This window comes from Haloplanus natans DSM 17983 (assembly GCF_000427685.1).
GTDB classification, from domain to species: domain Archaea; phylum Halobacteriota; class Halobacteria; order Halobacteriales; family Haloferacaceae; genus Haloplanus; species Haloplanus natans.
The window spans coordinates 288157-345827 of the sequence record NZ_ATYM01000003.1; the positions used below are offsets into that span (position 1 = coordinate 288157).

Here is a 57671-nt window from a genome sequence, read left to right on the forward strand (position 1 = left end):
ACCCTCTCGTCGTGGCTCGCGTCGCGATTCGCTGTGAGCGACCGAAGGCAGTATCTGTTGATAAGATGAATACATATATCGTGTCGATTCGTGGTAACCATTAGGTCTACTGGTCGGGGTAAAACATACGCCTCGACTATCAGGGTTGCGCACCGGGAAGACGATGTGGTTGTCCCCCGTGTTTCACCGCACTGTACCGCATCGTCCCGCATCGAATGGGCCCACAATGAGAGACCGGACATGATGAGCCGACACCTCGATCACACGGTAGTCGCCTGACACCATGCTTAGATTCGAATTTCAGATTCGTCTGGCCGGAATCCTTTCGCACATCCTCGATGTCTCCGAACAGGTCGAGAGTATCGAGATCGACAATGCGCTTCCGGTCACCGACGGCGGTGTCTTCCTTTTTCTGACGGTCAAGTTCGACGAGACCGTCTCGGAGACGGACATCGCGGGCCAGTTGCCCGACATGGACATCGTCAACATGAGTCAGGCGACGGTCAACTCGCAGATGTACTATCTCTGTGTCGTGACCGAGCTCGCGAACGTCTCCGTGCTGTCGCTACTGACTGAACAGCAGGCGATTCCGCACCGTATCGTCGGCGAGAACTCCCAGCTGTCGGTCGTGGCGTCGGTTCGCGACTGGAATCATCTGAAGAAAGTTGCCAACACCATCGAAGACGAGCACGGGTCGCTCGAACTCATCGGGACAACCCAGACCGAGAGCGTCGGCTTCCCACTCGGGGGCGACAAAATAAAGCAGAGTATGTCGGGGAAGCTCTCCGACGCCCAGCTTGAGGTACTGGAGATGGCCTACCAGATGGGGTATTTCAAAGTTCCACAGGAGGTGACGGCCGAAGAGATCGCCAACGAGCTGGACATCAGCAGGTCGACGCTGAGCGAACGGCTCCGTCGCGTTGAACACAACTTCTGTGCACTCCTTTTCGGCCCCCGCCAATGACCACCATCATCATCATCAAGTCGGTCGACCAGGAACCGGCCGTCAGGGAGGTCCTCGAATCTGTCGTAGATGGGGACGACACCGTCTGTTTCCTTCGACTGCCAACCGTGCGGTGTCTCGGAGCCCTCATACAGGCCGTCAACCCCATGATCAACTACGGCATCGACTACAGTATCAACTGCCTTCCAGAGGGCTATGACACTGCTGATCTCGTTGAGTTCGCAATCGATGTCGACGCAAATCGGATCTGTATCGGTATTTCCGAAAAGACGCTGACCGGCAAGGCACGAATTGACGACCTGACACAGTCGATACTCCTCCACGATGACATCTCGGGCGATGTCATCGTCGGGGATAACGCCATCATTTTGGAGGAACTCGACTATGACGGGTAGTCCCGCTCGGCTCCCAAACGGGGACGCCGAAACCACCGCGATCTCACCCCACAGCCACTACTCATGAGTTCGACTGATCAGACCAAGACGGAAGAACGACGTGCGGACGCACGACGCGAACTGACCAAAGTTCGAGAGAAACGCCAACGAGGCGAGGGAATCGGCTGGAACGGCAAGACGCTCCGCGAGCAACTCGCCAAACTTGAGGATAAGACCGAGGCGACGGATCACTACAATGGGCTGTCGACGCTCACGCTGAAGCAGGACGACCCGATTCGGTACGAGCAGCTGTACGCCCGACTCCGGGGTGATCTGGTGACCGCGCGCGAGATATCGAAAGAAGTCTCGGCGACGCCCATCGTCGAGCAGGAAGGCGAGCTGTGCTATGGCCTATTCACGCCGGAGGGTGACTCGATCGCCGTCTCGACGGGGATCATCGTGCACATCCACACGATGAGCGAGGCGATCAAATTCATTATCAACCACGATTACGAGGAAAATCCGAAGATCGAGCCAGGTGATATCTTCGTCAACAACGACCCCCACGTCGGAGACGTCCATCCTTGTGATCTAATGACACTCATCCCCATCTTCCACGAGGGAGAACTCGTCGCGTGGGCAGGCGGCGTCAACCACGTCATCGACACCGGAGCCATCGGCCCCGGAAGCATGAACGTCTCGCAGGCGTCCCGTTTCGGCGACGGCGCCTACTACACGGCCCGTAAAGTCGGTGAGGAGTTCGAACTGTACAATTCGTGGAAGAAAGAGTATCCCGCCAAAACACGGACACCGGACTTCCTGAAACTCGACGAGCGGACTCGCATGACCGGCTGTCTGATGATTCGGGATGCGGTCAAAGAGCTGATCGGCTCCATCGGGGTCGATACCTTCAAACAACTGTCTCGTGAGGCAGTTGAGGACGGTCGCAGAGGCTTCCGAAAGCGGATCAAGAAGACGATGTTACCCGGCACCTACCGGGGCGCGTCCTTCGTCGACGCCCTCTACGAGGGACAGGCGAATGTGACTCGCGAATACGCGAACGAGAATCACCTGATGCATGCGCCCTCGGAACTGCACATCCGAGAGGATGGTTCGTTCCAAGTGTCGTTTGAGGGGGCGAACAAGTGGGGGTGGCATCCGTACAACTGCACGCCAGCAGCTATTCAAGGCGGCGTCTGGGTGATGCTCACCCAGACCGTCATCCCCAACGAGCGGGTCAATGACGGCGCGTACTACGCCTGTGATTTTCATTTGCCGGTGGGTTCGTGGGCGAACACGCAGAACACGGAGACGGCCCACGCCTACGCGTGGCACTTCCTCGTCTCGGCGTGGGCACCCTTGTGGCAACACCTCTCGCGAGGATACTACGCTCGGGGCTTCTGGGAGGAGATCAACGCGGGCAACGCCAACACGTCGAACTGGTTGCAGGGCGGCGGCATCGACCAGTTCGACAAACTCCACGCCGTCAACTCCTTCGAGGCTGCATGTGAAGGTGTCGGCGCGCGCTACGTCGAGGACGGTGAACCCCACGCGTCGGCCGTCTGGAACCCCGAGGGCGACATGGGCGACGCGGAAGCGTGGGAACGGGTCGAGCCACTACCGTTCCTTGGGCGGGCAGTGAAGCCAAATACGGGCGGCGCGGGTCGTCGGGCCGGTGGCTCGGGCTTCGAGTCGATGCGGACGGTCAAAGACGTGAGCCGCTGGCTGCTCTACGAGATGGGCAACGGGTACATGACCAGCGACGGCGGCCTGTTCGGCGGCTACCCGGCCGCCTCGGGCTACATCCTCAACGCCACAGATACCGACCTGCAAGAGCGCTTCGAGAATCAGGACGACTACCCCCAGCACGACCTCGACCCGGAGAGCGGCGAGTTCGAATCCAAGGTTGACGGGGAGATCACCCGTCGACCGGAGGGCATCAGCACGCCCAAGGAGTTCGACGACTACGACCTGTACCTGAACTACCTGCGTGGTGGCTCGGGACTGGGTGATCCGCTCGAACGCGACCCCGAAAACGTAGTCGACGACATCCACGACGGGTACGTCCTCCCACGACACGCGAAGGACGCGTACGCGGTGGTCGTGGAGAAAGTTGACGACGAAGCCCGACACAACTCCGCGGTTCACGGCGAGTATGAACTCGACCGCGAGGCGACCGAAAAGCTGCGGGCAGAACGGCTCGCAGAGCGGGCGGAGAAGGCCAAGCCCGTCTCGGAGTGGTACGAAGAGGAGCGCGAACGGATCCGTGAACAGAATCTCATCGATGACGTGAAAAAGACCTACGAGAGCAGTATGCGAATGAGTACCCCATTCGCGGACTTCTACCGCGAGTTCTGGGAGTTGTCCGAGGACTTCGAGTGGGATCTGAGCGAGAAGGCCCAGCGCTCTCTCGACAACCGGTTCGACACTGGCCTCCGCCCCATGTGGGACAATTACACACGACGACACAAAATTTGGCTCAACGTCGACGATGAACCGTACGTTCCATACACATGGCACGCGGACCGGTCGATCCAAGACCTCTCGGACATCGAATCGACATTCGGCGACGACGGTCGGTGACCAATTCGCCGCTCTGGGACTCAACGACCGCTCCTGCGACTTTGGACACCTCTCCCGTCATACCGATTGTTGTAAGCTAGTACTGGCTGTCGCTACCTCCGTAGTTGGTGACTTTCGGTAAACAGTAACGACAGTTCATATCAGCCACTCCCGAGCGACAACGAGATTACATCTCCACCCACAACGCCTCGAATACGTTTCCGCTGGCTGTCGGCAGTCATGTAGTAACCACAGTTGGCGCACTCGCATGTGTATGGCAGGGTGATGTCCATTATCACAGGGGCCTCGACGATTGTATACCTGTATCTTAACAGTCATGTTGGTGGTCGTCTATTGGTTATCCCCAGTAGCCAACGGTATCTTCCGGATTTAGCTCGTGACGACAAATTCGCCAAAATAAATTACAGAAAATCTTCATATCCCTCTCCTTGCTTGATACTATTAGTCATACGAATGACTGGCTACGAACTGCCGCCGCTATCGCAGCATCCGATATCCAGCGAGAGAGATCATGCCCGATTAGTGCTCACTGCGATTGCGGGGACCACAAGTTCGCGGCGAACGCCCGAACGAGCCACGGAACAACGGAGATCCACTAAGCAGTAATAGAGAATCCCGAGGGGACAGTTAATGCCAACCTGTAAAAACTGTGGCAACCACGTCTCGAAATGCTTCGCGCGGGTATTCGGTGATGAAGCCGGTCGTGTGTATGCCTGTCCCAATTGCTCCGCAACTGCTGGGATTGGGGAGGTCACACGAGAACGACGGCCGCGCTAGGGAAACCAGTCGGAAGCCGGACAAGCTGTCGACGGCGTAGATCAATATTGGAGATGCAGAGAGGATGTCTTTTGGCTGCAAACTTATGATAGCACAATTACCATAATGGGCTACAGAAAATGCTCATATTCCTCTCGTTCGTAGAGAACACCGGCGATACGAATGACTGACTACGAACTTGACCCCCTGCCGTATGACTACGACGCGCTCGAACCGCACATCAGCGAGCAGGTACTGACCTGGCATCACGACACCCACCATCAGGGGTACGTGAACGGCTGGAACAGCGCCGAGGAGACGCTCGAAGCGAACCGTGACGACGGCGACTTCGGCTCCTCGGCGGGTGCGATTCGGAACGTCACGCACAACGGCTCCGGGCACATCCTCCACGACCTCTTCTGGAACTGCATGTCTCCGGAGGGTGGCGACGAGCCAAGCGGTGACCTCGCCGATCGCATCGAGGAGGACTTCGGCTCCTACGAGGCCTGGAAGGGTGAATTCGAGGCCGCTGCCGGCGCCGCCGGTGGCTGGGCACTCCTGGTGTACGACAGCTTCTCGAACCAGCTTCGCAACGTCGTGGTCGACAAGCACGACCAGGGCGCGCTCTGGGGCTCGCACCCCATCCTCGCGCTGGACGTCTGGGAGCACTCGTACTACCACGACTACGGTCCCGCCCGTGGCGACTTCATCGACAACTTCTTCGAGGTCGTCGACTGGGACGAACCGAGCGCCCGCTACGACGAAGCGGTTCAGCTGTTCGAATAGTCGGGGTACCGACGAATCGCTCTCCCAAGCTCCATTCGCGCGAATTTCTTGTCCATGGAGTCCAACACGTGCAGAGATAACAACCACCGAAGTGTTAAGTAAAGAACTCCAACGCAATGATAGAAAATATCCTCGTCGCGACTGATGGAAGTGATGCAGCGAAGCAGGCAACGAAGCACGCAGTGCGCATCGCAGCTGTCTCCGAAGCGACGATCCACGCTTTGCACGTCGTGTCGCCGCGGCTGCTCAGATTCCTCGAAGACAGCGCCGACCAAACGATCGAAACCGAGTCGTTCGGGGGAGAAGCCGTTCGGACAGCAGAGCAGATTGCCGACGAGGCGGGCGTGGGGATCCGGGCCTCTGTCGAACGCGGTAATCCGGCTGAGACGATTCTGTCATATGCGGAGTCGAACGACATTGATCTCATCACGATGGGGACACACGGACGGGCGGGCTTACCGCGATACGTCTTCGGAAGCGTCGCCGAGACCGTGCTTCGAACCGCGACCTGTCCTGTGTTGGCGGCACATGCTAGCGAGCAGTTGATGTCCTACGACGATATCCTCGTTCCGATCGCCGGTGAAAGGGAGGGCCGGAATGTTCCACAAATGGCAATCGACTTTGCAGAGCAGTTCGACGCTACGCTACATTTGGTACACGTCGTCGACCGTCGGCTGCTTGCGTCGTCATACGACCTATGTCCCGCGCGGCCCGATGTCGAGTCAGAGCTGAGTGAACGCGGTGAAGCGCTCCTCAGATCGGCGAAGGCACCGCTGGAGGCTGCGGGTATCGATTTCGGGACGCACTTGAAGAGTGGACTCCCCATCTCGCAGCTCCGCGAGTTCGTGACGACCGCTAATATCGACCTGGTGGTTATGTGGTCACACCGCCGACGCGGTCCTGATCGAGTCCTACAGGGCAGCGTTGCCGAGAGTCTACTGCGATCGGTGACGACGCCGATGCTGATGGTCAGCGACGAGACCCAGACCGATTGAATTCGGCCGTCAGAAGTAGGGCGGGGAGTCATACGCTTTCGCGGAAGGCAGTCAACGGTCGCCATCCGGTTACTGTGGTCCGCTCGTGTTCGTAGAGTGAATCCGCTCGTTTTCGTTGCCTTCGAAGTATTCGTGGCCGAACTCACGTAAACATCGCTCTTGCCACCGAACACACCTGCCTCGGCAATACTCCTGATAAGGAGATCGAAGCCGTCTGGATACGATCCAGTAATTGCCGCTTCAATGGTGAGTGACCCCGATCAGAAGCCGATATGGGAGGCAGAACTCGGACCATCATCCTCCTCGACACGGCGGCAGAGCGACTTCCCTCGCTTCGACGGCGGTCACGTGACGATGACGCGTCGGCGGGGTAGTCGTATTTGGATTGCTGAGTCGGTGAGGCGGCATGAAACCATAGCAGTTTCACCGGTCCCCGAAAAAACGGGATACTCTCAATGTTAACCAACACCAGGTGTTGGCTAACTCCGATTGTTGGTTAATATCGATCGCTACTTCTCGTCCTCACGCAACTCTTCAGCCTTCCACTGGAGCCGACGCAGAATCTGCGTCCGATTCTGGTGTGCGTTCTCGTAGGCAACACACTCCTGGAGTGTCTCCATATCGGGGATCGTTGCGATCCCGGCCTTGATCAGTCGATGATTGGGCGCTTCGAGGCGTTTCTCAGGCGGGAACTCGTCGTTGGTATCCGTAGACTGAGCCATCTCTGTTGGCCTCCACCCCACGAGGGCGAGAGAAACAGACCGCCGACTACAGCATCGTCGCGACGTCAGCTCATCGCGTCCTGGAACCGCTCACGAAGCGCATCCTCCCGCTCCTCGAACTGATCGACCTTCTCCTGTAGATCGTCGCTGACACGCTCGATACTCGCGAGTGCCCGCTCACCGGCGAGCGATGCCTGCGACCCGTCGTCGCCGTCCGCCTCCAGCTGCTCCTCGTAGGCTCGCTCGACGCGTTCGATGGTACCTTCTGGGTTGAACAGGATGTCGTTGGCCGTGCGGACGTAGCCGTCCAACGACGCACCCTCCTTGCCCTGGAAGAAGTGAGTGAGCGCGTACGTCGCCCCGGAATGCAGCGTCCACATATCGATCTCGAACGGCGACACAGCGTTCGCCTCGGCATCCTCGGCAGCACGCTCTGCGAGATAGTCCGGGAAGCCCAGCAGGCCGTAAAACTCGGTGATGGTGAACGGGAGCTCGGAGAACTCGAGATCGATGTCCTGGGCGTCACGGATGAACTCGAAGAGGTCGTCGGCGACGAGTTCGACCTGGGCGAGGATCTCCTCCCACCAGGTCCGGAAGTCTCGAACGTCCCCGACGTGCTTGATGACCTCCTTGTCGGTGAGCGAGCGCATCGAATTCGAGCAGTACCCGTCCTGAGCGAAACCCTCCACGTAGACGGCGTGCTCACCGAAGAAGTCGTAGCCGGAGGTCACGCCTATCGTGATCGGGTCCGACCGCCTAGGAAGGCGCACCTCGAGGCCGTCGAACATGATGTCCATGTGAACCTCGCCGCCGCCCCGGTAGCGCCGAACCTCGCCGAACATCACGTTCCCGAGCGGCGACCCGTCGATGGTCTCCTCGCGAAGGACCTCCTCCAGTGGCCTGTACACGTCGACCGGATTGATGATCGCGTAACTGTCCGTAGGGACGTGAAATAGTGGGTCTGCGTCGGGCTCGCCGTCTGTCGCGTGGTCGCGCGCTCTTGTCGGCTCGACTAAGGCGTTGAAGCGATCCGTTTCGACCCACTCGTCGGAGTAGGGATTCCGGTATGCGACTGTCGTCTCGACGGCCTGCGGGAGGTCACGAATCGTCTCGGCGAAGGACTTCGGTTCGTCGACCGTTTTCTTCCGGCGGTACCAGTCGGGTAGTTCTGTATCGGTTCGTCCGTCGACGCCAGCGAACACGGTTCTGGATTCTGGGTCTTTCATTTTGTCTCCTCGAAATTGAATTCGTCACCCGCGACGGCGCTCTCATCACGCGCCCTGCGCCCCTCTCACGGGCGCAAAAACAACCACTCTTAACCAACATCCCGCCCAAGAATCCAGTACTGTTGGTTAATCATCTGGACGGTCCCGACACCTGGCTTCGGCTCTTCAATTCACTCGTCGGCGTGGCGTCGACGGCGCACCTGTTCAGGATTCGGCACCCACGGATGTGCGTCCCAGCAGTGCAGGGCGTGCCCTCGTGGCGTATCGAACAGCGCCTCACACGACCCACACTCGTAGGCGGTGTCGGACCACGGTTCCGTGACGAACATCGCCGTCACCGTCGACCTGACTGGATCTGGTGCGGCCGACCGCTGAACGTAATCATAGCCGATCTCTGTTCGTCGACGAAGCGCCGACTGTGCCAGCCGTTCGGGCCGGTCTGCTGGGAGATACACCCAGCGGACGAACGCTGCTTCTGAGTCCTTCGCCGAGGGTTGAAGGATGAACCACCGGTCGTGATCGTCGCGGAACAGATACCGCTCAGTGCCCCGGTTCTGGAGATAGAGCGGATCCTCGCGACCGGGAATCACCCGCAGACCGATGGACGGGGAGATCGGGGTGAGGAGTCGCTCTTCCAGTGTGAGCGAGCTGGACTCTCCTGATGATGTCTCGCCCTTGAAGTCGTCAAGCGTCGCTTCGCCAGTCATGATTCGCCGGGATTCGTCTCGTCGGTGTCTTCCCCGCCTGTTCGCTCATGCCGGTCGTTGTATCGCTCGAGTTCTCGGCCGATGCACTCCAGCGCCGTGACGGCGCGTTCGATGAGCTGGTACGTGGCCCGCGAGAGTCGGATGTTCTCAATCAGATGTCCTCCTCTGGCTCGACGAGGTCGTTACTCTCAGCGACGAGTGCCTGAACGGCTGAAGCAGGATCGTTCTCGACCGGAAGTGTTCGATGGTCAAGCGGGGCGGGATACGCCCGGTCCCCCTGCGCACAAAGTATGATCAACCACTCTTCGCTCCCTTCGGCGAGGACGACGTAGTGGTCGATATCCCGACGTTGGAAGACTGTCCGATCTGTCCGGCTCACCGCACTCCAGTTCGCCGGCAGTGACGATGACGGCGTCCCACCATCTGGCGTGAGTGCTCGGTACTCTTCGAATTCAGCGAGTGCCGCCTCGATATCCTCCCCGGTGAGGTGCCAGCAGTCGGCCGGCCCATCACACACCAACTGACTGACCACATCGTCGCGGAACTGGATATAGTGTTTCTCGGCGACGGTTTCGTCGTCGGTGTAATCGAGGAGGAGTGCACAGGCGAGTTGTGCCGGTCCGCTTCCCGTATAGCCCCAGTCGAATCCCGCCGGGCTATGCCGCACGAGACCGAAACTTCGATCAGGGGAGAGGCGTTCGTGTGTGATAAGGTTCAGTACTACCGGCGTTCCGTCGACACGCATCCCGACGTACTCAACGCGGTCTGTACTCGCCTGCCATCGCTCACTCGCATCCTGTACGACTGTTCGTGGGTCGGTAGTCGAATTAGTCTCCATCTGTTGCATGCGGGCGTTCGGATTCCCCGCACCCCTGCTGGGGGTCGAAAAACTACTACCGGCTATTAGCCCCTCAGCGTCGCTTCAAAGTTAGAATTCAGACTATTATAATTCAGACTATAACAATTCATCAGACAACCAACTGATAGAGGCAAGCCTATTCTTCGAAGAGACAGCGAGCGGCTGCATCGTCGCCAGCGAGGGTCTGCTGATCCCCGTCCGTATCAGCGAAGAGTGTTGACTGATCTCCCTCGGATGTTTGCTCAACTTCGGGTCGATCGTCGACGCCGAACTCACTCGCCTCGGGCTGATCAAGACGCGAATCCCGGTCGCGATGATCCACGTCAGCGCCGAAGTCTTCGAGTGAGGTCTCGACGCTTGTTTCGGTTACTTCGAGTTGGCCATCGTCACCGAACGCGGTCTGTCGTTGAATATCGATCTCTGGTCGATCGCTCATCTCATTCAAGCCTCCACCCACCGAGGCTCCGACAGACAGCCCCGAGTGCTGCGTCAATCGTCTTCTGCGCGAATTTCGCTGGCCCGCTGTTCAAGCCGGCGGAGGATCTGGACCCGTTGCTGATTCGCGTTCTCGTAGGCGACGCAGGCTCGCAGCGTCTCCATATCGTTGATCGTCACGATACCGGCGTTGATCAGTCGCGTATTCGGGGGTTCGAGCCGTTGTTCTGGTGAAAGCTCGCTCACGTCCGTCGATTGACCGTCAGGATTGCTCACTGATGATCGCCTCCGTCACTGCTGAGGCGACAAAAAACAGCCCTCGCTGTTACCCGTCTTCTTCCCCAGGTTGGATCTGGCGGGCGTCCTCAGCGAGATCATGGATGTACTCCCGAAGAATCTCCATGTCCTCGCGAGCGTCTTCGAGGGTCTTGCCTTTCGCTTTGGCCACGATTTTGTCCTGATCGCGGGTGCCAGTCCCGCGAGTAAGCTTCACGGTGAGGGAGACGCCGACGTCACTACGTTCGACGTATTCCGTTCGTGTCGCCTGTTCACTGGTTTCGGCCGATTCGCCATCCGCACGAGATGGTTGGGTCTGTTCTGACATGGATTTCTTTCGGTGATTGGTATTTAGATGGACGGTGCGGCCGGCTCGCCGGGTGTTTCGTGAAGGACTGCGTCGATCTCGGGCCCGGTGAGTCGTCAGCTTCCAGCAGACCCAGCACAGTCCAGCTGGCTCACGACCTCGGTTTTGAACGCCTGGTAGTGGTCGAGGGCGAACGCTTCGTCACCTGTGTAGTCGAGGAGGAGTGCGAGCGCGAGTTGTGCCGGACCACTACCACCATATCCCCATTCGAATCCCGAGGGACTGTGGTTCACCAGCGCGAGACTCCGCTCTGGCGTGAGCCGTTCTTGGCCGGGACGTTTCTCAACGATAGCCTGCCCGCTCTGCCGATACCCGACGTAGGCGATGTCGCAGTCGTTTGGTGGGCGTGACTGTTCGATCGAATCTGTGTCGCTAGGTCTACTCATCGGTCTGTTCGGGAGCGACTCGTTCGAGCACCCCCGCACCCCTCAGGGGGTGAAAAACAGTCACAGGGACTGCTTGCCCTACGCGAGATGGGAGATATCGGCTGGTTCGTCGACCTCATCGAATTCACCACGCTCGACCGGCTGCCAGTCATCGCCGGGTGCCGGACTCCACCAGTCGACCTCGTAGGCACCCGGTGCGCCGAGGATCTTCACCCGCGCCGACCCATCGGGTAGGTCGCGACGGAGCTTCTCGTCGACGTGGAGGTTCCACGTCGAGTGGGTGTCAAAGCAGGCGAGGACGGCCTCCTCGTATCCGCGCGTCTCTCGGGATTCCTGGAGTTCGACCTGCGTGTTGCAGTTCTTGCAGAACACTCCTTCGAAGGGAATGTGACTGAATACCTCGTGCCCGCAGACCGGACACCAGAGAAACTCGAACAGTGCTTCGCTGTGGCGGTCGATGACTTCCAGACTCATCTGTGGATCTGGCCCGATTGAGACGGGCCACCCATCCCGGCCCAAAATAAACGTCACCGCAGATACGTTCCCTTCAATCAGCGCTCGGCGCCGTACACGATCCTCGAGGATGCTTCGTACCCACATCTCCGACACTCGAACCAACGCTGAGCCTTCGCGCCGTCAGCCGTTTTTCCGCCGATTGCCACATCGCTGTTCGAACACTCGGGACAACTCAGTTCGGGCGCTGATCGTTTCCGGAGCTCGTCACGGAACGATTTCGCGTCTTTTGTCTCGTACCCCCGCGACCACACCGGGTAGCCGTCGACGAGGATTGCGCCACGCCACTTGTAGCGGTACGAGCCCGGTGCTCGGTGTAAGACAGCCCGAGCTCCGGTCTCGGTATTCCGGTATGCGAGTGTGGGCGTGCGGCTCTCGCGTTTCCAATTTGTGATCCGGGACATCTGGTAAACAGCCTCGGGCGCGGTAGCCCGAGGCGTTTGTAATTCCCTCAGCTGTGCGCTAGCACTCCCTGCTCGGCAAGCGAGCGGGATGAGGTTGGGCGGCTTACACGCCCCGACCCGGACAGACGCACCAACCGAACCTGTGGCTGGGTTTTGTGAGTCCGGTAATTCGTATCCTTACCGTCGAGTTTCGCCGTCTCGCGCCACGCGATGTTCACAGAGGCATTCCTGTCGGCGTGGTCTTGCACCACGTTACACTCGGTGTTCGTACAGTGGAACCGCCGTCCCTGCCGACTGCCCCGCTCACCACAGCACGAACACGTCTTCGAGTTGTAGTAGGCATCCACCGTATCTGTCGGAATCTCTCGCCACGTCGCCTTGTACGACACGAACGTCTCGAACTTGTGGAACGGCAGTTTGTGCAACCGGCGGTTCATATATGTTCCGTACTGCATTTCTTCGCGGATGCCCTCCATGTCTTCGAACACGATGAGCGGATTCAAGAACTGCTCTGCGAACTCCACGACAGCACTGGAAAGACGATGCAACACCCACTCGGTGAACTGTTCTTCCTTGTCACCGAGTTTTCGGTGGATACTCGTCTTGCCGTGTTCTTGACAGCGAGTGGTGATAGTGTGGTAGCGTTGGCGTTCCTGCTTGACCCGACCGTAGTCGAGGACGAGTGTGCCCTTCGTCCGCATCGTCTCGCGGTCGAGGGCGGTGAGAGCGACGTTGCGCTCGTTGATGTCCACACCAACCAGCGTGTCGCTGGTGTCGGGGTCGGGCACGTCGAACTCGCGTGTGACCGTGACGTGTAGGTAGTACACGCCATCGCGGTACAGGAGTTCGGCCTGCCCCACATCCACCTCATCCGACGTGAGAGCGTCTCGAAGTTCGTCCATCGCGGCCGGCTCACCGCGCAGGTGTCCGTTTACCTTCTTGTAGGGTTGCGGGCTGATACGGAACTGGACGCGGTTCGTGTCATCGTCAACGGTGAGGCGGTAGCCTTCCGTATGCGCCATCACGAGCGGATACGCACCAGATTTGTCTGTACTCGGCGGCGTCGGCTTGTCACCATCAGGGTCATTTTGTTCGCGCCACCAGTCGAGAAGTGACTGGTAGGAGCCCCACGTGTGGAGGGCTTTGCCGACGACCGCGCACTTGTTGTTCCGCAAGAAGTCGTCGCGGTCAACCTCCCGTTGTATCTCGGTGCGCGTGTACCCTTGTCGTTTGAGGCGGATGGTGTCGTTGAATATTTCGCGTGAGGCGAGGCGGGCGTCGTGAAGCCACGACCGTTCACCAGACGCTATGTGAAGGCGCGTCTGAATCGTCTTCGTGGCTTCTTCACCCATACTTTGATAATCATTCCAGACTGTCATAAATGTGGGTATTCAGGATGGATGAGTACCGCAGTCATTCACATTCGGTTAGTTCCTAAAAGTATCACTTCGTCTGGTGTCTCAAGTACCGCCACCCGGTTCTCAACGTAGTTGAAGAAGATGTGCGGGAGTTGTTCAGTGAGACTGCTAACCACTTTGGGCACGAGATTCTGGCGTTGGAGATTGCGGACGACCACGTCCACATATTCGTCCAGTGTAACCCGAAGCACAGTCCGGCGGACATTGCTCAGCAATTCAAATCGTACTCGGGTAAGCACTTGCTGGAGCAGTATCCCGAGATTCGGGAGTCGTATTTCTGGGGAGGTGGGTTCTGGAAGGTTGGGTACTATATGGGAACGACAGGAGCGGTATCGGAAGAAGTCGTTGAACGGTATATCGAAGAGACGGAACACGCGCCGGAGTGATGCGCTTCACCCCGCCCACGGTGGGGTGGGGAACTCGCGCTGTTTTTTGTTTAGAACTCAGCTTTGTACGTTTATAAGTGGCTTCTGAACGTGTAGTAGACTACGTGAGAGTGCCGGTTTCGCTCCGTGACGGATCGTAGATCGGTTATCATCCAGTCGGTGATCATTAGATCTGGCCCGATCTGACCCAAGCTCTCCCCCACAACAGACCCACCAAGTCACAGACTAGCGAAGAAATCCTGATGTGTAGAGGCTGAAGAGGCAGAATCCGGGACAATTTATAAACGTGCAAGGTCGTGTTTAGAAGTGGACGTCGGCAGGCACGATCCAGAGTTCCTCGCTCTCCTCCAGCACTCGATCCAGCTGCTCACGGTGACGAATACCGTTCGCGTATTCGTTGTACAGGAAGATCGTTGGCCCGTCGTAGGCGCCGACCTGATGGAAGGCGTGCCGAGCGAGATCTTCGTCGCGCATAATCTCCTCGTCAGAGAGTTCCTCGATGGCCTCTTTCACACGTTCGAGATTCCGCTCGAACTCCTCTTTCGTCGCCTCCCAGCCACGCTCAAGCAGGTCTTGGCCGTCATCGGAGTCGACGGAGGCTGCAGTCGGTAACTCACCCCATCGCGCCTTCCCCGCAACGGACGTGTCCTCCTCATCAAAACAGACGTAGTAGTCGAAGACGGCGCTGGCATGTGGGTCCGCGCCGACCAGGCGGTCGAACACCGTCTTTCCGGTGGCCAGTGCGTCGTCGTGGGTCGATTCTTCTATCAGAGCGTAAATCACCATGTGCATCTCGAACACCTCGAAGCGCCGACGCACCGGGAGTCGTTGCTTGCTCGCTCCTGCTGCGCCGGCACCCATCGCCGGCGCTCGAAAAACCTGATCTAGCGGTCGATTCTTAGGACTCATTCGCTCGGTCGACTGTGATGGTCAGATTCCCGGACTCGTAGTCAGCTTCGAAGTCGACGGTGAACGCGTCCGCCTCGTAAGCGGCATGGTAAGCACGGTGGCGTTCGAGCGAGCCAGTCGTCTTGAAGTGGAAGAATGCGGCCGCCGTGTAGGGCTTGCTCTGTGTTTCGATCTGCGACTCGACGGATGCGGGGAGAGCGATCTGGGGCGTTTTCGTGTCGATACTCGCAGCGAACTCTTTCGCTTCCTCGACGGTTGCTTGCGAATGTGCTGGTGTCTCGCCGGTGAGTACGTTCACCGGAGTTTCCGTCTCGTCGGTGAACAGGACGGCTTTGAAGATGTGTGTCCCGAGGATCGCCTCGGGATCCAACTCACAGTCGTGAAACGGGTCATCGTCTGAGGTCATCGAATCACGAGCCTACGGCGGGGCTCACCCATTCTGGACCCTGAAAAACAGCAACGGCTTGTTGAAATCCTGAGTAGGTGATACGTTTCAACAGGCCTGCTGAATACACAGCGCGAATCTACCACAGGGTAACTATTTTACCGAATAAAATGGAGTGTACTGGTATGTCAAGACCTCTCCCAAATGATTGGCCTAAGCGACGCAGGGAGGTTCTTCGCAGAGATGACTTTATGTGTCGCCATTGTGAGAGGCACGAGGATATGAGAGGAGTCTCGCTTGAAGTACATCATATAGTTCCGCGACACCGAGGGGGAGATCACGAAAAATACAACCTTATCACAATGTGCAGGCACTGCCACGACCGTGCACATAACGGTAATGTGGAAGCACCTGACGATCCTTTGGGCTACATAGGTCGGTTGAAACAAGAAGTGAAGAGTTTCCGATGGCGTCAAGCAAATATCACAGATATCGATCCGCAATCTATTGCCAGAACTGTCGCTGGGTCATTCCCAGACCCTACCGCTATTAAGAATCATACATCACTTAGAAATACGATTGATCATCCTCCCCAGCGTACACTTCCCAACTTCATCATTGATGTCGGGCGACACGTATCTGAAAGAGAAGTTGCGTGTGCTGAGTAAGCTACCACGCCCTGAAGGGCGTGGCATTCAGCGTGGACTCCCGTTCTAACCGCTGAGAGCGGTAGGCGAATACTCGCCGTTCACATTCAACATCCCGCTGTTCAAGCGCACGCCTACGGGTGCGCCTCCACGTCCAGACTTTTGCTGGTCGCGGAGATACTTCAGCCCGATATTCTTCGCCGCGTTGTAATCCGCGTGGACGTCGTACCCGCACTTCAGGCACTCGAATTCGTCCTGCCCGTTGGTGTGTGGGCGGTTATCCTCGTGAGTGAACCCGCACTTCGAGCAACGCTGACTCGTGTACGCCGGATTAATCTGCTTCACCACAAGCCCCTCAGATTCGGCTTTGTACGTGATGTATTCGAACAAGCGATGAAACGCCCACTTGTGAACCGCCTTCGCGTGCGGCAGGCGTTCTCGGATGCCTTTGAGTTGCTCGAACACGATATGCGTACAGTCGTTCTCAAGAGCTTCCTCGACGAGTTCGTTCGAGATGGTGTGAAGCATCTGCTCGAAACGCCCTGTTTGCTTGCGACCGACTCGCTGGACGTTCTCGTGTGCCCATCGAGTCCCGGCCTGTTGAAGCGAGCCACGACGCTTCTCGTATTCTCGATGCCAGTGGTTGAGTTCACCACCGCTCCAGAATCGTCCGGTCGAGGTGACTGCAATGTTTGTGATACCGAGGTCAACACCAAGGACGGAAACGTGCTTGGCATCGCCTTGTTCGGCAGCATCGTTCTCCACGGCGGGCTGTGTCCGCATGTGAAGGTAGAAACAGTCCTCAACTGTGTCGTAGTGGAGCGTGGCTCCATTCACGTCGTAGTCGTCGTTGAACAGGTACGCCGAGTGGGGCGTGTCTCGCTGTTCGTCTGGGAGCACGAACTCGGCGGTCACTCGCCCGTCGATTGTAGCGAGTGTCGCGTGGTCGTCGTTGACGGTGACAGTTCGGGCGTCGTAGCTGGCGAACCGTGACGTGAAGTGTGGTTTCGAGGCGTTCTTGCCTTCTTTCCAGCGTTCGATAACGCCTTTGACGGCTTCTGCTGCTCGGTTTCGTGCGGCCTGCACGAGATTGGCTGGAAGCGGTGAGTCGTCTCGAACGTCGTAGTAGGTGAGGTCGTTAAGTTTTTGTTTGCTGGTGATTTTCCAGTCTGGTTCCCACGCCACGTTGACGACGTAGTTGGCGGCGTCGAGGAAATGGTCGGTTGTCTGGTGGAGAAGACCAGCGGCACTCTCGTCCACATCGAGTTTGACAGGGACTGTTCGAGTGCGTGAGTCGTCCACCATCTGTATTTTATATATAGTTGTGCGTATTTATAAGTATTCGGATTGGCGTGGGGGAGTCGGCCTGCTATCGAGGAGGGTTTGTGTATCGGGTTGTCGGCTTCCTCCCGCGCCTGAAGGCGCGGGTTTCCGCCTTGCGGTCATTATGATAGAAAACGGTCCGGTGCTCCAAGGGCGAATTGAATCGTCGTCTAAATGATGTGTACAGAACGAACTGAGATTTACATTAGGGAATGGACAATACGCGAACCGATAGTCTCCGACATCGAAGAAACAGGTCACTCGGCCAACGGATACGTACTCCTCACAGCGCACATCACGGAGCTGGATCGAGACCTCCTGACTGCCGTCGAGACGGTCGATGTATACGGGGGTCGCGTGCTCGTCGCCGGGAACGATGGTGAGATGCTTGAGCGAGAGTGGGCTTCCTCCACTTTGACGGCGGAGATTCAGTGCCACTGGACTGCCACCCGGGTCGCACCGCCGTCGGTCTCCTCAACGCGGACAGTCGGCAGCGACGCGACGAGCCGGGCCGGGACGAGCGCTGCGAGACGGCGACGCAGTGCCGGCAGCCGCTTCCGAGCGAGCACGTAGGCTCCAGCCACGACGGCCAGCCACAGGAGCGCGGCGTCGGCCATCGGACCGGTCGCGGGCGCCAGCAGCGCGACTGCGGTGAAGCCGATCGCGATCAGGCCGTCCTCCGGCGCACCGGAGTAGCGGACCAGCCGTCGGGGTCGGTGCCACCCGCCGAGCGCGTGGTTGTAGACCGCCCGCTCGGTGGTCGGATCCCACGGTTCCGGCTCGACGCTGCCGGCTATAGTAGTCGTTAGATATATTTGCAAAAAGCCTCTTTCAGTAGCTAGTGGAGCACCTCGACGAGATCTCCGTCGGAGAGCTGCAAGATGCCCTCGACAACGTGGAGGGAAAGAAGCCAACAGAGCGGTTGTTAGCAGCGATCGCGTACAAGAACGGTGTCACGCAAGACGAGCTAGCCGAGTGGTACGACGTTCACCGGAAAACGATCTACAACTGGCTCAAGCGACTCGACACCGACGAGTCGCTTGAGCACGCCGTCGCTAATATTCATCGTTCTGGAAGAAACCGAAAGCTCTCAGATACACAGCAACAAGAGTTCGAAGAAACTGTCCACGATCCACCCGAAGAAGTCGGGATCGACGCGCCGGCGTGGACGCCGGCGCTCGTCCAGCAGTTTCTCGACGAAACGTACGGCGTTGAGTACTCACTCCCGAGTTGCCGGCGGTTGCTGAAAGAAGCGGGGTTAAGCTATCAGAAACCACGCCGTTCAGCCGCTGAAGCTGATGAAGATGAACAAGAGAAGTTTCACGAGGAACTCAAAAAAAGCGGCGGGAGATGGACGCCACCGTAGTCTGCATCGACCAAACCAAGAAATCCGTGCAAGTTGAGCCGCGTGCCGCGTGGTTTCCGCGCGGCACGCGGCCCTCTGTCGAACTCTCGGGCCAGCGCGACTGGACGTGTTTACTCGGCGCGATCACCGAAGACGGTGATCGCTTTTTCTCCCGATTCGAGGAGTACGTGACCGCCGAGCACGCAAAACATTTTATTTTAGCGTTATGCAAAGAGTTCGAAGATGACTTGCTCGTTGTGCTTGACGGCGCACCGTATTTTCAGGCGTCGGCCGTCACGGACCTAGCGGCCCGTGACGACCTCGCCTTCGTGACGTTACCGGCGTATTCGCCGGAGCTCAATCCGGTCGAAGAGTGCTGGAGACAGCTGCAAGCGGCTCTGAGCAACCGGTTCTTCGACTCACTTAACGAACTAACAACAGCGATCGACACCGCTCTCAACCAACTCTCTGTCCCAAAAATAAGCAATTACTTCTGAAGTCTACTATAGCACGTCCGACCAGGCGTGCAGGGCTGCGGCGCCGACGGCCGTGATGGCCAGCAGGACCCCCTCGCTCGGGGCGAGGGCGAACCAGGCGCCGATGGCGCCAGCTAGGAGGGTGTAGCCGACCGGGAAGTGCAGCGACTTCCGATGTTCGGCGACCACGTCGAGGTCCGGCACCACCCCGCCGAGGAACGCCGCTACGAGCAGCGGCGGGCTGGCGTACCCCGAAAGGGCGGGGCTAGCGAGGGCCGCGAGCGCGAGGCTCGCGAGGCCGTGGGTCAGGGCCATCATACCACTATTGAGTGCTATGTCCGTCTCCGCAGTCATAAGCGGGATGGTCGGGTAACGGTCTCCCGCGGGTGTTGGAGGGTGCGCTGCTCGATCGGGTCGCCTTTGCCGCCACTCAGCTACTGCGGTTCAGGCGGCCGACGATATGGTGGCGGGCGGCGTAGACGGCAACCGAGGCGACGGTCAGCGCCGCAACCACGGTCGCGAAGTCGACGAGATTGCCGTCGGCCAGTCGGGTGCCCGCGTAGGCCGCCGCGACGAACGTCGGCGTGCGGCCGACGAGGACGAGCGCAAGGAAGGTTCGGAGTCGGACGTCGGTGAGGCCGGCGACGAAACAGAGCACGTCGTCCGGGAACGTCGGGAACAAGAAGAGCACGAACAGGCCCAGCACCCCGGTACGGTCGACGGAGTCGTCCCAGCGGGCCAGTGCGGCGGGGTCGACGACCCGCTCGACGTAGGGGCGGCCGAACCGCTGGCTTCCGACGAAGACTGCGGCGCTGCCCACGACGACGCCGACCATACTGTAGGCGGTCCCCCACAGCGTCCCGAAGAGGTACCCGCCGACGCCGGCCAGCGTCTGGCCCGGGATCGGGGCGAGAATCACCTGGAGGGTCTGGAGGACCACGAACGCCAGCGGAGCGAGCGAACCGAACTGCGCGATCCAAGTCCGGACCACGGCAGGATCGGTCACGCTGGGCGCGAGCAGTCGGAGAGCGGCGGTGGCCGCCAGCAGAAGGCCGACGACGGCCACGGTCCGGACGGCGGCGTCCCGGCGGGCAGCGGCCGAGGCGAAAACGCGGCCGCCGTCGGTGTGGTCGGGCTCACCGGCCGCGATCCCCGTTTCCGCCTCCTCCGTCAGGACCGTCTCGCTGCCGGCATCAGTCCCACTGTCGTCGCTGGCCTCCATCGTTACAGCAGCGACGGCGCGTTGTACCGCGCGGTGGCGACGAGTTTCGTCACGTACTGCCACATCGAGGTGCGGCGGCCGACCGCTGCGGTCCGGCCGTCGCGCATCGCCGCGAGGATGGTCGCCGGGCTCGGCGGCTGTCCGGGCGCAAGCGTCACCGCCGTCGCCGCGAGCCCGAGACCGCCGGCGCGGTGAGCGTCGCTGCCGCCGAACGCGGGGTAGCCCCGCTCGCGGGCGAAGCGCTCGGCCTGGTCGTTGCGCAGGCCGACCATCGTGTGGGCGTTGTACACCTCGACGCCGTCGACGCCCTCGATGGCGGCGGCGCTCGCGCCGTGTCGCGAGCGCTGGAACGGGTGAGGAACGACCGCCAGCCCGCCCGCATCGCGGATCCGCTGGACCGTCGCCGACAGCGGTTCGTCCGGTTTCGGTGCCTCGTCGACGCCGATGGCGAGCAAGTGACCGTCGGCCGTCGACACCTCACAGCCGACGAGGACCGTCACGTTGTAGTCGACCGCGAGGTCGGCCGCGACGTGCGCTCCGTGGACCGTGTCGTGGTCGGTGACGACGACGGCGTCCAGCCCGACCGCGTCGGCGCGGGCGAGCAGCCGCTCGGGGAGCAGCTGGCTGTCGTAGGAGGCGACGGTGTGACAGTGGACGTCGACGCGGACCGTCCGACCCTCGGCCTCGCTCACAAGTACCCCCACTCGAGGGCCAGCGCCAGCGCGGCGGCGGCAACCGCCCCGAGGCCCGCCAGCGCGTGGCTCACGTCCGTCTTGTAGGCCTTGTAGTCCGAGATCATCAGCGGGCAGGCGGCGGCGACCAGCAGGCTGGCGAGCCAGCCGTTCCACGGCCCGACCAGAACGACGAGGAAGTAGTTGGCGACGACGACGAGGTTCGTGTGGACGACGGTCGTCCCGTGGTAGTAGCTCGTCTCACCGTCGGCACCGAATCCCTCGTCGCTGTGGCGGATGAGCCGGAGTCCGCCGAACGAGAGGACGAGAAAGCCGACGACGAGACTGGCGAGGTCGTTGGGCGCGACTGCGACGTGGTACAGCAACGCGCCCGGGACGAGGTACGCGAAGATGTCGATGAAGGAGTCGACCCGGCGGCCGAACGGCGAAGAGACCCCCGCTCGACGGGCGTACCAGCCGTCGAGCTTGTCCAGCAGGAATGCGCCGAACATCACCAGCAGCGCCCAGTTCGGCTCGCCGCGCAGGAACAGCAGCGCGCTCCCCCAGCCGACGAACAGCGCCGCCAGGCTGATGTAGTCCGCGCCGGTAAGCTGTGCCACGACGTTGGTCCGCTCGCCGCGCTCGGCCACGACCCGGTCCGTGGCCTCGACTCGTTTTTGCACGCCTTTGATCGCCTCGCGCAGTTCCCCGGTCATACAGTGCGTGTAGAGGACGCTCCCACCGCAGTATGAATCTACTCCGAGAATTATTTACTTACGAGATATATATGTATCTACTGTTGGCTCGGTTCCCGCTCCCTAACGCTATAGTGTGTGAGCGGCCCGACCCGTGCGTAAAAATGGCGCCGACGGACGCCGAACCCCCGGGACTCGAACAGCGCACGCGAGGGGATGTTGTCCCGTGCGACCAGCGCCGTGGCGCGTTCCGCGCCATCGCCGCTGGCGTCAGCCAGCGCCCAGTCCAGCAGCGCGCCGGCAACCCCTCGTTCCCGGTGGTCGAGCGCGACGAACACCCGGCGGACGTACGCACCGTCGAACGACAGCGTCCGCTCCAGCGGGTGGATTGGCAGCGTCGCATCCACCGAGCAGAACAGGTACCCCAGCGGCGTCCCGTCGGCGAACGCACCCACGACGGTCTCGCCGTCGACGAGTTCGTCCGTCGGCGCGGCAAGCGCACGCACCGCAGCCGGTTCACAACGCTTAACGCGGAACGCGTCCGGGTCGGGTGCGTCGTTGACGGGAAGCGACCGCCCATACTCCGACATCATCGTCGCGGTGACGCCGGCCGCCTGGAGTCGGTCGTAGAAGGCGCGCCCGTAGGGGTTGCGAACGAGCCGGTGCAGCTGCATCTACCCCGCCGTTCTCGGGTCCCGAACATAAGCGCTACGTCGTCAAACAGCAACTCAGAGCGTGGCCTCCTCGTGCACTCACACCGTTTACCTCAACTACTGTTCGCGGTGGGTGGCTTGAGAACATCACGGAATGAGACGTACGCACTCATAGCGTATGTGCAGCCTAAGGACTGAACCCACTGGACTCGGCCTTGTTGAATCCCTCAAGCGGTGATGGGTTTCAACCGCCGTGCTGCATACAAGACGCGAATGGGCCAGCACCGACTGGTCACGGAGCAGGGTCGTATTCGTGTGTCGCCGTCCAGTAGGCACCGAGACGGTCGACCAGCCGGTCAGGGGCTTCCGCAAAGAGCCGCTCGCCAAGGGGCCGGCCTCGGCGGTGGAATTCGGACCGCTTCGCAGTGAGTATCTCGTTCAGTATCGCTCTGGTCGCTGGGGCGAACAGTTCCTCGTCGTGCATCACCATTTCGAACTCCGCGAGGTCGTTCTCGTAGCCGATGATATCGGACAGCTCTTTGAGTTCTGCACGCCGGCGCTTCATCGGGCCGACCCACACACGCCGGAGGAGCCGGGTGTGGTAGCGGTGGTACTTGATCCGTTTGCGCCACTCGTGAAAGCGCTCGAACTCCGGCTCCTCGTACGCCTCGGCCATGCGATTCCGGGCCCGCTTGTAGGACTTGCGCAAGCCGCCAGCCACCGCGTCGTACCCCTCCGTCGCGATCGGGAGATCCGGGACGCGGTCTCGTCCTTCGACCAGATCCGCCCGGACCTGCGCCAGTCGTCGCTCGAGGTCCTGTTCAGCAGCCATCGTCTCGCGTCGATCGATCAGTGTTGCCCGAATATCGGCGAGCGTCGAGTCGTCCAATGCGCCGCGCGCCTCGACCGCAGGCCGGAGATGGTCGTCGAACGTCTCGACAGCCGCGTGAGCGTCGCGAACGTCCGAGATTCGCCGGGCTGCATCCCGGTAGTGGACGTTCTCGCGTTTGTACGTGGGCAAGACCGGACGGACGAGTCGAACGGCTGCTCGGATTTCTTTACACCGCTTGCGAACCTCGTGGATCGTCTCGTGTACGTCGTCGCCCTCGTCGATGTGGTCGATCCCTCGTTCGATCTTGCCGTCGACGATTCGCTTGATGCCGTCCGAGACGTGTTCGTCGGGTTGGAGGGTGTATTCCATGGGTGACTTTGGCTACGAACCGTTATCCTCGGCAATCTCTCTGAGGGCTGTCGCGACAGCTTCGAATTCGAGTGTCGACTCGAAGGCTTCGAACCGGTCAAGCGCCTCGTCGGACCAGTTCGACGTTCGTTGCTGCCTTTCAATGAACCCCTCGAAATAGACTGCCATCTGGTAGGCCTCCTCTGGCGTCGGGTCGGACGAGGTGCTGCTAGGGATGAGAGGCTCCAGATCGTCTTCGTACTCCGCTATGTCGAACGTCCAGGACCCAGAGCTGTCGCGGTACTGGTCGTACCGTCTCGGGAAGTCGGAAGCGTCTGGGCACATTATGTGTATAATAGTCTATAGAGCCTATTTAGGTTTATGCAGTCAAATATTCAGGTATGTCAGTTTTAACCGCATCGTTATGAGAATAGGTGAATTACCGGCCATCAATGCATGACCTCGTGACGTGATACACTGCTGGGGGTACGACGGCAAATCGTCAAAGGCGGCAATACGACAACTCGCTTCGGCTAGGAGGGTGTCTCGTACTCTGCACGAAGCCGGGTCCGGGCACCGTCACGCGTCTTGAAATACCGACGGTCACCGTCTCGTGTACGGACCGCCCAATCGTACGTCTCGCTGTCGGGATGATACCACTGCTCAGCGTACCTGTCGAAAACTGATGTAGTCCCGCTGCCCGAGTGCCCTTCTTGATCCCCATCGGAATCGTCAGTGGTGGCTGACAAGTCACGGTCGCCTTCGACACCCCCGTCGGCGGTTGGCTCGATGAGAAGCCCCTCTTCGATCAGGTCCATGTCAACCTCCATACCAGGTCCGTACCCACGCTCGAGGGCGGCGTCCGTGGCCGCCATCAGGATTTCCTGGGTGTCCCGTACTGGCTCGTCGTCCGGTGTGACCTGCTCGTAGCTCCCGTCGCTTTGCATCACCCACCGGCGGCGGTTGTCAGTGAGTGAGACCTCCAGAACCAATCGGAGTTGGTTGCGCAGTCTCGTTGCTTCGACGGGCGTGACGGCCTCGACACGGTGGTCGAGGTTGCGGGTCATCCAGTCCGCAGAGCCGATGAACCAGTCGGGGTCGCCGGCGTTCTCGAAGTAGAAGATCCGAGCGTGCTCGAGGAAGCGCCCGACGATCGAGTGCACGGTGATGTTCTCGCTGACCTCCTCGAGGCCGGGCCGGAGTCGGCAGATGTCGCGGACGATGAGGTCTATGTCGACGCCGGCCATCGAGGCGCGATACAGTTCTTCGACCATCTTCGGGTCCTCGAGGCCGTTCACCTTCACGACGATTCGCGCACGCCGGTCAGCACGGGCGTGATCGGCTTCGCGACGGACCATCTCTGTGAAGCGCTCACGCATCGTCACCGGTGCGATGAGGAGTTCCCGGAAGCGCTCGTCGAGCGTCGGCCCGGTGAAGAAGTTGAAGACCTTCGTGAGGTCTTGCCCGACGTCGCGATCAGCGGTCAGCAGTCCGAGATCGCAATACCCCTTGGCGGTCTCGGAGTGATAGTTGCCCGTGCCGACGTGTGAGTAGAGTTGGACACCGTCCTCCTCTCGACGGACGACAAGCGCCGTCTTCGTATGTGTCTTCAGACCGACGGTCCCGTAGGCGACGTGAATGCCCTCCTCCTCGAGGCGGCGCACCCATTCGAGGTTGTTCTTCTCGTCGAAGCGCGCCTTGAGTTCGACCATCACCGCCACTTGTTTCCCGTTGTCCGCAGCGTCGATGAGGCTCTGAATCACCTTCGAGTCGCTCGCCGTTCGATAGATCGCGGCCTTCACCGCAAGGACGTCCGGGTCATTCGCGGCTGCGTCGAGGAACCGCTGCACCGTGCCCTCGAAAGCGTGATAGGGGTGATGGACCAGGATGTCGTCCTCGCGGATTTCGTCGAATATCGCCGTCGTCTCGTTTCGACTGTCGCCCGCTTTCGGCAGTAGTCGCGGATGTGGCTGTGGTGTCCACGATGGGAGTTTGAGGTTCGGCCGCTCCAACTCGAGGAGCGTAAAGAAATCCTCGTAGTCGATTGGGCCCTCTCGGTGGAAGACCTCGCGGTCGTCGACATCGAGATGCTCCGTCAGAATCGAGACTGACTCATCGGCGATATCTGCGTCGACTTCCAGGCGGACGATGGTCGCGAACCGCCGTTGCTCGAGGACGTCCTCGATGATATCGACGAGGTCCTCGGCGACCTCTTCGTTGCGTCGCACCTCGGCGTTCCGCGTCACCCTGAACTTCGAGACGTCGAGGATGTCGAGACCGGGGAGGAGCATATCGAGGTTGGCCTCGATGAGATCCTCGATCAGGACGTACTGTTCGGAGGTGTCCGGAACGTCGACGAGACGGGGCTGATTTGCCGGGATCTTGATTCGCGTAAACGTCGTGTCCTCACCCGTCTCCGTCGAGAGGACGGCGAGCGAGAGGGAGAGGTTCGAGATGAACGGGAACGGGTGGGCGGGATCGAAGGCGAGCGGCGTGAGGGTGGGGAGAACGGACTCTTCGAAGTACGTCCGGAGTTGGTCGCGCTGCTCTCCGTTCAGGTCATCGTACGCACGGATCCCGATACCTACCTCCGCGAGTTCGGGTTTGAGTTCGGTCTGCCAGTAGGTGTCTTGGCGGCGGAACAGTGGTCGTGCGGCCTCGATGACCTCATCCAACTGCTCACTGGGTGTGCGGCCGTCAGGTGTCGTCACAGTAACGCCGGCTGTGACCTGTTGTTTGAGTCCGCCGACGCGTTTCATGAAGAACTCATCGGTGTTCTTGGTGAAGAACGCAAGAAACCGGAGGCGTTCGAGTGGTGGGTTGCCTTCGTTCGTGCCCTCGCTGAGAACACGCTCCTGATAAGCAAGCTCCGAGAGTTCTCGATTGAGATAATACTGTGGATCCGTCAAATCCGGTTCAGTCATTCGTTCCTCCGGTTCGCTCATTTGTTCCGTAAAACCATATCCGCACTGGTAGTACTTGCTGCTTCCTACTGGGAAGCAGTCACCTTCGTGGTGGAAGACAAACCCCGGAACGAGAATTCGCAGGGAGCGATAGTCTGCGCACGCAGGAGCGGACTGCTGCATCGTTTCTCCAGACATTGCGTATTCGTGTGACTGATGGCGAAGTCGAAAACCACATACATTCAAAACATCCCTCCGCTCGGCTGCTGAATACAGCCTCTGTATCGGTCACGGACATCAAGTGGAACGAGAACAAGTCACGCACGGCCGTCCAAGATATCGGTTTGTGCCGTGATCAAACGGCCGGTGAAGCGATACACTCGGTGTTATAATGTATATAAGAATCTATACCGCTCTTAGATAGGATTTTTCAGAACCGGCACTACGAAACGGTATGATCGACGACGAAGTGACCGTCGCGTTCGTGTGCGTCCAGAACGCGGGGCGGAGCCAGATGGCAACCGCGTTCGCGAAACGAGAGATGGAGAACCGCAACCTTGGAAACCGGGTTGAGATACTCACCGGCGGGACGAACCCAGCCGACAGCGTTCATCAAAACACTGTCGAAGTCATGCGGGAGGATGGCATCGATCTTTCGGATCGTACACCTCATGAAATCACGTTCGAGGAACTACAGGATGCCGATATCGTAATTACCATGGGCTGCTCCGCAGACGACGTATGCCCAGCTACGTGGAGCGGCGATAATCGCGACTGGGATCTAGACGACCCACACGGACGGTCCCTTGACATCGTTCGCGGGATCCGAGATGAGATTCGCGACCGCGTCGCCGACCTCTTGACAGAACTCGAAGCCGGTCGGTCCGCCGCAACATTGTGATCCCGCTCCGTTCCAAGGAAACAGCCGCCCTCGGACTGGAGACTGCCTGGTGCACGATACTCGCTTTACCTCGCACGGCGACCCTGTCTGAAACTCGGTGGTTTCTGAGACGAGTGCTGCATAGAAAGTGCGTCCCGGTCATCGGGTCAGTATAGCACCCCTATAGTAATCTCCAGAAGGTATCTACTCACACGCTTCTCTGCATCTTCGAGAGCCGATATGAAACACCGTTGTTCGACTGGTTGCCCTGCGGAAACTTCCAAATTCTACTATAGCTACCGGAGTAGTGTCGTACCTCGGAAGGGATATCCCCCGTCGGCTCCCCCACTATCGACGGGTCGCCGTGTACGGCGGACCGGCGTGTTCGCCGATCGCCTCCCCGGACACCGCACAGTCGGGGAAGTGGCCTGCGTTTCGTGGGGGCAGAGAGTTATGTACTATTACCATTGATACTCCCGCATGTACGCATCAATGGTCAGTGATGGAGATAAGGAGCAGCAGCTCCGATGACCGAGCACCCGGTGTTACCGGCCGAGGAGTCCGTGCTGACCACCGTCGACGAGGAGAACCTCTACAAAAAAAGTGGCAAGATTAAGAAGAAACACTACAAGCGGGAACTCGAGCGGCTCCAGGAAGAACTCGTCAGGCTCCAGATGTGGGTCAAAGAGCAGGGACTCCGGGTTGTCGTGCTCTTCGATGGTCGAGACGCGGCCGGCAAAGGCGGAACGATCCACCGAATCACTCGCCGCACGAGTTCCCGGGTGGTGAAAGTCGTCGCGCTCGGCAAGCCCACCGAACGCGAGCAGAGTCAGTGGTACTTCCAGCGGTACGTCGAACAGCTTCCGGCGGCCGGTGAGATGGTGCTGTTCGACCGGAGCTGGTACAACCGTGCGACCGTCGAGCGTGTGATGGACTTCTGTACCGACGAGGAGTATCAGGAATTCCTCCGGTCGGCCCCCGAGTTCGAGCGGATGCTCATGCGCTCGGGGATCATCCTCATCAAGTACTGGTTCTCGATCAGCGACGAAGAACAGGAACGACGTTTCCAGAAGCGCAGCAACGACCCGAAACGTCGCTGGAAGCTCAGCCCGATCGACCTCGAAGCCCGAGAGCGGTGGGTCGAGTACTCGCGGGCGAAAGACGCGATGTTCACCTACACGGATACGAGTAACTCGCCGTGGCACGTAATCAACGCCGATATCAAGAAACATGCCCGGCTCAACTGTATCAGTCACCTCCTCTCACAGATCGAGTACGAGGACACCATGCCTGGGCCGACCGAGTTGCCGGACCGACAGCAGGATCCCAACTACGAACGCCCGGCGATCGACGGCCAGAACTGGGTGCCTGCACTGTATGGGTCAAATCCATCGGCAGCCGACGTCGAACGATCCTGACCGCGCTGGTCTCGTGTCGTGCGGTTGCCGGTGTGCACCCTCGCCCGATGCAGGCGAGGTGTGCTCAGGCCACCTTTTGATTTCGATGCTCTGTGCCACGTGTTCGACATCGTATCGATTTCGGCTTGTAAGAGATTCCTCACCCGATATTGAGATCCCCAGTACCGGTTCCATCTTCGTCCCACTCCAACTCGAACTCGAGTTCTATCTCCGCTGGTCCCCCAGACTTCGACGTTTCGCGTTCGACCTCAACCTCGAACTCGACTCGTCTCGGGGGAGTGAGTGTCACCGACTCGGTACCGGATTCGAGAGTGAATTCATTACCGGACTCCAAGTGGTCAGCGACCGTTCGAAAGTACTGTACAACTTCACCTGTGTCCATGTTCCGTTCGAATTCGAACAGTGTTTGTTCGGGCATTCCTCGACATACGATGGACAGGCTATTGACTGTGAGTATCTGTGCAACCCGTGACACAGTTGATGCATCTACCTAATACTAGTACTATCGCCAGCATACTGGGACGACGACGATAGGTTGCTAACTACACCCTCTGTATCGGTCACGGCGTTGCTGACGGCGATCGGGTAGTTGTGTGGCCGTTGCCGTATACACAGCGCCTATCCCGTACTCACCTCACCCCCCTTTTCCCTCGATAGCTATGTTCGGTCTGGTTTGTCCTAGCCCAGAATTCATATGGAAACGAGATGAGTACACGACTGTGCCCTCCACCCAGTCACGCCGGATGCTACTACTGTCCGCCGGAACCGCACTCTCGATACCGCTTGCCGGGTGTTCGTCCGTCTCGGAGTTCACCCGAGAGTCGAGGTCTGTCTCCATTGCGGAGGTGTGGGTCAAAAACCTCGGCGATAGCCCCGTTGTATTCGATGCCGTTATCGAAGACGTAACCGATAACGAGGTCGTGTTCTGGTAAACACATCCAACGCGACTGATGGCCGATCGAGACAATGACGGGAACGAGGAAATCGATATGCACTCGTGGAAAAATCCCGTTCAGTCACCCGGGAACTATGCGCTCCACGCTCGCGCTGAGGCGGATGACTCGGATGGTAGAAAACAAGTAACATCTACTCAGCTACAGACTGACGGTGACTGTCTGAGTATTCTGGCGGAAATCAACCTTATGGGCGAACTCTCGATCGATATTGATACTGGCGACGCTTGCTGACAGACAGGAATCGACTCCCGAACTGCAACTGATCTCATACGTCGGGTCTCCGGATGTGAGTTAGGATCGGACGTTCGCAATAGAAATTTCGGATCGCTACGCTGCACCCCTCCTCTGTATCTCACACGCCATTATTGACAGCGACCGGGTGGCTGGTGGAGACGCTTGCTGAACACAGGGCGCGAGTCGGTCAGACGGCTCATGGAACGTGACCGCCGGCACTCGACGATTCACGGGTGTTAGCTGACGGTTCGATCACCACTGAAGCGACAGCGACGCTGGTACGTCCACCCGGCCAGCGCTGCAATGGGGACCAGGGAAACACCGACGAGCGGACTCCACGCAGTAGCGACGGCTCGAGCGACGCCGACAGCAGCCCACAGCGGTGCTGGGTAGAGCTGTAGTGCGTAACGTAACTCCTACCCGGTGGTGACACTAAGAAGGATTGGAAACAGAAACACGTACACTGCCGCCAGTATCGGTACAAGTACCACGATACAGATGGCCAGCGCGCCGCCCGCGATCGCCCCCTGTTCCGGGGTAGACACCCGGGACATAACGCGTCTCGATAAAAGAGTACCAACCATGAGCCCGGCAACAAATGTAAATTGTGGCGAGTACCCGGCCCAGTACTGCGTGTCTGCGGAAACCTGTACTGGGATAATTTCCAGCACGAGGAAATAAAAGAGGGAGCCGATGAGTGCCGCAGACGCCACGGTGATCCCCGTACCCATATCCTGTCGCCACCCGCTCACCACGTTCCGATGCCACGCAACCATATCACCTCATTAAGATCGTGAGGACATAACTGAGTGCCACCGCTCAGTGACAGCTATGCTCTCTATATTCAGCACGCCGCTTGTTCCAATCTGTAGTGATTTCCAACGGAGCCACGCAGACTGTTCTCTCGCCAGTTCAAAGCGGACGAGTCACAGTCCGGTCAGAAGACTCGCGAACTGGTCGAGACGATCGTCGATGGCGTCGACGTCGTAGACCGCCGCCTGTCGTTCATAGTACGGCGCCAGCGCCGATGCATCAGGGGCTAACGTCCCAGGGTCACAGTCGGTCGCGATGGTCAACGAGCACACCGGAGCGTACGATGCCTGGAGCTCGCGCGTGACCGCCTCGATGTCGCTGGGGCGGTCGTCGGTGACGGTGATGATCAGTGGTTCGTCACGCTGTGTCTCGACAACCGTCCGGGCGAGCCCGATTGCCTCGGCTAACGGTGTCCCACCACCGCAGTTAGTATCGAGCAGCGTTGTCTGGACGTGACGCGACTCGACGGCGAACGGCTTCGCAAGGCGAGCCTGACCGTCGATGAAGTCGATGATGGCAACACGAATCCCCAGTCCCTCGGCAGCGACGGCGAGTCGGGCGACCGCCTGTGTTGCAACCTCGATTTTCGGGGGGCTACCGTTGCGCATCGACCCCGACCGATCTAGCACGAGCACGAGGGCGTAACGCTTCTCGCGGCCAGGCGTCGGAGTTTCACAGACCCGTGGATCGCCGATGGCGAGCCGATGACCGGCGCGGGTATCGTACTGACCAGCGGTCAGCCCGCTCCGGGTTCCCCGCTGCCGTTCGAGCGCGAGTTCCTTTTCGAGGACCTGCGCGACGCGGGCGGCGCCGTCCTCGACCGCACTCCATTGCCCCGGTGGGACGAGGTCGTCGGTGACTGGGACGAACACGACATCGTCGAGACGCTCCGGTCCGGCACCGTTGCCACCTACACACGTCTCGGTCGATGACTCGGTCCCGTCCTCCCGGTGGTCCTCGTCGCCTTGGTGGCGCCGATCGAAGACATCACCGAGGTCGCGAAGCTCTCGCTTGACAGCCTCCCGGTCGACCTGCTCTCGGGCCGCCTCTTGTTTGGCGACCTCACGGTCGTGTTTGAGCGCCTGTCCGTACTCTGTCGGCGACGGTGCGGCCCGCTCGACGCGCTCGTGAGCTGGCCCCGGCACCGGTTCGTCCGCTGCTGCGGCCTCGACATCTCCATCGCGATGCTTCACCTGGTCATCCTCGCCAGATGGCCTCGGATCGTTCGAGGGGCCGCTCAGGTCGTCAGTCTCCACAGACCCGGTGGCTGTCGCTCCGATGTCGAACGCATCGAGTGGTGTCTGGACCGACCGGTCGTCGGGAGTGGCTCGACCATCTATAGGACCCGATGGGGACGATGGATCAGTCCTGTCTCCCGGATCGCCCCGATTTTCGCGAGCGCGCTCGACAGCCGCCGCGAGTGCGTGGGATCTCGACGGGTGCTCCGCTGACTCCTCACTGCTTTCGATGGATGAGTCTGCCCGCGACGCTGAATCGCCGTCCGCTATCGACGGCTCTTGATCACGCTTCTGCTCGTCCCCCTTCTGGTCGACTGGAGTCGATGCGGTGTCACCAGTGATGTCCTCGGTATCCGGCTCGGGCGAGCTGACCGTGCCGTCCGCATCCTCTCTGGCGGGATCCGGCGTCATCGCGGGATGGTCGAACACGTCCTGATACGGGTCCGCCGTTGCCTCGCGATCGACCGAGACCCCAGTTGCCTCGGGAGTACTAGCAGGTCCGCCCTCCTGCGGCGAGTGGTCGTGCCCGTCAGTTCCCGAATCAGCGCCACCGTAGCTCTCCGATTCGCCCGTCTGTTCGACAGCGCTCGCGACGATCGGCTTGAGCGTCGACGTCCAGGTGTCGATGACGCGGCGGGCCCGCTCGACCGAGGCGGTCTTGTCGTGCTTGTGGGTCGCGTCGTCGAGGTCGACACCTCGAATAGCGAGGGCATCGACGGCGAGCTGAGTCAGCGCATCTTGTAAAGACCGAAAGGCGATCTCGTCGGCCTCGGAAACGAACCCGACGCGGTCGTCATCCCGGTCAAGCAGGACCTCGGTGGTGCCGGTCGGGTACACCGCGGCGTCGTACAGAGCGGTGGTCACCGCGTCCCAGAACGAGAGGCGTGCCTGCTGCCCATCTCCGAGGTCGTCGGGAGTCTGCGAGTGGATTCGGCGGGTGAGTTCGAGCCGGATCTCGGCAGTGTCGCTGAAGTTCGTGCCGTGGATCGCCTCGTGCTCGATTGCGCCGTCCTCGACGATGTTGATCAGCTCGTGGACGTGCTGATGGTATTCCGGGTCGACCTCGGCGTTGAGCAACGCGGCGATTGGGGCAATCGCAGTCTTGAGGATGTGGAGGAGCTCGTGGAAGGCGAGGCCGAACTGGTGGGCGTGGTCGGCGGTGAGCTGGTCGTTCAGCGGCACCCGCTCCAGCGGGGCTGGCGCGGTCGTGACGAGTACGAGAAACGCTGCGTCGATACCGTCGAGCAACTGAGCGGCCTGTTGTCGTTCGAGGTCGGTTGCCTCACTGCTGATCAGCGCGTCGACGTCGGCAGGCAGGACCGCCGCCGTCTGTACCGCAGGGGTGAGGACGACTTCGACGTCGACGCCGGCCGGGAGATGGCCTTGCAGGAACGCCTGGAGCCGGTCGCACCGACCGGCTGACGCCCGCACCCGGGCGTGGACATCGGGGCTGAAGGTCTCGACGGAGGCGTTCGAAGTGATCGAGGAATTAGTATCGGACATGATGGGGAACGAGAGGTATCGGACCTCTTCGCTCCCTTGTGGCCGATAAATCGTCGGCGCGAAATTACCTCATTATTCTCCGAGTGTAAGCCGGGAGTCTGAGCTTACTGCCTTCTGTCCGAAGGGGTTTTTAGTATGAATAAGATATGAATATGCATGAGTAAGGGCGAACGCCGGAAGATCGGGGAGCGAGGCCAAGTGACGATTCCCAAAGAGCTCCGAGAACGGTTCGGAATTAAGGGAGGAGATGACGTCGTGATCCACGAAGAGGCGGGGAAACTCGTTATCGAACGACCGGTCACTCGTGAGGAGTTGGCTGAGGGGTACCGTCAGCGTGCCCAACAAACCAGCGAGCTCGCTGACGAACTGGAGGGCGTCTCGACGGAGGCTAATGACCACCTAGGCGATGCCCCAGAGTGGTAGCATATGGCTCTGTCTGTCCGCCGAGGGGATGTCGTTATCGTCGAACTCGATCCGACACAGGGTTCCGAACAACGGGGAACGCGACCGTGTCTCGTCGTGCAGAACGATGTCGGGAATGCAAACGCACCGACAACGATCGTTGTTCCGTTCACCACCTCGTTCGGCGAGCAGCTCTACCCGTTCGAAGTGCTCGTCCCAGCCGAGGAGTGTGCGCTTCGGGAAGACTCCGTCGCGCTCTGTAGCCAGATTCGAACCATCTCTATCGAGCACCGCATCACCGAGAACCTCGGCTCGATTCCGCAAGAGCGGATAGACGAGGTCGATACCGCACTCGAATACAGTCTCGGTCTCACCGAAATTTGAGTGGGGTTGGTGAACGAGTTCGGGCGTTCCAACGTCACGGATTGCCTATGTACGGAATTCCCCGCGGCTGAGCGGTCGCTAGGTGTCACAGGAAATCGTCGAGGGTCTCGTAGGCGTCCTCGGGATACTGGTTCGGCTCGGCGACCGCCCACACCTCGTTCTTGAGCGCAGCCTTCGGCGCGGCGCCGTCCTCGATGTGCTCACAGACGATCACGAGGTTCCGTGTCGACAGCGTCGGCCAGTTTTCGTTCTGGCGAGTCTGGTGGGCGAACTGGACGACCTTCCGGAGCGTCCCACGGTCAACGACGCGGGAGCCACCGTTGACCTGCACGTCTAGCGTGTCGAGTTCGATTTCGACATCCTTGATGTAGGGCTGTTCGAGCGCGCGGAACCGCCCACGGGTAGCGGAGTTCATCGGTTCGGAGTCGCGGTACTCCCGGGTGGGCGGATTCATCGTGATCACGATCCGCGCCGACGGATGGGGCTCGACCAGCTCGCCATGTGCCTTCACCAGCAACTTTCCCTCGTTGAGCAGGCGATGGAGCGCCATCGCAGCACCGGCTCGCATCACCGGGAACTCGTTCAGCACCAAAACCGACCCGTTCAGGAGTGCCTGCTTGGCGGGGCCGGTCCGGGGCACGATCAGCCCCTCCTCGGTGGGTGTCAGCGGTCCGAACAGGTCCTCGGTGTGGGTCGCCTCGTCACAATCGATGGAGATGTATCCCCTGTTTGTCTCGTGGCAGAGGTACTTGATCAGGTAGTTCTTCCCCGAGCCGCGCGGCCCGACGAGGCGGACGGGAACCAGCCCTCGGGCGAGTTTCTTCGCGAGCAGTTCATCAAGGGGAAGCTGGAGGCGCGGTTCGACCGGGACTGCCGGCGGGACGACGTGCCCGGTGTCGTCGACGGGGAGCGCGTCGTCGCCGGCGTCGGGATGGCTCGCCGCCTTCGGCACGTCCGGGTGGTCCGGGTCATCGAGAACGTGGAGGCCGGTCGCCACGGGGTCGTCGGCGTTGCGACCGACGGCACTGACGTACTGCGCCTCGAGGGATTCGGGATCGAGTCCCGCAGTTCGGTAGACAGGTTCGCCCACTGGGATGTCGGTGGTCGCGAGGTCGACCACCCGGGCCACACCACGGTCTGTCTCGGCGTCGAGCCGACGCGCGTATCGTCGGGCGGCGGCAGTCGCAAGGCGAGTCCCGACGGGGACGTGCTGGGGTGCCTCCTGGAGGATGGCTGCTGCGCGGCTCTCGGTGAGCGTCCCGGTCAGACCGGTGAGGTCGTCAGCGCCGGCATCAGCAAGGGAACTGAACGTCTCGTAGCCCGCGTCACGAAACGCCTGGTCGATGCTCTCGGTGACGACGCTGATGACGGTGAAGTCAGGCGTGTCCGCCCCAGCCCCGAAGGCCGCGACGATGATGTCGGGTTCGGGTCCCTGCGGGCTAACCCCGGTGATCGTTCTCGTTCCACCGGCACCTCGCTTCAGCGTGTAGATACCGGCGTCTGCACCCTCGTCGAGGAGGTCAGCGGCGGCCTGCTCGCCGATGTCGACGTAGTCGCTCACCCGGAGGGTGACTCGTTCCAGAGGGATCTGGCCGCCTTCGCGCTGAAGGAGTCGCCGTACAAGATGGCTCAAGATGGCCTGTTCGTCGGGCTGGCTGTCCGCGTCGTCGGTAGTAGTGGATGACATGATACGTTCTGGAGAGGCCGAGTCGAGGCGCACTGACCGCTATCCTCGGTGCCTCCGCCGCTCGATTGGACACGAGAAATCGGTGCGCGTCACGCCCTGGGACATCTACAGATCTCAGGCTGAATCACTCACTCTCCGACAAGACGGGTCTGCTGGATACAGAGGGCGGATTTGGCACCGAGACAGAATTAGTCGGATCCACACTTCTAAATTGACCCGACCTGTATGAATTACCAACTTTGGAGCTGTATATCGCTTCAGGAACGCATGTCGACAGCGATTTAAAAGAACGAATCCACCGAATCGAGAACGCAATAGGGGAGCCTGATGTTGTTTTCATGGAAGGCGACTCATCTGCTTTCAGCATTGGAGCCTTTCTCACCCTAATCAAGACGTTTCCATATGCGCCCCTTGTTATCGCGGCCGCTACGTTCCAGATATACCTATTCATCGAATTCTTTGGTCGAATCGTTTCTTACTTCGGTGGAGATTCGTCAGGACGGGATCAAGAACTGGCCCAGAGTCTCAAGAACAAGTATGAAATAAAATCTCGGGAGGTTGATCTTGATCTCAGTCAGTTTATAAATGACAATAGGCTTCTTAGCTCAGTTGTGAACTGGGCAGTAGTCGTAGTTGTATTCGTTTCGATCTGGCCACTACCCATCACTTTGTCAAATATCGCATCTCTCATAATATATGAATTGCTGGCTGGATATATACTATTTCTAGGTTTTCTCGCGCTTGTACATGAGGAAAGAAATTGCCATTTTGCCGGCGTTATAGCCGATTCGCAAGAAGAGTTCGAGAATGCCTGCTTGATTACAGGTGAGACACATCACGCTGGTACTGCCCGGTTTCTGAAGGATGAACAAGAAATCTCACTACTTAATCCCGAACCGGAGAGTCTATCGGTGGTCTCAAAAATTTTCTTAACCATATATGAGCTTGTAACCAGACTGAGGTCGATATAACGGTGACTTTACTGATAGAATTATAGATCTGAGGGGTAGATTGATCAATAGACAGGTGGCATTTTTTATTCCTCGTCTCACTGTTCCTCTACATGTATTGGAACGAAGAAGAAGTTGAGGACTACATTCGATACCCGAGTGAGGGAAGTGCCGAGGAACTTGGTTCTCCGATCTATTTCATTGGCCAGAATGAAATTGAGCGAGATGAGCTGATGGAGGATTTAATCGACGATCTTGAGGAGAAGGGCTACGATTACGCACCGGTTAGACCCTACAATTCACGCGAGTACTATGAGGTGGACACGGGAGAATTCCACTCTACCGATGAGGATCAGTACGTTAGGTACAACGAGATAATGCTTTACTGTATTAATATTTTGACCGAGTATCCCTTTGCGTTAGCTACGCATCCTGATCGAGATTCTTGGCGCATTGTGACGCCTGCCGATTTGAATACAAGGACTGCAAAGGAGTTCTTGTTCACCTATTATGCGGAGATGGCGAAGGCAGTATCCGATCTCATCAAGGAGGAGTATAGTGTTGATGAGCTTCAAGAAGTCTACGAGGATGCCCGCTCAGGAGGAGGAGCGATAGGTAGATGGAGTGACGCTGTCGACGAGAATGTGAATCTTCACCCAGTTGAGTTCATGTCCATCGCAGATCTGAAAGAAGTAGTTCGTGATAATAATACTCTTCTAGATGAACTGGATTTCTCCTCGAAAACTCAATGTAAGCAGGCGTTCGACACGGTTGAGAAGTTCCGGAACAAGGTGATGCATGGGAACCGAAGCGTGATCTCCAGTGAAGAGGATGTCGAGGCTCTCGTTGAGTCGCTTGAGATAGCCTGCGACATCGCGGTCAACGCTGGCGGTGATGGTCCGGGATTAGATATCCCACCGTGATTACTTCGGAGGCGAATAGTTGGTCGTGTCGCAAAGCGGTCTAGAGTTTGCCTCTGGTGCTCTCAATTGAGAGGTCACAGCTCATTGCTGTTTTGGTGGATCGCTGGAGCAGTTCATCGAGGAACGATTGGTAGTACTCTGGATCAGCGTATTTCACCAGCCGAAGTTGGAGTATCGCCTCTAATCCCTCCGTTGTCCAGCGCATCCACTGGTTCTTGCACCGCTTGCTGACTTCGCCCATCAGTCGTTCGACGGGGTTCGAGGTCCACGGCACCTCGAACCCCTCGATGGCTGCCTCGGCGAAGGTCACAATCGACGGCAGCCACCGCCGAAGATACCTCGCAGCCTTCTCTGATCCGTACTGCTCTAGCTGCCATGCTGTCTTCTCGATACGCTCGGTCGTTCGCGCGATCCGTTCGCGGATCGCCGCGAACTCCCCCTCTGGCCGGTGCTTGGCGACAGAGTTCTTCAGATGGAACACTTCGTCAATCACTTCCGAGACAATCTTGTTGCGACGATCTAAGGAGAAGACACCGTCATCCCACAGATTGTAGTCCAGCGTCCGGCCGACATGGACGAGGTCAAGTTGGTGCTCACGGTTTTCGTCAGTAAAGGCCGTGACAATGCCGCTATCGCCGTCACTGACGACCGTCGCGTCGTCAGTGACTGCGTCGATGTCATCAAGTTCGCTTGCTGTCTCGTCCCAATCAGCGTTGACCGAGAGATCCAGCAGGGAGCGTGACTCATCGTCGGTGTCTTCGCCGAGCGTGGCTTGGACAGAGTGGTACGAGCGGTCTTCGTCCTGGCTGTGACACTTCGTGCCGTCAGGAATAACCGCGTTAGCGTCTGTTTCAGCAACACAGTCAGGAAGAAACTGCTTGAGCTTACTGCCGTACTTTCTCGCGCGGCGGTTGATAGTGGTCGGCGACGGCATCTCTGAGAGGATGCCGTCGCCGTGATCAGCAGCATCACGATAGCTGAGCGAGGTGGCGAGATCGACACTCTTGGCCGCTATGTCCTGCTGATAGCGGTTTTGCCCGTCGAAGCTGAGAACATCTTCGACGGGCCGGAAGTAGCTGGGTTCGTCGTGGTCAGCGTCGGTATCCTCGACGTAGTGGAGAGAGAACTCGTGCTCACCGGCGGTTGTGACGGCTGTACGGGTATCGGTTCCAGCTCGTTGGAACCGCTGTTGACCGTTGCCGTTTGCATGTTTTTCGCCACAGAGCGCCTCGACGCGGCTCGCGTCGAGGCTCTCGACCAGTCCTTCGAGAAGAACTGACTCGACGTTCTGGTCAGTGATGAACTCAGCCAGCGTGGCCAGCGGTATCGTTTTGTCGTCGTCGATGCTAACGGTCAACCGCACGTCGATTGTGGCGTGCATGGGTCACCTCTCAGGTTGGACACCAGAGGCGACCCGTTCCTCACGGGAGCCAGTTGCTACTGAACTCTAGAGGACTTTGCGACACGACCAATTAATTCATCAATTATCCACCAGTGATCAATGTATGGGCAAAAAGGTCGACTGTATGAGTAATCGTAAGCGAATATTTGAGTGAAGGCGATTAGAAATCACTCACTTCGACTCGATATAGTCGTTATAGACGCCATTCTCTGAGGGATCTAATCGAGTTAAGACATAATTCGATTAACTTTATACTCACCGACAGAGATATTGATACATACCGGGTGGATCAATCTCTACTAATGCTGAGCGGATTCCGCTCCGGAGGTCATCAAGCTCATTGAAGTACCTGTTTCCGAGTGCCGATCAGAGTTGCCGCCAGCACTCTTCTGTCGGATTCAGCTTTGCCATTCCAGTTGGAAAATCGTCCGCGAATATGGACTACGTCAAAACCCCCGACCCCCACACAGCCCCCAGATGTCGGACAGGCAGCTCAGTAGTTCTTTGTGATTCAAGAACTGCTACAAACCCCAGATTCTTTGAAGAGAACGCCCGTATCCATGTGATCACTCACACCGCAGACGAGAATCTAGCGAAAGCGTGTGCGCGTATCCCGTCTGAATTCGGATACTACGAAATCGAATCCCGATACGACAGTCCACCACAATCAGTCAAATCTGAATTTCCAACTGCCGACCGCCTCACCTGAAACGAAAGACAGGTGCGGTTGTCACCGGGTCGACTGCTCTTCTTCCTTATTTTTGCGTCGCCGCCAGATCACGAGGAGCACCACAATCACCAGGCCGATGATGACCACAATCCACCATGGGAACCCGCTGTCACCCTCGACGGTCAGCGGCACTTCCTGCTCACCAACACCCAGCCTGTACTCGCCAGTCGTATCCGGCCTGAAGGTCAGTTCTACCGTTGTGGTATTCCCGCCAGCAATGCTGACTTCCTCGGTTGCGACCACCTCATCGTTGGCTGTCAGCTCAAATGTCTCATTCGCGCGGGTTTGCCCACGATTCTCGACTGTCGCACTGACTGTGACAGCTTCGCCAACCGTGACCGTATTATCGGCTGCGCCAGTACCGGTTAGCGATAGGTTACCATCGATGCGCATCACGTCAGCCCCGGTTCCCAGCGCGAATACTGAAAACCCAGGCATCGTGCTTTCGTATTCGTGGAAGCCACCGCTTTCACCCAGGTAGGCTGTCTCCTGACCGCTCCACTCGCCAGCCTGTTGGCGGTAGAGCGTCACCGCAGTCGGGTCAGCACCGAGTTCGTCGAGGTATCCGGCTTGGACTTTGAACTTGAATGTGGCACCCCTGATCTCTGTCTCGTTCAGGCTTGTCTCAATCACTGCGTATCCCGCAGCGACTGTTTTCGTTGACTGCTCGAAGGACGCCGCAGCTGTCTCTATCTCCGCTGAAGAGGTCCCACTGGCAGACCCTTCACCGCTGGCACTGTCCGATCCAGTTACGCGGAGTTGATCGCTCGGCGTTAGATCAGCCTCATAGGTTGAAACAGACACCGTTGGCTGCGTCGATGTCTCAACATCTACAGTGAGGCTGTCTGCTTGGATTGTCGGGCTCGTATCTGTCGAATCGGATCCATCGGTTGGGTCTTCATCGGTATCGGTTGTATCTCCCGTTGTATCATCGGCCGTGAGCGTAACTTGCTTGATCTGTGTCTCTTCTTGGGTGTCTTCAGCTGTGCCGTCACCGCCGCCGGAGCCACTTGATGAATCACTACTATCGTCGTCACTACTATCGTCGTCACTACTATCGTCGTCACTACTATCGTCGTCACTACTATCGTCGTCACTACTATCGTCGTCACTACTATCGTCGTCACTACTATCGTCGGTCCGGTTGTCCCCTGCTTCGACAGTTTCGACACCAGTGTCGATTCTGACAACAGCTGACTCATCACTTGCGCCGTCGTTGCCGTTCGGACCGACTGCACTGTCGACGGTTGCAGTGTAGTTGCCATCGCTCGATCCTTCGTAGGTCGCGGTATACGTGTATGGACCGCTGCCGCTCTCAGAGAAGTCACTCTCGGTGAGCGTGGCGGATTCGGCGCCGCTAATCGAGACCGAAATCGTCGAGAGTTGTTTGTCAGAGTCGAAACGGAGTTGAACATCTTGCCCAGTTGGATTGGTCGCGTTGACGTTCGAGATCGATGGAGCGACAGCGTCAGACGACGACTGCGTCGCCACACCACCGAAGAAATTGAATGTTCCTGCCTGATTTTCGGTGACGTTGATCGTGACATCGGTTAGTGTCTTCTTCGAATCCACTGCTGACGCAAATCCGAAGATGGCAGGAGCGTCTGCATCCTCGTAATTGTCACTGCCGCCCACGTCTGTGATACGATCCATATCGTCTTTGAGAGCGTAGCCGGGAGCACTCGGTGGCGTGCCGTACCAGTCGGAAACTGTGAATTCGGACGACGTTTCGCTCGACCCGTCCTGGTACTTGTAGGTGACTGTGAACTTCGCCGGGCTTCCGGTTCCGGCACCACCAGCCGATGCGATCAGATGAACCGTGCTGTACTTGCCGTCGGAAATACTGATCGTCGTACTCCCAGTTCCCGGCACCTGCCATGCATTGTTGCCGCTGCTCGTGTGGAAATCTGGCAGATCGATTTTCGGATGCGTGCTCGTGTTTTCGAACACGCCATCATCGGGAACACCATCGCCCGAGTTTCCGTTGTTGCTAGCAACTGTGTTCGAGACGAGGGCACGATTACTGCCATCGAAATCTCCGGCCTGGTCGCTTCCATACACGACATCAGCGTTGTAGATTCCGGAGAAGTCGAACTGTACCGTGTCGTCAATCCCGGTGATTGACACAGTAATCGTTCCCTGATCGATATCGTTGTCGTCATCTTCGACCGTGTATGTGAAGCTATCCGTCGCACTCTCGCCGCTGGTGAGTGAATCGTACTGTCCGTTCGGATCGTAGCTCCAACTTCCGTTGTTGTAGACCGTCACCTGTGCGCCGGAGGAGAGTGTAACTGTCGCGCCAGACGAGAAACTGCTGTCGTTGATTTTCGTGAGCGTGACGCTCTCGCCACCGGAACCACTGGCAAGTTCGAGTAGATCAGCACTGTCGCCGTCGGCGACACTTACCGTGCTGTCCTCGTCAGTACTCTGGGAACTGTTATCTGGGGCTGTCGGTGGCCCATCGATACTGAGGCTGTCCGACTCGCCGGTCGCCCCATCGTTGCTGTTTGAACCGACTGCACTCTCGACCGTTGCAGTGTAGGTTCCGTTACTCGATCCTTCGTAGGTCGCGGTATAGGTGTACGGACCGCTGCCAGTCTCGCTGAAGTTCGACAGCGAGAGTGTCGCCGATTCGGCACCGCTAACGTTCACCGACAGCGATTGGAGTTGGCCACTGGCCTCCAGTGAAACCGAGACGTTCTGCGCCGAGGGATTCGCCGTGGTGACGTTGCTGATCGACACTGCAGGACGACTCGCCGCGGGTGCAGGCGTTTGGCTGTTCGTCTGGAGGAACGGATACGAGAGGAACGTGGAGTTGTCGACCACGTTCCACGTACTCGTGAAGTCGAGGCTCGTGTTGGTCTTGGCTGAGTCACCTGCGAGTTCCCGAGTCGTCAGTCCGGTGCCACCGGCGGAACTGGACTGGCCGGTCGTCTGGGTGTCCCAGTAGGTGTCTGAAACAGTGCCGTTGTTCACGCCGGCAAACCCACCGACGCTGCTGTCGCCGGTGACTCCGCCCGTCGCGTAGGCCTGGGCCACTGATCCGCTGGCTGTGTTGTTTCCAGCGAAGCCACCAACACGACTGTCGCCTGTGACTGTACCTGTCGTGTAGGAGGTCTTGACAGAACCGTCGTTCTGTCCGACAAATCCGCCGGTGTCCGTCTCACCGTCAACCGAACCGATTGCAACTGAGTTAGTAACAGTGCTATCGCTGAGCCACCCAACGACTCCGCCGACGTTGCTGCTATTCGATCCGCTTCCAGTTACGTTGCCGGATGCCGTCGATGTCGTAATGTACCCAGCATCGCTCGTAGCGAGTCCGTCGAGATTGGTCACACCGACGAGACCACCAACGTTGCTGCTCCCGTTTACCGCTCCACCTGCGGTGGAGTCAGTGACGTTGCCGCTGTTTTGCGCTCCGAGCAGGCCACCGACATGCCTGGCCCCACTGACAGCGCCGGTTGCAGACGTGTTCGTGATGTCACCGTCACCGTGCAGTCCAACCACTCCACCAACGAAATTGCTGCGTCCGGTCACGTTCCCCATCGCGGAGGAGTCGGTGATGGTTCTAACAGTTCCATAATTAGAGATGGTATATCCAACGAGACCACCAGCGTAACTCCCGGTCAGACCCGCAACCGCGTTACTGCCGGTTGCAGTCACGGTCCCCGATGAGAACGCCCCAGTTATATTACCGCTTCCGTGCGCACCGATGAGACCGCCGACTGCAGCCTTCCCGGTCACGTTCCCCGTTGCGCTGGAGGTAGCGACCGGTCCGTAGCTCTGACCGGCGAGTCCACCCACCGCCATCGCATTCTGTCCGGTCACGTTCCCTGTTGCATTGGAGTCTGTCAGGTTACCGTTGCCCTGGTAAAAGCCGACGAGTCCGCCAGCATTCTTCGTTTCGACGGTGACTGATCCCGTCGCAGAGGAGTTTTTCACTGTACCGCTCATGTAGCCGATCAGGCCACCGACTTTTTCTTGCCCGTCGACCTCACCTGTCGCGTTGGAATCGACGACGCTGACACCAGCGCTATCGTACTGACCGATTTTGCCGGCCAGGCCGCCGATAGAGGCCCCACTGCCCGAGACGTTCCCTGTCGCGTACGAGTCGATGATACTGCCAGACGTGTATTGAGCGTGGTTCGGCACGTCTTCGCCGACGAGACCGCCAACCCAGTCCACTCCTGACACGGTTGCCGTCGAGTACGAGTGGGAGATGTTTCCGCCAAAGTTCTTTCCAACGAGACCGCCGACCAGCTTGTCGTCCTGGGTCGTGACTGTGCCAGCCGCCGACGAGTGTCTCACATCTCCGAAATTCCGTCCAGCCAGACCGCCGAGTTCTGCCTCTACCGTGTTGTCGTTTTGTGACGTGACGAATATATTCGCCGACGAATTGGTTATCACTCCAGCAGATTGCTGCTCGCCAACGAGACCACCAACCACCAAGGAGCCTGTAACGTTTCCACTCACAGTGATACCGCTCACAGTTCCGTTGTTCCGACCGACGAGTCCGCCTGCTCGCTGGTAGTCAGCAGTCACACGTCCGGTGATACTCGAATTCAGTATCGTCCCATCTGAACTGCCGACGAGACCACCGACATATCCATCACCACTTACATTCGCATCTGTGAGAGTGACGTTCGAAACTGTTCCACCAGTGCTGATCGACCCGAACAGACCGGCGTGGGAGCGGTCAGAACGGTTGACGGTCAGGTTCGAGATGGTGTGCCCGTTCCCGTCGAAGGTTCCGGTAAACGTCGTGCCATCGAACGTGACCGTGGTAGTGTCTGTGTCCCGAGCGATCGGAACGAAGCCATTGTCGCCGTTGGCTGTTGGACTCGCTACGTCGCTGTATCCGGCACTGTTCTCATCGAGGTCTGAACCGAGCACATAATCCGCGTCAAGGTCGTTGCGCGTGTTGTTGAGGTCGTACCAGTCACTGATCGTGTACAAGTCAACTGTGACAGTATCGAACTCACCACTCGCGCCGTCCTTGCCGTTCAAGCCGGCGGCACTCTCGACCGTCGCGGTGTAGTCACCGCCACTCGATCCCACGTAGGTCGCGGTGTACGTGTACGGACCGCTGCCACTCTCGGTGAACTTCGCCAGCGAGAGTGTCCCCGATTCGGCACCGCTAACGTTCACCGACAGCGATTGGAGTTGGCCACTGGCCTCCAGTGAAACCGAGACGTTCTGCGCCGAGGGATTCGCCGTGGTGACGTTGCTGATCGACACTGCAGGACGACTCGCCGCGGGTGCAGGCGTTTGGCTGTTGGCCTGCAGGTACGGGTACGAAATGTACGTGGAGTTGTCGATCACAGCCCACGTGTTCGTGAAGTCGAGACTCGTGTTCGTCTTGGCTGAGTCGCCAGCGAGTTCCCGAGTCGTGAGCCCCGTACCATTGGCGGAACTAGACTGGGTCGTCGTGTTCACGTCCCAGTACGAATCTGTGACTATGCTACTGCTCAACCCGACGAGGCCGCCAATATCACTGCCCCCACCAGTTACATTGCCAGCTGCATAGGAGGTAGTCACTGCTGCGCCTTCATGCCTCCCGATAAGACCGCCGACGTGGTCACCCTCGCCGGTTACATTCCCGGTTGCATAGGAATTGGTCACCTCACCACTTACAATATAGCCAACAAGGCCACCAGTATTCTCGCCCGTATTCGACACGCTTCCTGTCGCGTACGATTCCATGATATGGCCGCCATTCGAGAACCGTCCGACGAGGCCACCAAAGTTCCACTCCGATGTGCCCGTGTCGTCCACGCTTCCTGTTGCGTACGAGTTCTTGAGGTAATCGCCCCGGAATCGGCCAGCGAGGCCACCAACGCGGTTATCGCCGTTAACTGATCCAGTTGCGTGTGAATTGGAGACGTTGCCAGCACCGGACCCAAAGGTCCCGAGAAGGCCGCCGACATACTCGTCGCCAGTGACGGAACCAGTTGCAGTCGAGTTGATGATATCGGTTCCGTCGTAGCCCCCGACGAGGCCGCCGATGTCGTCGTCACCGGTGACGGAACCAGTTGCAGTCGAATTAATGACATCGGCTCCGTCGTGGTCTCCGACGAGACCGCCGATTTCGTCGTCGCCAGTGGCAGTTCCAGTTGCAGTCGAGTTGACGATATCGGCTCCGTCGTGGTCTCCGACCAGGCCGCCGATGTCGTCGTCGCCAGTGACGTTCCCGGACGCTGAGGAATCGATAATCGCTCCACTGGTGACTATACCAACAAGTCCACCGATATCGTCGTCGTCGCTGTCGCTGGTGACTGCACCACTGGCATACGAGTTGATAATATTGCCACTATCGAGTTCGCCGACGAGTCCACCCACGTCGTCGTCGCCGGAGACTGCTCCACTGGCGTTCGAGTCGATGATGTCGCCGTTAGTATGAATCCCAATCAGTCCACCCACGGAGTCGTCGCCGTCGCTGGTGACTACGCCACTGGCATACGAGTTGCTAATATTGCCACTATCGAGTTCGCCGACGAGTCCACCCACGTAGTCATCGTCGGTGGTGACTGCGCCACTGGCATACGAGTTACTGATATTGCCGCTGCTGAGATCACCGACGAGTCCACCAACGTAGTCGTTGTCGGTGGTGACTGCGCCACTGGCATACGAGTTGCTGATATTGCCGCTGCTGAGATCACCGACGAGTCCGCCGGCGAACTCAGCGGTAGCAGTCACATTGCCGCTCGCGCTACTGTCAGAGACGTTGCTGTTCCGAATCTGGCCGACCACTCCGCCGACATAGTTTCTGCCAGATATCGTTCCACCTGCAGAGACATTGCTGATGTCACTGCCAGTGTGATTACCGACGAGGGAACCGACCCAGTTTTGCCCGGTCACGTCCGCGTCCGCGAGCATAACGTTCGTGACCGTGCCACCACTCTCGACCGAGCCAAACAGCCCGACGTAATCCGTACTGCTCCGATTGATCGTCAGATTCGAGATGGTGTATCCGTTGCCGTCGAACGACCCCGTGAAGCTGGTGGTGTCGTCGCCAAGTGGGTCAAAACCACTGCCCCTGTTGGCGGAGCTACTGGCCACCGAGCTATACCCGGCACTGTTCTTGTCCAGATCTGCGGCTAGCGTGAAGTTCGCCCCGAGGTTCTGGTGGATGTTGTTCAACTCGTACCAGTCCGAAATCTGGTATGGGTTTGCCGCCGAACCGTCTCCGCTCATGGACAGCACACTGACCGTTGTGGTCGTGGTGATTGAGGAGTTCTCTACAGAGAACGTGAGGTCGAACTGCCCTTCGGTGTCGGCCGTGAACGTGAAGTTCGCCTCACCGTTCGCGTCGGTGTCTGCAGTGTCACCGTCGCTGATCCCCGTGAGTCCACCGTCTTTCTCAACAGTGATTGTCTTATTTTCAACGCCACTGCCGAACGTGTCGGTGGCAGTCACTGTCACGTTGGCCTCCCTGCCGTCGGGCACCTCCACGTCAGACGCTGCCGCCGTAATCCCGTTTATCGATTTTGTATCAGTCGCAGCTGCTTCCCACTGGAATACCGGGAACCCCTGGGGAACCGTCTGCCAACTGCTCTCGAAGTCAAGCCTGTCCAGCTTGTCTTTGGCAGCACTTCCCTGCATCTCTGCAGTCGTGCGACCGGTCATGTCGACGGTTGCGTCCTCAGAGTTATCACCGAATCCATTGCTCGTAAACGATTGCTCCCAGTAGGTGGATGATTTGAAATTGTCGTCAGAAGAGCCGACTTTACCGACGATACCACCGCTATCGGTCCCGCTGACGTTCCCTGCAAAATAGAGATTGCTGAATTCTGATGGGTTGGTCGAAGAGTGGCCGACGATGCCACCAACATCATCCCCGCCAGTAATCTCGGCGTTGACATAGCCCTGACTGAGTTGGGTCTGCCACCCGGTCCGCGCGACCATCCCACCGACCTGTGTGACACCGTCAGCCTTGATCTCACCACGAAAGACGTTTTCACCCTCCATGGTGAATCCGTTCTTTCCCTCACCATGGGCATTTGCGACAAGGCCAGCGGCGTTGTATTCGTTGTCGCTGCTGGTGTCTGTCTCGACCGTAATGGTCCCTGACACGGAGATATTATGGAAGGTCATATCGCTCGGAGCGTCTTCTGCTCCCGCTTGCGCAGCGATTCCAGCAACACCGGCAGCAGTCCCATCATAAACACCGTATTCGTCGCGGTCGTCACCAGCCAGTCCGGTTATATTAACATCGACGAGACGCAGATTGTCGATTGTCGTCGTCTCACCACTCTTTGCTCTCACTGCCGCAAACAGGGCGATTCCGTTCTCGTTGGGTCGGTCGATCGTCAGGTTCGCAATCTTGTGTCCGTTGCCGTCAAAATTACCAGTGAATGGCGAGTCGTAAGTGCCAATCGGGTCGAAGCCCTTGCCGCTGTTCCACGAAGACGTGCCACTCGCGTCGATATCCTGTGTGAGTTCGAATGAGTCGCTCTGTGACGTACTCGTACTAGAATCACCCATACATTGTAGCTTATCGACACTATCTATCTCATACGGGTCAGCATCGGTCCCGCTCCCGCTGTACGTGACAGAACTACACGACGGTGTATCGGCCGCTGCTGTGCCAGATAGGGCTGGAATCCCTGCAAGTAGGATAACAATCACCGCCAAGCCGATCAGTATTGTCCGCTGTATCTCTTGTCGTCTCATCTGAATATCTCCGTTAAAAATGACTGCATCGATATGGTACTCACTATCAAACTGGGTTTGCCCTTAACCCTAAACTCGGAACTCATCATTTGCACTTCAGAATGAATACATAAAGAACCAGTATGCACATACTAACACATATTGTATAGAATGACTATGCGATAACGGTCGTGTCAAGTTAAGCGTGAAGAGTGAGGCGTGCTGATTTCGTAGTGCTCTATGCCAGAAATCACACGCCTCAGCGATGGTAGCGACTGGATCGAATTAGATTTTGTGGAGCGTCAGCGGACACCCGAGTTCGCGATGCGGCTCGGTATTCAGATGCACGTGGCTGGACTATCACTTTCGAATACCATCTCGATTCTTGAGAGGTTGGGTGTCGGACGCTCTCGAACAGCCGTCCACAACTGGGTGCACAAGGCCGATTTACAGCCCGAAGGCGGTGCGAGCCCGAATCACGTTGCGCTTGACGAAACCGTGATTCGAATCGACGATCAGCAATACTGGCTGTATGCCGCCATCGATCCCGAAACAAACACATTCCTTCATATTCGGCTCTTTAGCACGTATACGACCGGTCTCACCGAAATTTTCCTGAGCGAATTACGCGAGAAACACGATGTCGAAACCGCCGTGTTTCTCGTCGACGATGCTCAGTGGCTCAAAACTGCCCTCGACCGACACGGCCTCGATTGCAGATACGAACTCCATGGCAATCGGAATGCTGTCGAACGTCTATTCAGAGAGGTAAAACGACGAACCTCTTCGTTTTCAAATACGTTCAGTCACGTGGAGCCGACGACAGCAGAATCGTGGCTCCAAGCTCTCGCCGTCTGGTGGAATCGATGCCAAAGTTAACACGACCGCGATAACTATGCACAGATATACATTACCGGAGCATACAGTTTCGACAGAAGCCATTCCAACGGCAGAGGGTGAGCGATGAGTTATTCACTGACTAACGGCGAGCAGCCAGATGCGACTGCCGAACCCATCCATGTCCTGTTAGTTGACGATGACGCCCAGTGGGCCAAACTTCTCGCCACCGATATTGAACGCGAGGCCGACAGTATCGATGTTACCGTCACCACAACTGCTCGTGAGTGTCTGGAGACGTTCCAGGACCGCGACGACATCGACTGTCTCATCTCTGACTACCAGATGCCCGGCCAGACAGGCATCGACTTACTCGAACAAATCCGTGAGCATCACCCGCAGCTTCCCTTCCTATTGGTGACCAGTCAAGGGAGTGAGACTGTCGCTGCCCGCGCAATTGAGGCTGGCGTCTCCGACTACCTCGTCAAGGAGTTCGGCGACGAGCAGGTGACAAAATTTGTCGACAAGATCAGACGGGCTGTCACCCACTATCGACTCCAGGATGCTCTCGAAGAAAGCGAGCAACGCTACCGAACGGTGACCGAACAGAGTCGGGACGCTATCGCAATCCTTCGCTATGAGCAGTTACTGTTCTGCAACGAGCGACTGGTAGAATTGACTGGCCAAGACCATGAGGATCTCACAGACGAATCGATTGTCGAAACAAGCATCTACGCTGCCGACCGGACGCAGGTCAGAGACGTACTCGACAGTTGGTATGCAACAGACGAGCAGTCACAACTCCATGAGACACGAATCGAACGCCCAGATGGAACGATTCGACACTGTGAGTACACTGGCCGCCAACTTGACTACCAAGGTGAACCAGCAACACTCGTCTCAATCCGAGATGTAACAGAGCGCAAACAGCGTGAACGGGAACTGCAGTGGGAACGCGACCTCAACCGAACAATACAGGAAACACTGGTCGAATCACGAACCCGCGAACGACTTGAACAGGATGTGACTGACCAGTTACAGCGCCATGGATACGCCTTGGCGTGGGTCGCTGAACGAGACAGCGATGTCGTGGTTCCCCGGACTGTGGGCGGTGATAGACGGTATATTGAGGCAATCGACCGAGGTATTGAAGACTGTGGGATGAACTCTGAACCGGCAGTCTGGGCGATAAAAACCGGTGAGACACGGTTTCTGCAGAACTTTGACGACCGCCCCGCGACTGACTGGGCCGAGATCGCCTCCGGATACAATTACCGAAGCGGCGCAGCCCTCCCGCTGGTGTACGACAATATCTCCTACGGGGTACTGGCAGTGTATCACGATCAGAGTGGTCGGTTCGATGCCACTGAGCAGCGACTGCTCGAAGAGCTAGCAGATACAATCGCGTTTGCGATCCATAGTCAGGAAACACAGGGAGCACTCGCTTCAGACCAGACGGTCGAGGTCACTATCCAACTGCAGATGGGATACTATCTCATCGATTTGGCACGCGATGGCGTCTTTGACGCCGAGGCGAGAGTTTCGGGAACCGTATTGGTCGATGAAAATACTGTTATCCAGTACCTCGAAGTTGACGGTGATCCAGAGGACGGTATTCAGGATGCACTCGCTACACATCCGGATATCCAGGATGTGTCACCCATATCTGAGGAACCACAGGATCGGTTGGAAGTAACTGTGAGTGGCCAGCCCCCGGAAGCGCGACTAGCCTCCCAGGGCGTTGTGGTGAACACAACGTCTGTCAAGACGAACGGGGCAACAATCACCTTCGAACTACAGAACAAAAATGACGTTCGTTCGACCGTCCAACCGCTAGAAGACAGGTTCGGGACAGTCACTGTTCAGTCAATCATTGAACGCGAACAACAGGCTGACAACAGTCGGCGACAGGTGGGAACAAACACACTCACTGAGAAACAGCTGGCAGCACTCAAAGCAGCCTACTATCACGATTACTTCAACCAACCCCGCGGGAGTTCTGCCACTGCTATCGCCGAGTCCCTGGATATTAGTCACTCTACATTTCTCCGGCACCTCCGAGCTGCCCAAGGCAAACTGTTTAGCGCAAAATTCGGGTAAAATACAAATTTGGAATTTGTTGAAATAAGATGTGCTACCATGTTATAAATCGCATAAAATAAGAGGATATTTACATCGTCCCACAACCACACTACAATAATGGGGGCGAGCATAGCAGGATCGTGGATTATCTTTGGATACACCGCTATCCACGTTATTAGCGTCGGGCTAACGCTTGGTTTGGCAGTGTATACTGCTCGCAACTACTGGACCAAACAACTCGGTCGGGTATTTACTGCGTTGCTTGCGGCGGCAACTATCTGGGCTGCTGGATCACTGGTCCGATTATTCGTCTCGGATATCGATATCTTCGTCGCCATTACTGCGTTCAAATACATCGGCATTACCGGGACCCCGGTGGTGTTTGTCCTGTTCGCCCTACTCTACGATGGGAAATCACAGTGGGTCACACGGCCCGTCATCGTCGCTCTGTCTGTGCTACCCGTACTTACTGTTCTGGTCGTTGTGACAACACAAATGCATGGCTTGTTCTACAGTGGCTATACGACAACAACGGTAGACGGGGTTGCTATTTTTTCTATAGAGGCTGTTGGACCGTGGTATTGGCTGTTTGCCATCTTCAGCTGGACACTGATGACCGTTGGGTCAGGCCTGCTTATTCACGCTGGTCTCAAGCGTTCCAAGCCCTACCGGCTACAGTTGCTCGTCCTCCTGCCTGCTATTGGGATTTCGTGGACCACTAACATCCTCTACGTGGTCTGGAGTTGGCCACATCCTGCTCTCGATCCGACCCCAATCGGATTCGCTGCAACCAGTCTCCTGCTTGGATACGGGCTGTTTTCCACACAACTTGTCGATATATCCCCCACTGCGCGATCACTGGTGTTTGAGGTAACCGACAACCCAGTACTCGTTGTGAATCAAACCGACCGTATCGTCGATGCCAACGATGCGGCCCAACCGCTGTTGTCGGATGATGATATAGTCGGAAACGAACTGACACAAGCTCTCATTGGCGATCTCGCCGAACAAATTGCGTCCGATTCAGACACTGTCGAAATTGCCACGGGCCAAAGATTGCGCCACTATCGGTATCGAGAGCGATCTGACCCGGACAAACTGGATGGACGAGTGCTCATTTTCACCGAAATTACTAAGTTGCAAAACACGCAGGAAGCCACAGAACAGGCCCATGAACAACTTCGTCAGATCATCGATCTTGTCCCCGACCCACTCTATGTGAAGACACTGGACGATGAGGTACTCCTCTCCAATGCGGCGAATGCCGAGTTACACGGATTGATACCGGAAACAATGGAAGGAACACGCGAAGAAACAATCGAGTCAGATGTCGAAAATATTGAAAACTTCGATAAATATCAGCAGCGAGAAATTGAGGTGATCGAAACCGGCAACCCCTTGACCCATGAAGAGACCCTCGTTGGTCCCAACGGTAACAAACACACGTTCCGAACAACGAGAATTCCATTTAAAACTGCACGAAAAGCCGAAGACGCGGTTCTGGGCTACGCCCGTGACATAACCGAGATTAAAGAATACGAGCGGGAGCTTGAAGAGGCCAAGCAAAACCTCGAAGAATCACACGAGCAGATCGAACAGACAAATGAAGAATTAGAGACGCTCAACCGGATTCTCCGTCATGATATCCGTAATGACGTGGTGGTCATGTCCCGGCTGGGAGCAGAACTCGAACAACACGTCGACAAAGATGGAGCGGAACTGTTAGAGCAATTGTTGGACCGTGGTGAACACATCAGGAATCTCACGACAGGGCTCCGGGATCTGATGCGGACAGTGCTTGATGAGACCTGCGACCTGAGACCGGTGCGACTCGATGCAACTCTTGAATCTGAGGTCAGAGACATCACTCGGAGTTACGAAGATGCCGTTGTCACCATAGAAGATGTTCCCCGTGTACACGTCCAGGCAAATCAGATGCTGTCATCGGTCTTCCGGAATCTTCTCGAAAACGCCATACTACATAATGATAGTGAGATCCCCGAGGTAACTGTGTCGGCACAGGAGCGAACAGACCGAGTTGAGGTCCGGATCAGTGACAACGGCCCGGGTGTGCCTGAAGACATCAGAGAAGATATCTTCGGAAAGGGTGAGAAGGGACTTGATAGCAAGGGGACGGGAATTGGACTCTATCTCGTCACTCAACTGCTGGATGACTACGGTGGCGAGGCCTGGATTGAAGACAACGATCCCACTGGGGCTACTTTTGTTGTTGAACTACTCCAGGAGTCGCCGACGGAACGACACTCGGTTGAGGTGTGATTCAGTGCTGTGCGACAACAGATGGGCACATGTGCATACCGAAACTAAGTGGATATGGTACAATAGTATGACCCATTCAGCGGTTACACCAAGACATACGGTGTAATCAAGCTGTACAAACCGAAGATATGCTAGGAGACAACAACGGAACGGTCACCAGAACCGACACACAGGGAGCTCTGTTGAGTGAGAGGGAATGATCTATCATCAGCGGTCACCAATCCGTGTTCTCCACGTGGACGATACCCCACGACTCGTCGAAACGGGCAGGCGACAGTTAGAGCAGTACGATGACCGGATTGAAGTCGACTCCGCACAAAGTGCGGCCGAGGCGCTGAAGCAGCTTGCTGATGAGCAAATAGACTGTCTCATCTCGGATTACTCGATGCCCGGGACAAATGGGGTCGAATTTCTGCAGACCGTCCGCGAAGAGTGGCCAACATTACCGTTCATCCTCTATACAAGTAGTCAATCTGAAACGATGATAACTGAGGCACTCGCGGCGGGGATGACCGATTACGTCCAAAAGCGGGGTGGAACGGCGAATCTGAAGGTTCTTGGACACAAAATCGTGAGCGCAGTCGAAGCGCGGCGGCTTTCGCAAACCCAAAAACAGCTCCTCAGCGGAATAGAAGCAATCGATGTTGGTGTCGGTATCCTCAACAAACACGATCAGGTTGTCTACGCGAACAATTCCTTTCTCAAGTATCTTGAGGCCGACGAACAGGGGCTCCGAGGGACACAACTAGCACTACTTCTGGGGTTTAGGCTGGAAACAAGGAGATCTGGGCAGAAACATCGACGAGGCCGGCGCAACTCGTCGCGATCTGCTCCGGTTTGACGAAACTTCAACTCAGATTCGACGCTCCAACTCTCGTTTGAGAGTAACGTGTGCTTCAGGCGGAAAAACTGGAGGAGAGTGCCACATAGAACCGACGTGTGAGCAGTGCTGCCGCTCACAAGCGGCAGGCACTGCGTTGGCTGCCAGTTTACAGATCAGGGATACGCCAGTCAGTGAATCCCTGTAACATCTCCTCAGCTGCGTCGGTTGCCGTCTGCCGGTCGAAGTTCAGGTTCTCCATCAGTTGCTGGATCGCCGCTTCGCGGACGATCCGCTGCATTACGTCCTTGAAGGACGGTAGGTTGTGTTCAGTCTCCAGACGATGAGTTGCAATGAACGCATGAGCTAACATCACAACCGCAAGATGGCGATGGAATCCATCCCAACTTCGTCCTTGGAATTCATCAGCTCCAAGGTGCTGTTTGATATCTTGGTGGAACCGTTCAATGGACCACCGCAGGTGCGTCCATTGAACCAGTTCTTCGAGCGAAGACTCGTCGAGATCCCAGCAAATCCATGCCTTGAGACTCACCGTTGAGTCATCCTCGTCCTCATCAGTTTTCTCAATCAGCAACCAACCGGTTTCTTCGCCAACTTCACAGTCAGCCCTATCGGTAACAACACGTACACGCGTGCGGTAGAACTCTCCGCTCAGCGTTTCTTTCGTCCCTTTTGCCCAGTCGATGTGTTCCCATTCCAGATCAGTTTCGTTGTCTTCGACCTTGTGAGCGAGATCTTCTGGAGAGAAGATCTCCCCGTCTTCTGAAATCTCCCAGCGAGTCTCATCGGGATCACCTGATCCCGATTCAGACTCTTCCTCCAGTGGTGTCTCTTCGTCAACGACTGGAAACTTCGATGGGACAAGTTCCAGCGCGTAGGGACTATCCTGGCTCCGTAGTCTGTGGCGGAGTTTGGGTGATTTGCCGAAATTGCTGTCACCGAGAACACAGCCGAAGTCGAGGCCGCTGTTAGCGGCCTCTTCGACCAGATCACCGCCGATTTCGTGTTTTGATTGGTACTCAAGATCCTCAGGAATTCCAGCGTTTTCCCGCCGTTGAGCGTACTGTTGCTGTTGTTGGCTGCTGTCGTAGACGGATGAATCGTCTCCAATCCACTTTTTGGGCGTGAACAGTCGCATTCCAAGTGGCCAACTGACTTGATCTGCGTTGCGGTGCTGTCCTGGTGAGGCGAGAGTGAGGTTAACGGTCACTTGGCAGTTATCCATTTTCCCGGTTGCACCGCACCATTGATGGCCAACACCGACGCTGTCGTGTCCTTGTTTGGGGATTCCCATCCCGTCAAGAATAAGCACAGAGGCGGCTCCCTGAGCCGCCTCGGGCACTGTTTGTCGGAGTTGATCCTCGACGTTTTCGTACTCCCAGGCGCTCTCCCGGACGAACCGTTCGAGTTTCTCTTGTTTGAGGTCTACCATGCTTGCGATTCCTGCGACTGATTTGTTGCTCCCTGGCCGGATAAGACCGCGAAAATACTGTGCTCCACGCTGCCATGTCGTCTCCCAATTCGGCCACGAAGAGCCGTCGGCTCTCGTGGCGAAACAGGCTTGATACTTTCTGAGAAACCCTGCCGCATCTCCGTGGTCGTGCGCAAGTTCTTTCATCGCTCTGTTTCTTCAGCCGAGATTATCAGCTTGCCGGATTAACCCCCAGAAGTAGTGCTAGAGGACTTTGCGACACGACCGAATAGTTACCAACGGCAAGTTTTAGCTGTTCAGATGTGATCAACTGATGCCTGGGATCAAAAGTGGGATATCAGTGCTCATAGAGTAATCCACGCAACCGAGAACTGAATCTGCGCCCTGTATTCAGCACGGTCACCGAAACGTATCACTGAGTGATAGTTCGATAGGATGCTCAAAATCAGATGTCGTCCAGCTGCTGCTGGATTTGATCGTGGAGTCGCTGAGCCTCCCGGTCCGAGAGAGCGGCCTCGGTGTCGACGTCGATGCCCGGGATCTCGACGATGTCCTCGAGGGCGTCGCTCAACGTCTGCTGGCCCTCTGCGAGGACCCGTTCGCCCGCGTCTTCGACCTGCCTGTCGTGCTCCTGCATGGCCAGTTGGATCATCATCGCCGGCGTCCGGAGCAATTCGCCAGCCACCTCGAGATACTCTTGGTATGTGTTCGAGGCCCACGACCCGGTGTACTCCTCCAGCAGCGCAATTAGCAACGACAGCTGGAGATTGAACACCGTCGGTCGGGACGTGGGATCGGCGAGGCTGGTCGCCCGCTCAGCCGCGACAGCGGCGTACGTGTCGGCGATGCCCCAGTACCGGTAGCAGTCGGTAGCCGAGAACGGAAGCACCTCGAAATCGTAGGTGATCGCACGGGCTCGCCGGAGTGTTTCGTCGACATCGACCAGTCGCGTCTCGACGTCGTCGTAGATCGACGCCCACCACTCGCTGATGGGCACCCGATCGTTCGCGCGCTCGTGATCGGCGTTGGTCGCCTGTCCGTAGTGCCGGCGGGTGTACCGCTGACCCGTATCCGGAACGATCGTTTCGCTATCCGGGAAGTACAGGATCGGCTTCGCCCACAGCGTCTGGGTTCCCCGGAAGTCATACCCCGTCTCGAAGCCGCCGTACACGACCAAATCACCGTCTGAATCCGCCGTTTCGGCCTTCCGAACGCGACCGCTCCTGAGGGCGTCGATATCGTTCTCGTCGTCGATATCGACTGCCTCCTCAGGCGGGCTGACGACCTGCTTGAGGCCGGGACAGACGACGAACAGCTTGAGCAGCCCGCCCCAGTCGCGGTAGCTCAGACAGCCGAATGCCCCGGTTTCACCCCGTCCCCGGAGTGCAGTGATGATTGGCTGGTAGGCTTCTTGCGGATTGATGATCGAGTAGCGATCGGAGGCGATCTGCCAGCGGAACC

Annotated in this window: 49 protein-coding genes and 4 pseudogenes (1 of these 53 running past the window's edge); 20 read left to right on the plus strand and 33 right to left on the minus strand. The window is 58.0% G+C overall.

Going from position 1 to position 57671, the window contains the following annotated elements; translation table 11 throughout:
* Positions 1-283 precede the first annotated feature (283 nt).
* From HALNA_RS01190 to HALNA_RS01210, 6 genes are all read left to right on the plus strand, one after another.
* Positions 284-964 carry a helix-turn-helix domain-containing protein gene (locus tag HALNA_RS01190; RefSeq protein WP_084509838.1) on the plus strand — a complete coding sequence of 227 codons (681 nt, stop codon included), beginning with the start codon at positions 284-286 and terminating at the stop codon, positions 962-964.
* Positions 961-1359 carry a hypothetical protein gene (locus HALNA_RS01195; protein ID WP_049934396.1) on the plus strand — a complete coding sequence of 133 codons (399 nt, stop codon included), beginning with the start codon at positions 961-963 and terminating at the stop codon, positions 1357-1359. Before HALNA_RS01190 ends, HALNA_RS01195 begins: the two co-directional genes overlap by 4 nt.
* A gap of 63 nt (positions 1360-1422) precedes the next feature.
* Positions 1423-3921: a hydantoinase B/oxoprolinase family protein gene (locus tag HALNA_RS01200; RefSeq protein ID WP_049934398.1), complete on the plus strand. Its 2499-nt coding sequence runs from the start codon at positions 1423-1425 to the stop codon at positions 3919-3921.
* A gap of 630 nt (positions 3922-4551) precedes the next feature.
* A complete protein-coding gene (locus HALNA_RS21745; protein ID WP_449404862.1) occupies positions 4552-4698 on the plus strand; it encodes a DUF7563 family protein in 147 nt (48 codons plus the stop codon).
* Positions 4699-4860: 162 nt separating this feature from the next.
* On the plus strand, positions 4861-5463 hold the full coding sequence (gene sod, locus HALNA_RS01205) for a superoxide dismutase (protein ID WP_049934399.1): 603 nt from the start codon (positions 4861-4863) through the stop codon (positions 5461-5463).
* Between the two features lie 116 nt (positions 5464-5579).
* Positions 5580-6458 carry a universal stress protein gene (locus tag HALNA_RS01210; protein WP_049934401.1) on the plus strand — a complete coding sequence of 293 codons (879 nt, stop codon included), beginning with the start codon at positions 5580-5582 and terminating at the stop codon, positions 6456-6458.
* A gap of 99 nt (positions 6459-6557) precedes the next feature.
* On the opposite strand, the pseudogene HALNA_RS21525 reads toward HALNA_RS01210, so the two are convergent.
* The 12 genes and pseudogenes from HALNA_RS21525 to HALNA_RS01260 form a co-directional block, all read right to left on the minus strand.
* Positions 6558-6703: pseudogene (locus HALNA_RS21525) on the minus strand (UPF0175 family protein); the annotation flags it as partial.
* A 264-nt stretch (positions 6704-6967) separates the two neighbouring features.
* A complete protein-coding gene (locus tag HALNA_RS01215; RefSeq protein ID WP_049934403.1) occupies positions 6968-7180 on the minus strand; it encodes a hypothetical protein in 213 nt (70 codons plus the stop codon).
* 65 nt (positions 7181-7245) lie between these two features.
* Complete coding sequence (locus tag HALNA_RS01220) at positions 7246-8406, minus strand: hypothetical protein (RefSeq protein WP_049934405.1); 1161 nt, start codon at positions 8404-8406, stop codon at positions 7246-7248.
* A 170-nt stretch (positions 8407-8576) separates the two neighbouring features.
* Positions 8577-9113 (minus strand): hypothetical protein, encoded by a 537-nt coding sequence (locus HALNA_RS01225; protein ID WP_049934406.1) that lies wholly within the window; start codon positions 9111-9113, stop codon positions 8577-8579.
* 151 nt (positions 9114-9264) lie between these two features.
* Positions 9265-9951 (minus strand): DUF6166 domain-containing protein, encoded by a 687-nt coding sequence (locus HALNA_RS01230; protein ID WP_049934407.1) that lies wholly within the window; start codon positions 9949-9951, stop codon positions 9265-9267.
* Positions 9952-10108: 157 nt separating this feature from the next.
* The gene (locus HALNA_RS01235; RefSeq protein ID WP_049934409.1) at positions 10109-10408 is read right to left on the minus strand and encodes a hypothetical protein; all 300 of its coding nucleotides are present in this window, start codon (positions 10406-10408) and stop codon (positions 10109-10111) included.
* A gap of 53 nt (positions 10409-10461) precedes the next feature.
* Positions 10462-10683, minus strand: a complete 222-nt coding sequence (locus HALNA_RS01240; protein WP_049934410.1) for a hypothetical protein — start codon at positions 10681-10683, stop codon at positions 10462-10464.
* 49 nt (positions 10684-10732) lie between these two features.
* The gene (locus tag HALNA_RS01245; protein ID WP_049934412.1) at positions 10733-11011 is read right to left on the minus strand and encodes a DUF7389 domain-containing protein; all 279 of its coding nucleotides are present in this window, start codon (positions 11009-11011) and stop codon (positions 10733-10735) included.
* A gap of 23 nt (positions 11012-11034) precedes the next feature.
* A pseudogene (locus HALNA_RS19105) lies at positions 11035-11436 on the minus strand (DUF6166 domain-containing protein).
* 78 nt (positions 11437-11514) lie between these two features.
* A complete protein-coding gene (locus tag HALNA_RS01255) occupies positions 11515-11910 on the minus strand; it encodes a DUF7567 family protein (RefSeq protein WP_049934415.1) in 396 nt (131 codons plus the stop codon).
* 77 nt (positions 11911-11987) lie between these two features.
* Positions 11988-12353, minus strand: coding sequence for a DUF7568 family protein (locus HALNA_RS19110; protein WP_084509839.1), 366 nt, complete (start codon positions 12351-12353; stop codon positions 11988-11990).
* 47 nt (positions 12354-12400) lie between these two features.
* Entirely contained in the window at positions 12401-13705 is a 1305-nt protein-coding gene (locus HALNA_RS01260; RefSeq protein WP_049934416.1) for an RNA-guided endonuclease TnpB family protein, read from the minus strand.
* 44 nt (positions 13706-13749) lie between these two features.
* Here HALNA_RS01260 and tnpA point away from each other — a divergent pair.
* Positions 13750-14157, plus strand: a pseudogene (gene tnpA, locus HALNA_RS01265) (IS200/IS605 family transposase).
* Positions 14158-14457: 300 nt separating this feature from the next.
* On the opposite strand, the gene HALNA_RS01270 reads toward tnpA, so the two are convergent.
* Both HALNA_RS01270 and HALNA_RS01275 read right to left on the minus strand, forming a co-directional pair.
* On the minus strand, positions 14458-14949 hold the full coding sequence (locus HALNA_RS01270; protein WP_049934595.1) for a hypothetical protein: 492 nt from the start codon (positions 14947-14949) through the stop codon (positions 14458-14460).
* A gap of 106 nt (positions 14950-15055) precedes the next feature.
* The gene (locus tag HALNA_RS01275; RefSeq protein WP_049934418.1) at positions 15056-15472 is read right to left on the minus strand and encodes a hypothetical protein; all 417 of its coding nucleotides are present in this window, start codon (positions 15470-15472) and stop codon (positions 15056-15058) included.
* 230 nt (positions 15473-15702) lie between these two features.
* Between HALNA_RS01275 and HALNA_RS21430 the strand changes: the two genes are divergently transcribed.
* The gene (locus HALNA_RS21430; RefSeq protein WP_157573398.1) at positions 15703-16119 is read left to right on the plus strand and encodes an HNH endonuclease; all 417 of its coding nucleotides are present in this window, start codon (positions 15703-15705) and stop codon (positions 16117-16119) included.
* 45 nt (positions 16120-16164) lie between these two features.
* On the opposite strand, the gene HALNA_RS01280 is transcribed toward HALNA_RS21430, so the two are convergent.
* The gene (locus HALNA_RS01280) at positions 16165-17403 is read right to left on the minus strand and encodes an RNA-guided endonuclease InsQ/TnpB family protein (protein WP_049934419.1); all 1239 of its coding nucleotides are present in this window, start codon (positions 17401-17403) and stop codon (positions 16165-16167) included.
* Positions 17404-17849: 446 nt separating this feature from the next.
* Positions 17850-18242 carry a hypothetical protein gene (locus tag HALNA_RS01285; RefSeq protein ID WP_049934420.1) on the minus strand — a complete coding sequence of 131 codons (393 nt, stop codon included), beginning with the start codon at positions 18240-18242 and terminating at the stop codon, positions 17850-17852.
* Between the two features lie 20 nt (positions 18243-18262).
* Between HALNA_RS01285 and HALNA_RS19120 the strand changes: the two genes are divergently transcribed.
* Positions 18263-19263 (plus strand): IS630 family transposase gene (locus tag HALNA_RS19120; protein ID WP_157573384.1). Its coding sequence is split into 2 segments (ribosomal slippage): positions 18263-18755 and positions 18755-19263, totalling 1002 coding nucleotides; the frame shifts between segments, so codons are not numbered across the junction.
* A gap of 6 nt (positions 19264-19269) precedes the next feature.
* Here the strand turns inward: HALNA_RS19120 and HALNA_RS01300 are convergent.
* The 8 genes from HALNA_RS01300 to ppk1 all read right to left on the minus strand — a co-directional run bounded on the left by HALNA_RS01300 (position 19270) and on the right by ppk1 (position 26587).
* Positions 19270-19560 (minus strand): hypothetical protein, encoded by a 291-nt coding sequence (locus HALNA_RS01300; RefSeq protein WP_049934424.1) that lies wholly within the window; start codon positions 19558-19560, stop codon positions 19270-19272.
* A gap of 112 nt (positions 19561-19672) precedes the next feature.
* Positions 19673-20464: a TVP38/TMEM64 family protein gene (locus tag HALNA_RS01305; RefSeq protein WP_084509841.1), complete on the minus strand. Its 792-nt coding sequence runs from the start codon at positions 20462-20464 to the stop codon at positions 19673-19675.
* Between the two features lie 2 nt (positions 20465-20466).
* Positions 20467-21156, minus strand: coding sequence for a CehA/McbA family metallohydrolase (locus tag HALNA_RS01310; RefSeq protein ID WP_049934426.1), 690 nt, complete (start codon positions 21154-21156; stop codon positions 20467-20469).
* A complete protein-coding gene (locus HALNA_RS01315) occupies positions 21153-21851 on the minus strand; it encodes a CDP-alcohol phosphatidyltransferase family protein (protein WP_049934427.1) in 699 nt (232 codons plus the stop codon). The genes HALNA_RS01310 and HALNA_RS01315 overlap by 4 nt, the downstream gene beginning before the upstream one ends.
* Positions 21852-21928: 77 nt before the next feature.
* Complete coding sequence (locus HALNA_RS01320) at positions 21929-22504, minus strand: GNAT family N-acetyltransferase (RefSeq protein ID WP_049934429.1); 576 nt, start codon at positions 22502-22504, stop codon at positions 21929-21931.
* A 271-nt stretch (positions 22505-22775) separates the two neighbouring features.
* Positions 22776-23684: a CHAD domain-containing protein gene (locus HALNA_RS01325; protein ID WP_049934430.1), complete on the minus strand. Its 909-nt coding sequence runs from the start codon at positions 23682-23684 to the stop codon at positions 22776-22778.
* Between the two features lie 12 nt (positions 23685-23696).
* A complete protein-coding gene (locus tag HALNA_RS01330) occupies positions 23697-24008 on the minus strand; it encodes a hypothetical protein (RefSeq protein WP_049934432.1) in 312 nt (103 codons plus the stop codon).
* 188 nt (positions 24009-24196) lie between these two features.
* On the minus strand, positions 24197-26587 hold the full coding sequence (gene ppk1, locus HALNA_RS01335) for a polyphosphate kinase 1 (RefSeq protein WP_049934599.1): 2391 nt from the start codon (positions 26585-26587) through the stop codon (positions 24197-24199).
* A gap of 433 nt (positions 26588-27020) precedes the next feature.
* Between ppk1 and HALNA_RS01340 the strand changes: the two genes are divergently transcribed.
* Together HALNA_RS01340 and ppk2 are read left to right on the plus strand one after the other, a co-directional pair.
* Complete coding sequence (locus HALNA_RS01340; RefSeq protein ID WP_049934433.1) at positions 27021-27467, plus strand: arsenate reductase/protein-tyrosine-phosphatase family protein; 447 nt, start codon at positions 27021-27023, stop codon at positions 27465-27467.
* A gap of 506 nt (positions 27468-27973) precedes the next feature.
* Positions 27974-28864, plus strand: coding sequence for a polyphosphate kinase 2 (ppk2, locus tag HALNA_RS01345; RefSeq protein ID WP_049934434.1), 891 nt, complete (start codon positions 27974-27976; stop codon positions 28862-28864).
* Between the two features lie 139 nt (positions 28865-29003).
* Here ppk2 and HALNA_RS01350 read toward each other — a convergent pair whose 3' ends face one another.
* Positions 29004-29282 (minus strand): amphi-Trp domain-containing protein, encoded by a 279-nt coding sequence (locus tag HALNA_RS01350; RefSeq protein ID WP_049934435.1) that lies wholly within the window; start codon positions 29280-29282, stop codon positions 29004-29006.
* Between the two features lie 301 nt (positions 29283-29583).
* Between HALNA_RS01350 and HALNA_RS01355 the strand changes: the two genes are divergently transcribed.
* The gene (locus HALNA_RS01355; RefSeq protein ID WP_049934437.1) at positions 29584-29796 is read left to right on the plus strand and encodes a hypothetical protein; all 213 of its coding nucleotides are present in this window, start codon (positions 29584-29586) and stop codon (positions 29794-29796) included.
* Positions 29797-30470: 674 nt separating this feature from the next.
* Here the strand turns inward: HALNA_RS01355 and HALNA_RS21005 are convergent.
* On the minus strand, positions 30471-30785 hold the full coding sequence (locus HALNA_RS21005) for a hypothetical protein (protein ID WP_245575973.1): 315 nt from the start codon (positions 30783-30785) through the stop codon (positions 30471-30473).
* A gap of 195 nt (positions 30786-30980) precedes the next feature.
* Positions 30981-33608: a vWA domain-containing protein gene (locus HALNA_RS01370; RefSeq protein ID WP_049934440.1), complete on the minus strand. Its 2628-nt coding sequence runs from the start codon at positions 33606-33608 to the stop codon at positions 30981-30983.
* Positions 33609-33764: 156 nt separating this feature from the next.
* Here HALNA_RS01370 and HALNA_RS01375 point away from each other — a divergent pair, with 156 nt between their 5' ends.
* Together HALNA_RS01375 and HALNA_RS01380 are read left to right on the plus strand one after the other, a co-directional pair.
* Positions 33765-34031 (plus strand): AbrB/MazE/SpoVT family DNA-binding domain-containing protein, encoded by a 267-nt coding sequence (locus tag HALNA_RS01375; RefSeq protein ID WP_049934441.1) that lies wholly within the window; start codon positions 33765-33767, stop codon positions 34029-34031.
* 3 nt (positions 34032-34034) lie between these two features.
* Positions 34035-34394 (plus strand): type II toxin-antitoxin system PemK/MazF family toxin, encoded by a 360-nt coding sequence (locus tag HALNA_RS01380; protein WP_049934443.1) that lies wholly within the window; start codon positions 34035-34037, stop codon positions 34392-34394.
* 85 nt (positions 34395-34479) lie between these two features.
* Here HALNA_RS01380 and HALNA_RS01385 read toward each other — a convergent pair whose 3' ends face one another.
* Positions 34480-36081: an AAA family ATPase gene (locus HALNA_RS01385; protein ID WP_049934444.1), complete on the minus strand. Its 1602-nt coding sequence runs from the start codon at positions 36079-36081 to the stop codon at positions 34480-34482.
* 239 nt (positions 36082-36320) lie between these two features.
* On the opposite strand from HALNA_RS01385, the gene HALNA_RS19635 reads away from it, so the two are divergent.
* Together HALNA_RS19635 and HALNA_RS01390 are read left to right on the plus strand one after the other, a co-directional pair.
* Positions 36321-37052, plus strand: coding sequence for a hypothetical protein (locus tag HALNA_RS19635; protein ID WP_127341365.1), 732 nt, complete (start codon positions 36321-36323; stop codon positions 37050-37052).
* Positions 37053-37144: 92 nt separating this feature from the next.
* Complete coding sequence (locus HALNA_RS01390; protein WP_049934445.1) at positions 37145-37954, plus strand: hypothetical protein; 810 nt, start codon at positions 37145-37147, stop codon at positions 37952-37954.
* Positions 37955-37994: 40 nt separating this feature from the next.
* On the opposite strand, the gene HALNA_RS01395 is transcribed toward HALNA_RS01390, so the two are convergent.
* The 3 genes and pseudogenes from HALNA_RS01395 to HALNA_RS01400 form a co-directional block, all read right to left on the minus strand.
* Entirely contained in the window at positions 37995-39335 is a 1341-nt protein-coding gene (locus tag HALNA_RS01395; RefSeq protein ID WP_049934447.1) for an ISH6 family transposase, read from the minus strand.
* A 276-nt stretch (positions 39336-39611) separates the two neighbouring features.
* Positions 39612-39776 (minus strand): annotated as a pseudogene (locus HALNA_RS19640) (IS630-like element ISHwa16 family transposase); the annotation flags it as partial.
* 310 nt (positions 39777-40086) lie between these two features.
* Positions 40087-48759, minus strand: coding sequence for a GLUG motif-containing protein (locus HALNA_RS01400; RefSeq protein WP_157573386.1), 8673 nt, complete (start codon positions 48757-48759; stop codon positions 40087-40089).
* 219 nt (positions 48760-48978) lie between these two features.
* Here HALNA_RS01400 and HALNA_RS19130 point away from each other — a divergent pair, with 219 nt between their 5' ends.
* The 4 genes from HALNA_RS19130 to HALNA_RS01415 all read left to right on the plus strand — a co-directional run bounded on the left by HALNA_RS19130 (position 48979) and on the right by HALNA_RS01415 (position 54778).
* Entirely contained in the window at positions 48979-49617 is a 639-nt protein-coding gene (locus HALNA_RS19130) for an IS6 family transposase (RefSeq protein ID WP_084509844.1), read from the plus strand.
* An 84-nt stretch (positions 49618-49701) separates the two neighbouring features.
* Positions 49702-51675 carry a response regulator gene (locus HALNA_RS01405; RefSeq protein WP_049934450.1) on the plus strand — a complete coding sequence of 658 codons (1974 nt, stop codon included), beginning with the start codon at positions 49702-49704 and terminating at the stop codon, positions 51673-51675.
* Positions 51676-51774: 99 nt separating this feature from the next.
* Positions 51775-53937 carry a sensor histidine kinase gene (locus HALNA_RS01410; protein ID WP_049934451.1) on the plus strand — a complete coding sequence of 721 codons (2163 nt, stop codon included), beginning with the start codon at positions 51775-51777 and terminating at the stop codon, positions 53935-53937.
* Between the two features lie 235 nt (positions 53938-54172).
* On the plus strand, positions 54173-54778 hold the full coding sequence (locus HALNA_RS01415; RefSeq protein ID WP_169718994.1) for a response regulator: 606 nt from the start codon (positions 54173-54175) through the stop codon (positions 54776-54778).
* Positions 54779-54926: 148 nt separating this feature from the next.
* Here the strand turns inward: HALNA_RS01415 and HALNA_RS01420 are convergent, their stop codons facing one another.
* Both HALNA_RS01420 and HALNA_RS01425 read right to left on the minus strand, forming a co-directional pair.
* Positions 54927-56396, minus strand: coding sequence for an IS701 family transposase (locus HALNA_RS01420; protein WP_049934454.1), 1470 nt, complete (start codon positions 56394-56396; stop codon positions 54927-54929).
* Positions 56397-56655: 259 nt separating this feature from the next.
* Positions 56656-57671 carry the 3' portion of a hypothetical protein gene (locus HALNA_RS01425; RefSeq protein ID WP_245575974.1) on the minus strand. It continues 481 nt past the right edge of the window, so 1016 of the gene's 1497 nt are visible here — the last part of the coding sequence; its start codon lies beyond the right edge, outside the window; the stop codon is at positions 56656-56658.

Coding starts and splice junctions, on each gene's coding strand:
- HALNA_RS01235 (WP_049934409.1), bottom strand. CDS start 10,408: ATGAGCGATCGACCAGAGATCGATATTCAACGACAGACCGCGTTCGGT.
- HALNA_RS01255 (WP_049934415.1), bottom strand. CDS start 11,910: ATGAGTCTGGAAGTCATCGACCGCCACAGCGAAGCACTGTTCGAGTTT.
- HALNA_RS01300 (WP_049934424.1), bottom strand. CDS start 19,560: ATGATGGCCCTGACCCACGGCCTCGCGAGCCTCGCGCTCGCGGCCCTC.
- HALNA_RS01305 (WP_084509841.1), bottom strand. CDS start 20,464: ATGGAGGCCAGCGACGACAGTGGGACTGATGCCGGCAGCGAGACGGTC.
- HALNA_RS01210 (WP_049934401.1), top strand. CDS start 5,580: ATGATAGAAAATATCCTCGTCGCGACTGATGGAAGTGATGCAGCGAAG.
- HALNA_RS01380 (WP_049934443.1), top strand. CDS start 34,035: ATGGCTCTGTCTGTCCGCCGAGGGGATGTCGTTATCGTCGAACTCGAT.
- HALNA_RS01280 (WP_049934419.1), bottom strand. CDS start 17,403: ATGGTGGACGACTCACGCACTCGAACAGTCCCTGTCAAACTCGATGTG.
- HALNA_RS01195 (WP_049934396.1), top strand. CDS start 961: ATGACCACCATCATCATCATCAAGTCGGTCGACCAGGAACCGGCCGTC.
- HALNA_RS01390 (WP_049934445.1), top strand. CDS start 37,145: ATGTATTGGAACGAAGAAGAAGTTGAGGACTACATTCGATACCCGAGT.
- HALNA_RS01400 (WP_157573386.1), bottom strand. CDS start 48,759: ATGAGACGACAAGAGATACAGCGGACAATACTGATCGGCTTGGCGGTG.
- HALNA_RS01215 (WP_049934403.1), bottom strand. CDS start 7,180: ATGGCTCAGTCTACGGATACCAACGACGAGTTCCCGCCTGAGAAACGC.
- HALNA_RS01340 (WP_049934433.1), top strand. CDS start 27,021: ATGATCGACGACGAAGTGACCGTCGCGTTCGTGTGCGTCCAGAACGCG.
- HALNA_RS01410 (WP_049934451.1), top strand. CDS start 51,775: ATGGGGGCGAGCATAGCAGGATCGTGGATTATCTTTGGATACACCGCT.
- HALNA_RS01385 (WP_049934444.1), bottom strand. CDS start 36,081: ATGTCATCCACTACTACCGACGACGCGGACAGCCAGCCCGACGAACAG.
- HALNA_RS01275 (WP_049934418.1), bottom strand. CDS start 15,472: ATGACCTCAGACGATGACCCGTTTCACGACTGTGAGTTGGATCCCGAG.
- HALNA_RS01420 (WP_049934454.1), bottom strand. CDS start 56,396: ATGAAAGAACTTGCGCACGACCACGGAGATGCGGCAGGGTTTCTCAGA.
- HALNA_RS01395 (WP_049934447.1), bottom strand. CDS start 39,335: ATGCACGCCACAATCGACGTGCGGTTGACCGTTAGCATCGACGACGAC.
- sod (WP_049934399.1), top strand. CDS start 4,861: ATGACTGACTACGAACTTGACCCCCTGCCGTATGACTACGACGCGCTC.
- HALNA_RS01260 (WP_049934416.1), bottom strand. CDS start 13,705: ATGGGTGAAGAAGCCACGAAGACGATTCAGACGCGCCTTCACATAGCG.
- HALNA_RS01330 (WP_049934432.1), bottom strand. CDS start 24,008: ATGTGCCCAGACGCTTCCGACTTCCCGAGACGGTACGACCAGTACCGC.
- HALNA_RS01320 (WP_049934429.1), bottom strand. CDS start 22,504: ATGCAGCTGCACCGGCTCGTTCGCAACCCCTACGGGCGCGCCTTCTAC.
- ppk2 (WP_049934434.1), top strand. CDS start 27,974: ATGACCGAGCACCCGGTGTTACCGGCCGAGGAGTCCGTGCTGACCACC.
- HALNA_RS01315 (WP_049934427.1), bottom strand. CDS start 21,851: ATGACCGGGGAACTGCGCGAGGCGATCAAAGGCGTGCAAAAACGAGTC.
- HALNA_RS21430 (WP_157573398.1), top strand. CDS start 15,703: ATGTGTCGCCATTGTGAGAGGCACGAGGATATGAGAGGAGTCTCGCTT.
- HALNA_RS01200 (WP_049934398.1), top strand. CDS start 1,423: ATGAGTTCGACTGATCAGACCAAGACGGAAGAACGACGTGCGGACGCA.
- HALNA_RS19110 (WP_084509839.1), bottom strand. CDS start 12,353: ATGTCCCGGATCACAAATTGGAAACGCGAGAGCCGCACGCCCACACTC.
- HALNA_RS01405 (WP_049934450.1), top strand. CDS start 49,702: ATGAGTTATTCACTGACTAACGGCGAGCAGCCAGATGCGACTGCCGAA.
- HALNA_RS01190 (WP_084509838.1), top strand. CDS start 284: ATGCTTAGATTCGAATTTCAGATTCGTCTGGCCGGAATCCTTTCGCAC.
- HALNA_RS19130 (WP_084509844.1), top strand. CDS start 48,979: ATGCCAGAAATCACACGCCTCAGCGATGGTAGCGACTGGATCGAATTA.
- ppk1 (WP_049934599.1), bottom strand. CDS start 26,587: ATGACTGAACCGGATTTGACGGATCCACAGTATTATCTCAATCGAGAA.
- HALNA_RS01375 (WP_049934441.1), top strand. CDS start 33,765: ATGAGTAAGGGCGAACGCCGGAAGATCGGGGAGCGAGGCCAAGTGACG.
- HALNA_RS01225 (WP_049934406.1), bottom strand. CDS start 9,113: ATGACTGGCGAAGCGACGCTTGACGACTTCAAGGGCGAGACATCATCA.
- HALNA_RS01270 (WP_049934595.1), bottom strand. CDS start 14,949: ATGCACATGGTGATTTACGCTCTGATAGAAGAATCGACCCACGACGAC.
- HALNA_RS01220 (WP_049934405.1), bottom strand. CDS start 8,406: ATGAAAGACCCAGAATCCAGAACCGTGTTCGCTGGCGTCGACGGACGA.
- HALNA_RS01245 (WP_049934412.1), bottom strand. CDS start 11,011: ATGTCAGAACAGACCCAACCATCTCGTGCGGATGGCGAATCGGCCGAA.
- HALNA_RS01370 (WP_049934440.1), bottom strand. CDS start 33,608: ATGTCCGATACTAATTCCTCGATCACTTCGAACGCCTCCGTCGAGACC.
- HALNA_RS21745 (WP_449404862.1), top strand. CDS start 4,552: ATGCCAACCTGTAAAAACTGTGGCAACCACGTCTCGAAATGCTTCGCG.
- HALNA_RS21005 (WP_245575973.1), bottom strand. CDS start 30,785: ATGGGTACGGGGATCACCGTGGCGTCTGCGGCACTCATCGGCTCCCTC.
- HALNA_RS01325 (WP_049934430.1), bottom strand. CDS start 23,684: ATGGAATACACCCTCCAACCCGACGAACACGTCTCGGACGGCATCAAG.
- HALNA_RS01230 (WP_049934407.1), bottom strand. CDS start 9,951: ATGGAGACTAATTCGACTACCGACCCACGAACAGTCGTACAGGATGCG.
- HALNA_RS01350 (WP_049934435.1), bottom strand. CDS start 29,282: ATGCCCGAACAAACACTGTTCGAATTCGAACGGAACATGGACACAGGT.